This is a genomic window from Allobranchiibius sp. CTAmp26, from assembly GCF_017565405.1.
Classification (GTDB): Bacteria; Actinomycetota; Actinomycetes; order Actinomycetales; family Dermatophilaceae; genus Allobranchiibius.
Genome location: NZ_JAGEKR010000005.1, coordinates 1 through 57,671 on the forward strand (window position 1 = coordinate 1; position 57,671 = coordinate 57,671).

The following is a 57,671-nucleotide window of genomic DNA, read 5'->3' on the forward strand; positions in this document are numbered from 1 at the left end:
CAACACCACCCGCAAAACGGGGTGTGTGGTTGGTGCTGGTGACCACCAAAAGGGTCAATACAGTTCCATAGTGTTACGGCGGTCATAGCGAAGTGGGAAACGCCCGGTCCCATACCGAACCCGGAAGCTAAGCCCTTCAGCGCCGATGGTACTGCACACGGGAGTGTGTGGGAGAGTAGGACACCGCCGAACTACCTTTCGAGAAGGCCCGGTAACGCAGACGCGTTGCCGGGCCTTCTTTTTTTATTGACTCTGTTCACCGGCTCTCTTCAGGTGTCTGGGATATCGTCGCGTGACCACGAGATGGGGGTAGGAATGACCCAGGGCGCGACGGCGCGGCTCTTCAAGGGCTCCTTCAACGCGTACGGCGGCTCGAACGCCGTACGCGAGACACCTCCTCCACCATGGCGCGAGCGCGTTGCCAGCTGGGTGGGCCGGTTGCTCCTGGTCAGCGCGTTCTTCTCGCTCTTCGCGATCCTCTTCGCCGACGGACTGTTCGTCCGTGCGGTCTCGGATGTTCTCGGGCTGCTCAACATGCCGGTCGAGCCCAGCATCTTCCTGGTCTGCCTCCTGTTCGCCCTCGCCGGTGCGGCGAGACGGCGATTGCGCGCGGCGCACACCGTGGTCGTGCTCGTCATGGTCCTGAACGTGTTCTACAGCGCCGTCGTGGTCGTCGCCGGCAAGGTCGACGAGGGACGCGCGGTGCTCGCCGGTCCACTGGCAGGACTGGGCCGCCGACCGGCGTACGGGGTGAGCGAGCGGGAGTACATCGAGTTCACCACCTCGCGGTACGTCACGGTTCCGGCCCTGATCATCGGGATCGCCGTGCTGATCCTGGTGATCGCGAGCCGGCGGGCATTCCCGGCGAAGCTGGCACGCCGGTCCCGGCGGTCCGCCCTGGCAGTGCTGCTCGTCGGACTGTTGACGTCGTTCGTCATCACCGGCGCCCTCACCGCCGCGGTGCCCGGGACGCTGGTCGGAATGCGGGAGCAGGGTCGCTGGGCGTTGCGGTCGACGTTCGGCGTGAGCAGTCCGCCCGGGACGTTCGGCCTCGACAATCACGTGGGTCCCTCCTGGATCTTCGGGCTGGCCGGGCTGATGTCCGGCATCGCGCTGGTGTTGTCGATCCTGGTTTTCTGGCGGTCCGGACATGGCAAGGCCATGCAGTCGGCCGATGACGAGCTCGCGGTCCGCAGGTTGCTGCTGGAGCACGGCGAGGACGACTCCCTGGGGTATTTCGCCACCCGCCGCGACAAGAGCGTCATCTTCTCCACGGACGGGCGGGCGGCACTGACCTATCGCACGGAGGGCACGACGTGCGTCGCGAGCGCCGATCCGGTCGGCGCTCGGGCATCCTGGGACGACGTCATCGCGCGCTGGTTGCAGCAGTGTCGGGAGAACGGCTGGTACGCCGCCGTGCTCTCCAGTAGTGAGGTCGGCACCACGCACTACGTCGAGGCCGGACTGCGGGCGTTCGCGCTCGGCGACGAGGCGATCCTCGACACGGACACCTTCAGCCTTCGGGGCCGTTCGATGCGCCCGGTGCGACAGGCGGTGACCCGCATCTCGCGCGCCGGATACACGACGCGGGTACGACGGCACAGCGAGCTGACCCCTGAGGAGCTCGTTCACATCGAGCACCTGGCCGAGCAGTGGCGCGGTGACGAGACCGAGCGCGGATTCTCGATGGCGCTGAACCGGCTCGGGGATCCGGCCGACGGGCGGTGCGTGATCATCACCGCGCACGATGCCAAGAACGAGATCCGGGGCTTCCTGTCGTTCGTGCCGTGGGGGGTGCGCGGGGTCTCGCTCGACCTGATGCGCCGCGACCGGGACGCCGAGAACGGGCTGAACGAGTTCCTGGTCGCCAAGCTCGTCGAGGAGGGTCCCGACTACGGCATCCGCCGGATCTCGCTGAACTTCGCGGTCTTCCGCAGTGTCTTCGACAACGCTGATCAGGTCGGTGCGGGGCCGGTCACCAAGGTGACGGACGCGGCGCTCTCGTTCGCGTCGCGTTTCTACCAGCTCGAGACGCTCTACCGCTCCAACGACAAGTACCACCCGACCTGGGTGCCCCGGTTGCTCTGTTATGACCCGGCGCTCACGGTGCCCCGCGCGGGCCTGGCGATGGGGATCGCCGAGGGATTCGTGCCGATGGTCGGTCCGCGGCTGCTGACCGGCCCGCGTCCCTCCGACGTGCAACCGCCGCGCCCAGAGGCCGACTTCGTCGAACGGGTCTGTGATCAGGAACGGCGGTTGCTCGTCCCCGCGCCGCCCACCGCGGTGCTCACCCAGCAGCAGCGGGTCCGCCGTACGAAGCTCCAGGCTCTCGAGGACGCGGGGATGCCCGGTTACCCGGTGCAGGTGCCGCGCACCCACCGAGCGGCCGAGATCCGCGACCGGTACGCCGACCTGGCACCGGACACCATCACCGGCGATGTCGTGTCGGTGTGCGGGCGGATCCGGGCCGTACGTGACCTCGGCGGCGTCACGTTCGCGGTGCTGGACGACGAGAACGCGCGGGTGCAGGTCATGGTGACTGCGGCTCACACGCCGGACGCGGCCCGAGCGCTGTGGCGCGAGAGCGTCGACCTCGGCGACCTGGTGAGCGTCACAGGACCGGTCGCGACCTCGCGCAACGGAGAACTGTCGGTCCTGCTGGACCAATGGCAGATGGCAGCCAAGTGCCTGCGCCCACTGCCGACCCTGGGGTCCTCGCTCAGCGACGACGTCCGTAGTCGGCAGCGCTCCCTCGACCTACTGGTGAGTCCCGACTCCCTCGACATGCTGCGCCGTCGTTCGGTCGGGGTGCGCGCGCTGCGCGAGGCATTCCAGGCACGTGACTTCTGCGAGGTCGAGACTCCGATGCTGCAGGCGGTGCACGGCGGAGCCACGGCGCGCCCCTTCAAGACCTACATCAACGCGTACGGGATGGACCTCTACCTACGGATCGCCCCGGAGCTCTACCTGAAGCGGCTCGCCGTCGGCGGGATGCAGCGGGTCTTCGAGTTGAACCGCAACTTCCGCAACGAGGGCGTGGACGCCACCCACAATCCCGAGTTCACCTCGTTGGAGGCGTACGAGGCGTATGGCGACTACAACACGATGCGGGTGTTGACCCGCGAGGTGCTGCTGCGGGTCGCGGTGGCGGTGAACGGCCGGCCGGTCGCGCAGCGCACGGACGCCGACGGCACGACGTACGAGGTGGACCTGAGCGGAGAGTGGCCGGTCAAGACCGTGCACGCCGCCGTGTCCGAGGCGGTGGGGGAGAAGCTGACCACCGCCACGCCGCGCGAGCAGATCGAAGCGGTCTGCGCCCGGCACGGGGTGGCCGCCCCCGCACAGTCGAGCGTCGGCATGCTGGTCGTCGCGCTCTACGACGCGCTCGTGGAGAAACAGACGCACTTCCCCACCTTCTACACCGACTTCCCGTTGGAGACCTCACCGCTGACCCGCGCCCACCGCACCGATCCGGCGCTCTCGGAACGCTGGGATCTGGTGGCGTTCGGCGCAGAGATCGGCACGGCGTACAGCGAGCTGGTCGATCCGGTCGACCAGCGCCAACGGCTCACCGCGCAGTCCATCGCGGCGGCCGCGGGCGACCTGGAGGCCATGCAGGTCGACGAGGCATTCCTGTCGGCGCTCGAGCTCGCGATGCCCCCGACCGGTGGCCTCGGACTCGGCGTTGACCGAGTCGTGATGATGCTGACGGGCGCGAGCATTCGGGCCACGCTGGCCTTCCCGTTCGTGCGTCCGCAGGGCTGACGCCCGCTCCTCTATCGTCGGCTCCATGCGCACCACGCCCGGTCCGGTCGACGACGAGGGGATCCCGGCGTACGTGCGGGCGCTGGGCATCCCCGGCCTGGCCGACATCCATGTGCACTTCCTGCCCGAGTCGATGCTGCGCAAGGTCTGGGGATACTTCGACCACGCCGAGCAGCACTACGGACAGCCGTGGCCGGTCGAGTACCGCTTCGACGAAGCCACCCGGCTGCGCATCGTGAGGTCTTTCGGGGTGCGGCCGATCCCGGCCCTCACCTACCCGCACAAACCGGGTATGGCGAGCTGGCTGAACGACTGGACCGCGGACTTCGCGCGCCGGGTGCCGGGCGCCATCCACTGCGCGACGCTCTACCCCGAACCGGAGGTGGGGGACTACGTGCAGAGCGCGCTCTCCCAGGGTGCGCGCCTGTTCAAGATGCACGTGCAAGTGGGTGAGTTCGCGCCGGACGACCCGCTGCTCGACCCTGCCTGGGCGATGCTGGAAGAGGCCGGCGTACCGGTGGTGATCCATGCTGGATCTGCGCCGCTGCCGGGCGAGTTCACCGGCGTCGAGCGCATCGTCCGGGTGCTGGCAAGCTATCCGAGGCTCGCGCTCGTGATCGCCCACATGGGGATGCCGGAGTACGACGAGTTCGCCGACGTCGCCCTGCGGTACGAGCGGGTGCACCTGGACACCACCATGGCCTTCACCGACTTCACCGAGGGACGCTCGCCGACCTCAGCGCGGTACCGGGCGCGGTTGCCCCAGCTGCAGGACAAGATCGTGCTCGGGTCGGACTTCCCGAACATCCCCTACCCCTACGCCGATCAGCTTGCTGCCCTGGCGCGGCTCGACCTCGGCGATGACTGGATGCGGGATGTCCTGTGGCACAACGGAGCCCGACTACTCGGCAGCTCCTGACGACGGCACCTGCTGGCCCAGGGCCTCGCGCAGTGCGTCCACGGACGTCACGGGGGAATCGCACACGAACCGGCGGCAGACGTACGCAGCGGCCCGGCCGTTGGCCGTGGGCCGGTCCGCCAGCAGCGGCTGCCCCGGCTCGTCCGGTCGTCCGCTGACGGTGACGCGGCCCGGCGCGGTCGAGCGCCAGGACGCCGCCACCAGCGCGGCCCTCTCGTCGTCGTCCTCGCCACCGACGACCGCGACCTGCACCGGTCCGTGCAGCAACGCGACGCCGACGCCGAGCGCGTGCCCGACCATCACCGGGTCGCGCCCGGCAAGGTGGGCGACCGCTCCGACGGCCGCGGCGGCCTCCTCGAACGGCTCCGGGTCACCGGTCAGCGCGCCGTACGACAGCAGCGCGCCGGAGAGCGCGGATCCGCCGGCCGGCTCGGCGCCGTCGACGGGACTGCGGGGTCGCATGATCAACGGCTCGGCGTCGTCGGCCGCGTCGTAGAACCCGCCGTGCTCGTCGCGGTGATGGGTCCGCGCGGTGTCCAACAGCGTCCCGGCCAGCGCGAGCCAGCCTCCGCTGGGTTCAACCTGGTGCAGGGTGAGCAGTCCGTCCGCGAGATCGCCCAGATCGTCGGCCGCTGCCGGGGTGGTCCCCACCCGTCCGTCGCGCGACGTACGACGCAGTCGCCCGTCGACCAGGTGCACGTCGCGCACGGCGCCGGCGCATCGTCCTGCGGCATCGATCCAGTCCTGACGGCCGAAGACGGCCCCGGCCTCCGCCAGCGCACCGATGGCCAGCCCGTTCCACGCCGCGACCACCTTGTCGTCGCGGCCCGGTTGCGGGCGCCAGTCCCGCGCTTCGAACAGGAGCGAGCGGGTCCGCTCCCACCACTCGGCATCGTCCGCATCCAGGGCGAGCTGCAGGGTGGAGGCGCCGTGCTCGTAGGTGCCCGCTTGGGTCACCGACAACAGGTGAGCGGCTCGCGCGCCGTCCTTCTCGCCGAGTACGTCGGTCAGCTGCGCGGGTGTCCAGGCGTAGGTGAGGCCCTCGACGCCCTCGGTGTCGGCGTCCAGGGAAGATGCGAACGCCCCTGTGTCCGTGAGCAACTCGCGCAGCATGAAATCGATCGTCTCGCGGACGACCCGCGCGAAGAGCGGATCGCCGGTCGCGCACCAGGCGTGGGTGTAGACGCGGACGAGCTGCGCGTTGTCGTAGAGCATCTTCTCGAAGTGCGGCACCACCCAGCGGGCATCGACGCTGTAGCGGGCGAAGCCGCCACCCAGCTGGTCGTAGATGCCGCCGCGCGCCATCCGCTCAAGCGTCTGTGTGGCCATCGCGCGAGGGTGCTCGTCACCGGTCAGCGCGGCGGCCCGCAGCAGGAACTCCAGGCTGGAGGTGGTGGGGAATTTCGGCGCGCCGCCGAAGCCGCCGTTGACGGTGTCGAACCGGCGCGCCATGGCATCCACGCTGCGGCGTACCAGCGCGTGGTCCACCGGCTGGGGTGGTGCGCTCGCGACCTCGCGTAGCTTGCCGGAGATGGTGGCACCAGACTGTACGACGTCGTCGCGCCGGTCGGTCCACGCCTCCGTCGCGGCGCCGAGCAGTCGCAGGAACTGCTCACGCGGCAGGTAGGTTCCGGCGAAGAACGGGTCCCCGGTGGGAGTGAGCAGGCAGGTCATCGGCCACCCGCCGCTGCCGGTGAGGGCCATCGTGACGTCCATGTAGACCGCGTCGATGTCCGGGCGTTCCTCCCGGTCCACTTTGATCGCCACGAAGTCCGCGTTCACGATCTGCGCGACTCCCGCGTCCTCGAACGTCTCGTGCGCCATCACGTGACACCAGTGGCACGCGGCGTACCCGACCGACAGCAGGATCGGGACATCGCGACTGCGGGCATCGTCGAGGGCGTCGGCGGACCACTCCTGCCAGTCGATCGGGTTGTCGGCGTGCTGCAGGAGATAGGGACTGGTCGCGGAGGCGAGCCGGTTCGTCATACCCCCACGGTAGGTGGAGGGGCCGCTCGAAGCAGACGGGCCGGATCGAGCGAGACCTCCCCGAGGCACCGGTCGGGTGGATAGCTTGAAACCTCGAGGGTCACCGACCGGTGCGCCCGCTCGACGGTGGAGCGACCGAGATCACGGGTGGTGCGATGAACGTGGAGCAGATCGTGGACAACCTCGCCGGGGCCCTCGGCTCGGCGCTGCGGCGGCCCGGCGACCGCGGGTACGACGAAGCGACCCGGCCCCGCAACGCGACGGCCGAGCAGCACCCGGTCGCGGTGGTCGCAGCCACCGGCATCGACGACGTCCGTCGTGCCGTCCACGCCGCCGCCGATGCCGGACTCGCGGTGGCCGTGCAGGCGACCGGGCACGGCGCCGGCGGCACCCTCGGCGACGACGTGCTGCTGATCGACTCCACCGGAATGGGCGTCATCACCGTCGACCCGTCAGCACGTACCGCCCGGGTGGGGGCCGGCGCCGTCTGGGCCGACGTGAACGCCGCAGCCGCACCCCACGGTCTGCTCGGCCTCGCCGGGACGGCCCCCGACGTCGGCGTCGTCGGCTACACCCTGGCCGGCGGGGTCGGCTGGCTGACCCGTCCGCACGGCCTGGCCAGTGCGTCGTTGCGACGCGTCGAATTCGTCGACGGCGAAGGCGAGCCGCAGGTCGCCGACGAGCAGCAGAACTCCGAGGCGCTGTGGGCCTTCCGTGGCGCAGGAGGGGTGGGCATCGTCACCGCCGTCGAGATCGACCTGGTCAAGGTGGAGGATCTGTGGGCGGGCTACCAGCTGTGGCCCATCGATCAGGCCGAAGCCGTCGTCGCTGCCTGGGGCGCCGCGCTGGAGGAGATCGACGAGACGCTGACCAGCGCGATCGGATTCCTGATGGCACCGGACGCGCCCACGGTGCCGGAGGCGTTGCGGGGTCATCGGGTCGTGCACCTGTCGGCGGCGTCCGTGAGCGGCGAGGCGGGTCTCGCGCCGCTGGAACGCGCGTTGCGCGCGGCACCCGAGCCGGCGATCGACACCACGGGACCCTGCGACGCGAAGCGTCTGGCGGGCATCCACCTGGACCCCCCTGCTGCCGTGCCCGCGGTCGGCGACGGTCGCTGGCTCACGGCGGCAACGCCGAGGCATGCGTTGAACATTCTCGGCGCCCATGGCCGGGGCGACCGGGCACCTCTGGCAGAGATGGAGATCCGCCACACCGCCACCGCCGTCGGATCGGATGCTGACGGAGCGATGACCGGCCCACCCGGCCCGTTCCTGCTGCACGTCGTCGGACCGGCACCGACGGCGACGGACCGACCGGCGGTCGAGCAGGCGATCGACGTCGTACGGGACGCCGCGGAGCCGGTGGACACCGGACGCGCGGCGGCATCCTTCCGTGACGGGCAGACCACCGCCCCTGGAGCACTCGGACCCGAGGCGAGCCAACGGCTCCAGGCGCTGCGGCGGGGCTACGACCCGCACGGGCGTATCCGTCGACCCCGGCCTGTCTGACCGCCGGCGGAGCGGGCGCTAGCTCTCGAACGCCTCGGTGACCGCCTCGTCGATCGTGTGCTTCGGGCCGGTGAACCAGTGCCGTGCGGACGCGAACCACCAGATCGCGAGGATCAGCAGGCTGCCGATCGTGAGGACGGGCGCGTAGTTGACGAACTTGAACGAGAAGTCCTTGTTGCCGGGGATCGCGCTCGGGGTGAACGGCAGGATGAAGTAGACGCAGATGACGGCGATCTCCGCCACGGCCACGATGTTCATCCACTTGTACTTCGAGCCGAGCGTCCACGAACCGGGCTCGAAGGTGTCCCGCATCCGCCACCGCAGGAAGATCGGGATCGCGAACGCGAGGTAGAGCCCGATGACGGCCACCGAGGTGACCGCGTAGAACGCCACCGGGACGGGTGCGCCGTTGACGTCGACCTCGACCAGCGCGGGCAGGGTGATCAGGATGCCGATCACCGTGACGAAGACGACCGCATTGGCGGGGATGTGCGTCCGGGGATTGACCTTGGAGAGCAGGGACGACCCCGGGATGCCCCGGTCACGGCTGAAGGCGAAGGTCATCCGCGACGCGCTCGTGAGGCAGGCGGTGGCGCAGAAGAGCTGGCCGGCCGTGGAGATGACCAGGATCAGGACGTGCCACTTCTGCGGCAGCGCCTGTCCGAAGATGAGGTCGACGGCTCCACCGCCCTTGGTCACGGCCTTGGGGTCCTGCACGGCGAACACGAAGGCCAGCAGCAGCACGTAGCCGCCGATCGCCGAGTAGAAGATGGAGCGCCAGATCCCCTGGGCGGCCCCCTTCGCCGCGCCCTGCGTCTCCTCCGACAGGTGGGCGGAGGCGTCGAACCCGGTGATCGTGTACTGGGTGAGCAGCAGGCCCAGCGGCAGCACGAGGAACCAGTACTTGTTGTCCAGGTAGCCGGAGTTGTTGATGCGGTCGGTGAAGACGAAGCTCGCGCTCTGGTGCTTGTCCGGGATGATGATCAGCACCGCGATGATGACGGCGGCGCCCGCCACGTGCCACCACACGGAGATGTTGTTGAGCACCGCGAGCAGGTGGCTGCTGAAGATGTTGGCCAGCGCCGCGAGCACCATGATCACCACGAAGAGGACGAACACCACCTTCAGGCCGGAGTGCTTGGCCCACGAGGCGCTCAGGGTGTCCAGCGTCAGATCCAGGAAGGTGGCAGCGCCGTACCCGACGGACGCGGTCACCGCCAGCAGCCCGATCAGGTTGAGCCACCCGGTGAAGAATCCGGCGCGGGGGCCACCCATCTTGGAGGCCCACCAGTAGATGCCGCCCGAGGTCGGGTACGCCGAGACCAGTTCGCTCATCGTCAGACCGATGATGAGGATGAACGCGGAGATGATCGGCCACCCCCACGAGATGGCGACCGGCCCGCCGTTGTTCCACGCCTGCCCGAAGGTGGTGAAGCAGCCGGCCAGGATCGAGATGATCGAGAAGGAGATGGCGAAGTTGGAGAAGCTGGACCAGCTGCGACTCAGCTCCTGTTTGTAGCCGAGCGTGGCCAGAAGCGCGTCGTCGTCGGAAAGGGGGGCGGCTTCATCGGCCATGGGGGCTCCTCGTGCGAGAGTCGTTCTGCGCGAGGCTAGTACCGCCGGTCAGCCCGGTCTATGGATCTGACGAAAAAAGGTACATTTCCAAACCATTGACGACGGGCGCCGCGATCGTGAGACTGGCGGCGTGTCAGCTGCGCCGCATGTCGTGCCCCACCGGGGGCTGCAGGAGGTCACCCTGCAGCCGGCCGTCGGGAACGTCTTCGAGGCCGTGGTCGGGCAACTCGCGACCGCGATCCGGCTCGGGGCCTTCGCCGACGGGGAGCAGCTGCCGCCCGAGCGGGAACTGTCCGAGCGGCTCGGCGTCAGCAGGATGACGCTGCGGGATGCGATCGCCGCGCTGCGTGACGCCGGTCTGGTCCGGACCACCCGCGGCCGTGGGGGCGGCACCGTCGTGACGTACGACGGCACGCACGCACCCGGCGTACGACCGGCGGGGGAGTACGACGTGGCCGACGTGTTGCGCTTCCGGCGGCTCGTCGAGCCCGGCGCGGTGGAGGCAGCTGCGGAGCGGGCGCTCGACGGTGAGCAGCAGGCATGGTTGTCGGAGTGTCTCGCCGATGCCGCGAACACCGTTGGCACCAGGGAACATCGGATCGCCGATTCTCGGCTGCACCTGGCGCTCGCGACGCTGTCCGGCAGCGCCCTCCTGGTCGAGGCGGTGACCCGAGCGCAGACTGCGCTCGGCGATCTGCTCGCCGCGATCCCGGTGCTGCCCCGCAACATCGAGCACTCCCAGGCCCAGCACGCCCGCATCGTCGACGCGGTGCTGTGCGGCGATGTGGCGCGGGCCGGGGACGCCATGCGCCGGCACTGCGACGCGACCGCCGAGCTGCTCACCGGACTGATCGGATGACGTGTTGACGACACAGCGAAGCCAGGGAGACGAGCCGCGATGACTGCACCCAGATTGACGCTGGAGGAGCTGCGCGCCGAGATCGAAGCGGGCACGGTCGACACCGTCATCGTCGCCTTCACCGACATGCAGGGCAGGCTGCAAGGCAAACGGCTGCACGCCCACTACTTCCTGGAGCACGCGCTCGCCGACGGGACGGAGGGATGCAACTACCTGCTCGCCGTCGACGTCGACATGAACACGGTTGCCGGATATGCGATCTCGTCCTGGGAGCGGGGATACGGAGACTTCCTCTTCGAGCTGGACCTGACGACGCTGCGGCGTACGCCCGGAGAACCCACCTGCGCCACGATCCAGTGCGATCTGGCATGGCTCGACGACGAGGGGCCGGTGCGCGAGGCACCGCGATCGGTGCTGCGCGCGCAGGTGGAGCGAGCCGCGCGGTCCGGATGGTCGGCGTACGCGGGCACCGAGTTGGAATTCATCGTCTTCGAGCAGACCTACGAGCAGGCCTGGGACGCGCAGTATGTGGGGCTCACCTCGGCCAACCGCTACAACATCGACTACTCGCTGTTGGGTGGAAGTCGGGTCGAGCCGCTGCTGCGCGACATCCGCAACCAGATGTGGTCCGCCGGCATGGTCGTCGAGAGCGCGAAGGGCGAGTGCAACCCCGGCCAGCACGAGATCGGCTTCCTCTACGACGAGGTGCTGCGCACCTGCGACAACCACGTCGTCTACAAGACCGGCGCCAAACAGATCGCCGCGCAACACGGGCAGTCGCTGACCTTCATGGCCAAGTACGACGAGCGTGAGGGCAACAGCTGCCATATCCACCTGTCGCTGCGAGGTGCCGACGGCGCCATGGTGTTCGCCGACGATGCGCGCGAGGGCGGGCATAGCAAGCTCTTCGACCACTTCCTGGCCGGTCTGCTCGCCACGGCGCGGGAGCTCACCTGCTTCTACGCGCCGAACATCAACTCGTACAAGCGATTCGCCGACGGCTCGTTCGCGCCGACGGCCATCGCCTGGGGCCGCGACAACCGCACCTGCGCCCTGCGCGTGGTCGGCCACGGGCCGTCGCTGCGGGTGGAGAACAGGCTGCCCGGGGGCGACGTCAACCCCTACCTGGCAACCGCCGCCATGCTCGCCGGTGGTCTGTACGGCATCGAGAACGAGCTCGAACTCGAGCCGGCGTTCGAGGGGAACGCCTATGTGAGCGATGCCCCGAAGGTGCCCACGACGTTGGACGAGGCACGGCGTCTGCTCCTCGGATCGCGGGTGGCACGAGCGGCATTCGGCGACGACGTCGTCGAGCACTACTCACACGCCGCCGAGGTGGAGGTCGCCGCCTTCGGCGCCGCAGTGACCGACTGGGAACGCAAGCGAGGATTCGAACGACTGTGAGCACGACGTACGACGTCATCAACCCTTCGACCGGCCGACCCTTCCGGGCGGTCCAGCACGCGGGCCTGGACGAGGTGGACGCGGTCGTCGCCCGCGCACACGCCGCGGCTCCGGCCTGGGCACGCGTCGACCCCGCCGACCGTGGGCGCCTGCTGCGACGCTTCGCCGACGTCGTCGACGCCCACCTGGACGAGCTGGCCGATCTCGAGATCGAGAACGCCGGCCACACCCGCGGCAACGCCACGTGGGAGGCCGGCAACGTGCGCGACGTGCTGCACTACTACGCCGCGGCCCCGGAACGACTGTGCGGCAAGCAGATTCCGGTAGCCGGCGGCATCGACCTGACGTTCCAGGAGCCCCTGGGCGTCGTCGGCGTCATCGTGCCGTGGAACTTCCCGATGCCGGTCCTCGCCTGGGGTGTCGGGCCGGCGCTCGCCGCGGGCAACACGGTCGTAGTGAAACCTGCCGAACTTACCCCGTTCACCGCGTTGCGGCTCGCCGAGCTGGCCCTCGAGGCCGGACTCCCGGAGGGGGTGCTCAATGTGGTGCCGGGCGAGGGGCCGGTCGTGGGTCAGCGTTTCGTCACCCACCCGGACGTGCGCAAGGTCTGCTTCACCGGGTCGACCACGGTGGGGAAGAGGCTGATGGCCCTGGCCGCCGGCGACCTGACCCGGGTGACGCTCGAGCTGGGCGGCAAGAGCGCGAACATCGTGTTCGACGACTGCGACGTCGACGCCGCGGCGGCGGCCGCACCCGGTGCGGTCTTCGACAACGCGGGCCAGGACTGCTGCGCGCGGAGCCGGATCCTGGTGCAGCGCAGTGTGTTCGACCGCTTCATGGAGAATCTGGAGCCCGCGGTGCGTGCGGTCCGGGTGCTCGACCCGTCGCTGGACGCCAATGCGGACATGGGTCCGCTGATCAGCAGCCCTCAGCGGCAGCGGGTGCGCCGATTCGTCGAGGACGCCGACTCACCGGTGCAGATCGCGTTCCGCGGTGCTGCACCCGACGGCGCCGGGTGGTGGTATCCGCCGACCGTCGTCCTGCCGACCGGCACACGGGACCCGCTGTGGCAGGAGGAGATCTTCGGGCCGGTGGTCTCGGTCCTGCCGTTCGAGGACGAGGCGGACGCGATCGCGATGGCCAACGACACGGCGTATGGGCTGGCCGGCTCGATCTGGACGGACAACCTCGGGCGCGGGCTGCGGGTCGCGCGCGGGGTACGTGCGGGCAACCTCTCGGTCAACTCGCACTCGGCAGTGCGCTATTCGACGCCGTTCGGCGGGTACAAGTCGTCCGGGCTCGGCCGCGAGCTCGGGCCGGATGCGCTCGACGCCTTCACGGAGACCAAGAACGTCTTCATCTCCACTGCGCCCTGAGCCGTCGGGCTCGGGCCGACACCGATCGATCACATTGGGAAGAAGGGACATTCGATGGCTGGAAGGCTGCAGGACAAGGTCGCCGTCGTCACGGGAGGATGCTCCGGCATCGGCCTGGCGACGGTGCGCCGGTTCGCACAGGAGGGTGCGTCCGTCGTCATCGCGGACATCGACGAGCAGGCCGGCGAGCGGGTGGCCGACGAGGTTGGTGGACGTTTCGTGCGCACCGACGTGACCGATGCCGAGCAGGTCGAGGCGCTCTTCGCGACGGCGAAGTCGCAGTTCGGCAGCGTGGACGTCGCGTTCAACAACGCCGGCATCTCACCGCCCGACGACGACTCGATCCTCACCACTGGGATCGAGGCGTGGCAGCGCGTGCAGCACGTCAACCTCACCAGCGTCTACCTGTGCTGCAAGGCCGTGCTGCCGTACATGATCGAGCAGCGGCGCGGATCCATCATCAACACAGCGTCATTCGTCGCGATCATGGGTGCTGCCACCTCGCAGATCTCCTATACCGCGAGCAAGGGCGGGGTCCTCGCGATGTCCCGCGAACTGGGAGTGCAGTTCGCCCGGGACGGTGTGCGGGTCAACGCGCTGTGTCCCGGACCGGTCAACACCCCGCTGCTGAAGGAGCTCTTCGCCTCCGACCCCGAACGTGCCGCGCGCCGGTTGGTGCACGTACCGGTCGGGCGGTTCGGCGAGCCGGAGGAGATCGCGAACGCCGTGCTCTTCCTGGCCTCGGACGAGTCGAGCTTCATCACCGCCACCGACTTCCTGGTCGACGGCGGCATCTCCGGCGCGTACGTGACGCCGCTGTGAGCAGACCGGTCATCGGCATCACGCCGTATCTTGAACCTGTCGACCGGGATGTATGGCGCGCGCAGCTGAGCGTGACGCTGCCGGCGACATACGCCGAGAAGGTGATCGAGGCCGGCGGCATCCCCCTGGTGGTGCCACCGCTGCCCGAGGCCGACGAGAGCTGGGCCGCGCAGGTGCTGGGACGGGTCGACGCCCTGATCCTCTCCGGCGGCGCCGACGTCGAGGCGGTCCGGTACGGCGCGCAGCCGCATCCCGCCGCGCAGGAGGCGCGTCCGGACCGGGACGGCAGCGAGCTGCTGCTGGCGAAGGTCGGGCGAGATCTCGACCTGCCGACCCTCGGGATCTGCCGGGGGATGCAGGTGATGGCGGTGGCAGCCGGTGGCACCCTGGTCCAGCACCTGCCGGATGACGTGGGCCACGAACGGCATTCGCCATTACCGGGGGAGTGGACCTCTCACCGGGTGCTGGTGGAGCAGGACACCCCCCTCTACGGCATCCTCGGCGCGGAGGTGACCTGCCCGACGTACCACCATCAGGCCGTCGCGACCTGTCCCGGGTACGACGTGGTGGCCCGCGCCGAGGACGGAGTGGTCGAGGCCATCCACGACCCGGGCTCCCGCTGGCGGCTCGGCGTGCAGTGGCATCCCGAGCAGGGCGAGGACCTACGGCTCTTCGAGGCGCTCGTCGCCGCCTGTTCCCGAGGGTAGGGTCGCGGCGCGCTCTATCGGGCGCGCGGCGACTCCAACGGCTGGGGATGGTCAGCGGAAGTCGCGCGAGGTCAGCTCCACGTCGATCGGCAGCTTCTCCAACCGGTCGGCGACGACGTTGACGATGTTCTCCGGCGACCGTTCGAGCACGCCGCGGATGATCATGGCGGGGGCGGACCGCGCGATGACGCGGTAGCGGTGCCAGACCCCCCGGCTGCAGATGATGTTGATCAGTCCGGTCTCGTCCTCGAGGTTGAGGAAGGTGATGCCGCTCGCGGTCGCCGGTCGCTGCCGATGCGTCACCACCCCGGCCACCTCGATGCGTCGGCCGGATTCGACCGTGAGCAGGTCACTGGTGCGCAGCACGCCCCGCTCGCGCATGGCCGTGCGGGCGTGCCGCATCGGATGATCCGCGGGACTGATGCCGGTGGCCTGCAGGTCGTGGATCAGCAGCTCGCCGAGGGTGAGCTCGGGCAGCAGCGGCGGCTGGTAGGGCACGTTGATGTCGAGCTGGCCCTGCTTGATCGCCGTCGCGTCGGCAGCCTGCCACAACGCACCGCGCCTCGAACCGGACAGGTCATCGAGTGCACCGGACAGCGAAAGTGCCTCCATCTGCTCGGTATCCAGCTCGGCCCGCCGCGCGAGGTCGCTCAGGTCGGCGAACCTGCCGTCCCGATCACGGCACGCGACGATCCGCTCCGCGACCTCCTGGCTGAGTGCCGAGACGTCGTCCAGCCCCAGGCGCACGCTGTGCCGCTGGTCACGGCGATGCCGGTCGGTGTCCGGCGGTCGTGTCGCGTCGAACTCGCCGATCTCCTCCTGCTGGTAGTCGTGCAGGCAGGATTCCATGCCGCCGCCGACTCCCGGAGTGGCGTCGCTCTCGACCTCGAGGTCTGCGAAAACGTTAGAACGATGAATGTCTGGTTGTAACACCGTGACACCGTGCCGCCGGGCATCACCGACCAGGGTCTGCGGTGAGTAGAAACCCATCGGCTGGGCACGCAGCAGCGAAGCCAGGAACGCTGCCGGGTAGTGAAGCTTCAGCCACGAGCTGGCGTAGACCAGCACCGCGAAGCTGAGCGAATGCGACTCCGCGAAGCCGAAGTTGGCGAAGGCCTCGATCTTGTTGTAGATCTCATCGGCGGTCGCCGGGGGTATCCCGTTGGCGGCCATCCCGTCGTACAACTTGGCCTTGAGCGTCTCGATCTTCTCGACACCGCGTTTGGATCCCATCGCTCGGCGGAGCAGGTCGGCGTCCGCCGTGCTGCAGTTGCCGACGGTGGTGGCCATCTGCATCAGCTGCTCCTGGAAGAGCGGGATGCCGAGGGTGCGTTCCAGGACGTCCTCCAGCAGAGGATGCGGATAGGTGATCGCCTCCTCACCGGTACGACGACGGATGTACGGGTGCACCGCACCGCCCTGGATCGGGCCCGGGCGGATCAGTCCGATCTCGACGGTGAGGTCGTAGAAGCAGCGCGGTTTCAGCCGCGGCAACGTGCCGATCTGGGCGCGGCTCTCCACCTGGAAGACGCCGATCGAGTCGGCGCGGCACAGCATGTCGTAGACCCCCGGCTCGTTGCGGGGGATCGTCTCCATCCGCCACACCTGCCCGAAGTGGGTGCGCACCAGATCGAAGGTGTGCTGGACGGCGGCCAGCATCCCGAGGCCCAGCAGGTCGAACTTGACCAGCCCCATCCACGCGCAGTCGTCCTTGTCCCATTGCAGGACAGTGCGATCGGTCATCCGTGCCGGCTCGATGGGGCAGACGTTGCCGACCGGTTCGTCGGTCAGCACCATGCCGCCGGAGTGGATGCCCAGGTGGCGGGGGAAGGTGAGCACCTGGCTGGCAAGCTCCACGACCGCCGGAGCGATGTCGTGGTCGGCGCTGTCGATCTGCCCGCCCCACCGCTCGACCTGTTTGGACCAGGCGTCCTGCTGGCCCTGACTGTGCCCGAGCGCCTTGGCCATGTCACGCACGGCGTTCTTGGGCCGGTAGGTGATGACGTTGGCGACCTGTGCGGCGTTGCGCCGGCCGTACTTCGCGTAGACGTGCTGGATGACCTCCTCCCGGCGTCCGGCATCGAAGTCGACGTCGATGTCGGGTGCCTCCTCACGCAGCTCGGACAGGAAGCGCTCGAAGGGCAGGCCGTAGAAGATCGGGTCGATGACCGTGATGCCGAGGGCGTAGCAGACGGCCGACGCGGCAGCCGATCCCCTTCCTTGACAGAGGATTTCGTGCTCGTGCGCGAAACTGACGATCTCGTGCACGATGAGGAAGTAGCCCGGGAAGTCCTTGGCCTCGATCACCCGCAGCTCGTGCTCGAGGCGCTCCCGGTGGGCAGGTGTCACGTCCTTCCATGCGCGGGCGGCGCCTCGCCAGGTGAGCTCGCGCAGCCAGCTCATCGGCGTATGCCCGTCGGGTACCTCCTGGCGGGGCAGCCGCGGACTGGCCGAGCGGAGCCGGAACCCCAGGTCGGCGGCGATGTCGACGGTGCGCTCCACCGCGCCGGGGAAACGCGCGAAGCGTGCCTGCATCTCGGCGCCACTGCGGATGTGCGCCTGGTCGCTGCTCGGCAGCCACCCGTCCAGATCCTCCAGGCTGCGCCGGGCCCGGACCGCGGACAACGCACTCGCCAGCCGGAACCGGTCGGGCGCGGCGTAGTGCACCGCGTTGGTCGCCACCGTGTCGACGCGGGCGCGGCGGGCGATCCCGGCCAGCCTGTCGACCCGCAGACTGTCTGCCGGATCGCCGTGGTCGGTGAGCTCGACGAGCACGTTGGATGCCCCGAAGAGGTCCTGCAGCCGGCGTACCTCGCCCAGGGCCGCGTCGTCGCCGGAGCGCTCCAGCGCCTGCCGGACCATTCCCTTGCGACAACCGGTGAGCACCGTCCAGTGGCCGCCCGCGGTGTCGGCCAGCGACGCCAGGTCGTAGATCGGCCGGCCCTTCTCCGACCCCGGCGCCAGATGCCCGTCGGTGAGGGCTCCGGCGAGCCGGTGGTATCCCTCCTGACCGCGCGCCAGCACCAGCAGGTGGCTGCCCTCGGGGTCCGGCATGCCGTTCTGCGGTGCGGTGAGGTCGAGGGACAGCTCAGCGCCGAAGACCGTGTCGATGTCGCCGAACGCCTCGGCCGCCTCGGCCATCCGCACCACGCCGTAAAGGCCGTCGTGATCGGTCAGCGCGATGCCCCGCAGTCGTCGACGGACCGCCTCGGTGACCAGCTCCTCCGGTGAGGAGGCGCCGTCCAGGAAGCTGTAGTGGGAGTGCGCGTGCAGCTCGGCGTACGGCACCACCGGCCCGTCGTCGACGTCGTCCTCCGGTGACGGTGCAGGCGCTTCGAATGCGGTGCGCTTGCGGGAGAACGCCGGCCCGTCACCGCCGTCGGCGGGGTACGCCGGTCGCCGGGCGGGGCGGGTCCCCTCCGACAGCAGTCGCTCCAGGTCCGACCAGGGGATCGGCGGGTTGCTAAATCCCACGGTCGCGAGCCTCCTCAGTCATAGCGAGCCTCGGTCCACCACTGCTCGCCGCCGGCCAGCAGCAACCAGGCCTCGTTGTGGTCGTCGACGATCTGGAACCTGTTGACCGTCAACGGGTTCCGCCACCACCTCTGGTGGATCGGCCATGGTCCGGCCCATGCGGTGATCCGGCGCGCCGGGCCGTCGCCGAGACGCAGGGTGGCCGGCGGCATCGACAGGCCCCCGCGCCGGTCGACCCGCACCACGGCACCCTCGGCGTCGAGCACCACCGCGGGCCGGGCCTGCGCGAAGACGGTCGACGGCGCGGGCCCGGGCAGCGAACCCGGCCACGGCTGATCGGTACGACGCTGGGCGGACGTCGGGACCGCCTCACCCCACGGCCGCAGCACCCGACGTTCGTCGAGCAACCGGCCGCCGCCGACGCTGACCGACAGCACCGCGTCGTGCCCGAGGCGTGCCTGCAACTGGGTCACCGTGCGCACCACGTGCTCGTCCGGCCGGTCGCCCCACAGTCCCTCGGCGTGGTGGGACGCGCTCTCCAGCGACTCCGGCGCCATCGTCACCAGGGTGACGGCGTCGTACCGCTCGCTGGTCTCGGCGGAGAACTCATCGAGCTGCCACCGCACCCGGTCCAGCAGCTCGGCCCCGGTGAACTGCCACGGGTGGCGCCAGAGCCGCTCGTGCACCAGGCCCGTCTCCGTGTGCAGGGTGAGCCGGATCTGGTTGCAGACCAGGGCGTGCTCCATCAGTGCGGTGATGAGCCGGTCAACGGCAGGGGTGCACTGGGCGACCAGCGGCTCGACGTCACCCACCGGCGGATCGCAGACGATCCGCACGTCGAGGTCGAGCGGCACCGACCGCGGGGAGATGGCCGGTGCGTCCTCGCCGCAGGCCAGCTGGTGGGCGCGCAGACCGGTGGCCCCGAAGCGCGCGTGCACGTCACCCCGAGGGAGTGCCGCGAATTCGCCGAGGTGGCGGATTCCCATGCGACGCAACATGTTCGGCATCCGGGCGTCGCCGACGGTCGAGCTGAGCACGGTCACCGGCAGGCCGGCCAGGAAGCGGGTGGAGCCGCCGGGCGGCACCTGCAGCCAGGGCACTTCACCGGTGGTGGTGTAGGCGGACTGCTCGGCCGCGAAGAGCCCGTCGGCCACGGCCACCCGTAGGTCGTGGTCGAACTCGTCCTGCACGGCGGCGGCCAGCGCATCGGCCGCCGCCGCCTCGCTGCCGTAGAACCGGGCGAGCCCGACGGCCCGCACCGCCGCCAGCCCCGGCCGGATCACCTGCACCAGTGGCGCACGCTGCTCGACGGTGCGCAACACCGGTTCGAAGGCGCGCTGCTCCACGCCAGGATCGTGGAGCAGGACCTGCAGGTCCGGGCAGCGCGCCTGGGCATGCCGGATGCGCAGTCCCTCGGTGACGCCCTCGGCGGCGGCCGACGCCGAGCAGGCCACCACGATCCCCTTGGCCACGACCGCCAGGGCTGCATCGGCCGGTGCGCCGGCCGCCTCCTGCGCGGCGATCAGCGACCAGCCCGGCCACCAGAGGGCCAGAACCCGCACCGGCGTCGAGGTCGCCGGGAGCGCCCTGCTCATGCCGGTCATCCCGGTCATGCCCGAACCGGCCAGTCGAGGTCGGCGGTACGCTGCCGGTGCCGCTCGGTGACGGTGATCTGCAACTGCTGGCGCACCAGGGCGCCGTACCCCTGGCCCAGCCCGTCCCAGCCGGTCGTCACCGCCTCGATGTGCGCGGCCGCCCGTGGCCAGGCGCCGGCCACGACCATCGTCGTACGCCGGATGCGCAGCCGGGCGTGCAACCGCTCGACCTCACCCGGTGTCACGTGCGGCGGACGGGAGGTGAGGATCAGATCGGCGATCTCGGTCAGGGCGGCGACCACGCTCACCCAGTCCTGCGACGAAGGGTGCGGCACCAGGACGAGCTTGCTCAGATCGGCACCCCACGCAGCTGCCGACTCCACTCCAAAATGCGGCAGTCCCACTGCGGCACACCAGGATCCAGCGCGAGTCGGCTCGGCCAGCAGGCCCATGGCCACGGTGGTCGAGCCGGAGAGGGTGTAGACGCTGCCGAGCCGCAACCCGGCAGGGAAACTACTGCGCAGATCGGCGTGCACCGGTACGCCGGACAGATCGGGCGTGGCACTCTGGCGGACCGGGCCGGCCTGCTTCTTCTGCCCGCCGGTCTCGCGCCGCAGCAGGTCGTGCAGGTGGGCGACCGTCTCGTCACGGGAGGTCACCGACGGGGAGTGCAGCATCCCTCCATGATCGAACACGCGTTCGAAAGACGCAAGTGGTGCGTCCTACTAGCGTGACGTCATGCTGCTCTACTCCATCGGCGCCTCGATGGATGGTTTCATCGCCGACCGACAGGGCGCCTTCGACTGGTCGGCGCCGAGCGATGAACTGTTCGGCTTCCACCTGGATCGCGTGCGCGAGCTCGGCGCCCACCTGTGCGGTCGCAGGCTCTACGAGACCATGCTGGTCTGGGAGACCGACCCGTCCCTGCGCGAGAGCGAGCTCTATGCGACGTTCGCCGACGTCTGGTCCGCCCTGCCCAAGACCGTCTTCAGCCACACGCTCGAGCATGTCCAGGGCAACGCCCGGCTCGCCGAGGGGTCGGTGGCCGACGAGATCGCCGCGGCGATCGCCGCGACCGACAGGGACATCGAGATCGGCGGCGCCGGCCTGGCAGCCCAGGCGATCGAGCTCGACCTCGTCGACGAGTTCCGCATCTTCCGCTACCCGATCATCGTCGGCGGCGGCACCCCGTTGCTGCCGCCGGTCACCACGGATCTGCGGCTGGACCTGATCGAGACCAGAACGTTCGGCCCGGTGGTCTACGAGCGCTACGCCCGCGTCCGCGAATAGCGCAGGTCAGGCCTCGGTCGACGCGGTCGGCCGGCGGGACAGTTCCCCGTCCAGGCGCAGCAGCCCCGGTCCGTCGTTGTCGATCAGCTTCAGGCGGCCGATGATCCCGTCGACGGTCGCCTCTTCCTCGATCTGCTCGGCCAGGAACCAGTCGAGCAGCGGCCGGGAGTCAAGGTCGCCCTCGGCTTCGGCGGTCCGGTAGAGCTCCCGGATGGAGGCGGACACCTTCTGCTCGTGCTGGAGGGCGAGCTCGAAGCAGTGCTGCACGGAGGTGATGGGCTCGGTGCCCGGGCCCTCGATGGTCCCGATGACCGGGCGGTTGTCGCGGTCGCTGACGTGATCGATGAACTTGTTGGCGTGCACGATCTCCTCGTCCGCCTGGTGCCGCAACCACGCGGCGACCCCCGGGAGGTCCATGTCCTCCATCTCGATCGCCAGCTGCCGATAGACGATCGAGGCCCGGAACTCCAGGGTGATCTGCGCGCTGAATGCCGTCTCGAGGGTGTCGCTCATCTTCATGCGTCCGACCTTAGGCACCCCCCAGGTCTGTGACCAGGCAGCCTACGCTCGCCGGCCACCCGGAAAGGCGCTCGCGACCTCGCACGCAGCGCGTCAGGATGGCGGCGTGATGCATGAGGGGCAGGTGCGCATCGACCCGGCGCTCGTCGCAGACCTGGTCGGCGCCCAGCACCCGGCGTACGCCGGACCGCCGGTCCGAGAGGTGCACTCCGGTGGCACCGAGAACGCCGTGTTCCGGCTGGGGGAGCGGCATGCCGCCCGGCTTCCGCTGCACGAGGGATCGGTGCCGAGTCTGCTGAAGGAGATCCGGTGGGGGCGGGCCTTCTCGGCGGGCGCCACGCTCGAGACGCCGATGGTCGAGGTGGTGGGCGCGCCCGGCGGCGGCTATCCGTATCCGTGGTCGATCGTGCGGTGGCTGCCGGGCAGCGACGGGCAGGACGACGCCGTCGGTGACAGCGAGCAGGCGGCCACCGCGCTGGCAGGGTGTGTGCGGTCGCTGTGGTCGCACTCGGAGAACGCGCCGTCGGCGGGCGCGATCGGAGGATCGCGTGGCGGGCCGATCGAGCTGCGGGACAGTGACTTTCGCGACGCGCTGTCCCGCTGCGCCGGGCTGACCGACACCGCACGCGTGGGCGAGATCTGGAAGGCGGCGCTCGCGGCACCGGCGTGGGACGGACATCCGGTGTGGTTGCACGCCGACCTGATCCCCAGCAACCTGCTCGTCCGCGACGGACGCCTGGTCGGCTTGCTCGACCTCGGCGCGATGGCGACGGGAGATCCGGCGTACGACGTCACCGCCGCCTGGTTCGTCTTCGACGGTCCGCGGCGCGCCGTCTACCTACGAGAACTGGGCGTCGACGTCGATGGGCCGGTCTGGTCGCGCGCACGCGGCCTCGCCGTCTCCCAGGCCGTCATCGCCCTGCCTTACTACCTGCACACCAACCCCGTGATGGTCGCCATGGCCCGGCGATGCCTGGCCGAGGTACTCGCCGAGCCCTGAGCCTCTGCCGAGATGTCAGGTGGTCGGCGGCAGCACCGACTGCTGGCTGGGCAGCTCGTCCTGGCGCACCAAGCCCACCGGGCAGGTCAGCCCGTTGGGGCCGTGGTTGCAGTAGCCGCCGGGGTTCTTGTGCAGGTACTGCTGGTGGTAGGCCTCGGCGTAGTAGAACTCACCGGCCGGCGCGAGTTCGGTGCTGATCTCGCCGTGGCCGTGCTCGGTGAGCACCTGCTGGAACGCCTCGCGCGTCGCCTTCGCGGCGGCCTCCTGCTCGGGCGTGGTCCAGTAGATCGCCGAGCGGTACTGCGTGCCGACGTCGTTGCCCTGGCGGTACTTGGTCGTCGAGTCGTGGTTCTCCCAGAAGATCTTGAGCAGGTGCTCCGCGTCCGTCTGCTTCGGGTCGTAGGCGATGAGCACGGCCTCGGTGTGTCCCGTCCGGCCGGTGCACGTCTCCTCGTACGACGGGTTCGGGGTGAAGCCGCCGAGGTACCCGACGGCGGTGGTCACCACGCCCGGCGCCTGCCAGAAGAAGCGCTCGGCGCCCCAGAAGCAGCCCATCGCGACGTACAGCACCTGCGTGCCGTCCGGCCAGGGGCCCTTCAACGGCGTGCCGAGGACCGCGTGCGTCGCGGGCACGTGCTCCATCGGGGTCGGGCGCCCGGGGAGCGCCTCGTCGGGGGAGACCATCGTGCCAACTCGTCCAAAACCGAAGATCATGCCCCCTACAACGACCGGGGCCGCGTAAACCTTCCGCAGAGAACCCCCACGTCGACGCGAACCGATTCGGCGGCGTCGCCGCCCGTCGATAGCCTTGCGCACGTGCTGACCGTGCAAGACGCCCTGCTCACCCTGCAGAAGTTCTGGACCGACCGTGGCTGCATGGTGGTCCAACCGTTCAACACCGAGGTGGGTGCGGGCACCATGAACCCCGCCACCCTGCTGCGGGTGCTCGGACCCGAGCCGTGGCGCGTGGCGTACGTCGAGCCGAGCGTCCGCCCGGACGACAGCCGGTACGGCGAGAATCCCAACCGCCTCCAGCAGCACACCCAGTTCCAGGTCATCCTCAAGCCCGACCCGGGCAACCCGCAGGAGCTCTATCTGGAGTCCCTGGCCGCGCTCGGCATCGACCTGCACGCGCACGACGTGCGCTTCGTGGAGGACAACTGGGCCCAGCCGGCGATCGGCGCGTGGGGCCTTGGCTGGGAGGTATGGCTGGACGGCATGGAGGTCACCCAGTTCACCTACTTCCAGCAGGTCGGCGGTCAGAACCTCGACCCGGTGAGCGTGGAGCTGACCTACGGCATCGAGCGGATCATGATGGCCCAGCAGGGCGTCAGCCACTTCAAGGACATGCTCTACGCCCCGGGCATCACCTACGGCGAGGCGTTCGGCCAGCAGGAGTTCGAGATGTCGAGGTACTACCTCGACGACGCCGACGTGACGACCAATCGCGAGCTGTTCGAGCGCTACACGGCAGAGGCTCGGCGGATGGTCGAGGCCCGCCTGCCGGTGCCGGCGCACACCTATGTGCTGAAGAGCAGCCACGCCTTCAACGTGCTGGACTCCCGCGGCGCGATCTCGACGACCGAACGCGCGCAGGCGTTCTCGACGATGCGAGCGCTCGCCCGCGACGTCGCGGCCCTGTGGGTCGAGCGCCGGGCCGAGCTGGACTACCCGCTGCTGAAATCCGACGCCGCACCGGTCCTGCCCGGCGCCGCGGTCATGCCGCCCCACGAGGGTGAGCAGGAGGACACCGCGGTCGCCGCCGACGCGGCGGCCGAGGATTTCGCGTTCGAGCTCGGTGTGGAGGAGCTGCCGCCGCACGTCGTCGGACAGGCGGTCGAGCAGGTCCGCGGCCTGCTCACCGACGGTCTCGCGGCCAGCCGGCTCACGTACGGCGAGGTGTCGGTGCTCGGCACCCCGCGCCGGATCGTCGCCCATGTGCGGGAGGTCTCCGCCCACGAGCCCGACGCGCAGACGCTGCGCAAGGGCCCCAAGGTCGGCGCCGCGTACGACGACGAGGGCAACCCCACCAAGGCCGCTCAGGGCTTCGCGCGCGGCCAGAAGGTCGACGTGGCCGACCTCGTCCGCGCCGAGTTCGACGGTGCCGAACACGTCGCGGTGCGCGTCGACCAGCCGGGCCGCGACGCGCTGGCCGTCCTCGGCGATCTCGTCGCCACGACGGTGGGCGAGTTGCGCGCCGATCGCAACATGCGCTGGTCCGACCCCGAGCTGACCTACAGCCGTCCCATCCGCTGGGTCGTCGCGCTCTGGGGTGCGCAGTTGGTGCCGGCGCAGGTGTCCGGCCTGCGCACCGGCCGCACGACGTACACCCAGCGCGGGGACGCCGACCCCCTGGTGCGCATCGACAATGCTCAGACGCTCGTGCCGATCCTGGCCGAACGGGGCATCGTGCTGGACGCCGCCGAGCGCCGCCGCTCGGTGGTCGCCCAGGCGTCCGCACTCGCCGCGACCGTCGGCGGGATCGTGGACTTCGAGGGCGAGGCAGCCCTGGTCGACGAGATCACCAACCTGGTCGAGCAGCCGCGCGGGATCCTCGGCAGCTTCGAGGAGCGCTACCTGCAGCTGCCCGAGCAGATCCTGACCACGGTCATGCGCAAGCACCAGCGATACCTGCCGGTGCGGGCCGCCGACGGGTCGCTGCGCCCCTTCTTCGTCACCATGGCGAACGGCGTGTGCGACGACGACGTGGTCCGCGAGGGCAACGAGAAGGTACTGCGCGCGCGGTACGACGACGCGGCGTTCTTCTACGACGCGGACCTGCAGACCCCGCTCGCCGACCTGCGGGCGGGCATCGGCAAGCTCACCTTCGAGAACCGGCTGGGTTCGGTGGCGCAGCGCGCCGACCGGATCGCCGACGTGGCGGCCGCGCTGGCCGGTGAGGTCGCGCTCGGCCCCGACGACCGGGCGACGCTCACCCGCGCGGGCGAGCTGGCCAAGTTCGACCTGGCGTCGCAGATGGTCATCGAGCTGTCCTCCCTGGCCGGCACCATGGCGCGGGAGTACGCGCTCCGTGCCGACGAGAGCCCGGCCGTCGCCGACGCCCTGGCCGAGATGGAACAGCCGCGCAGCGCCGGCGGCGAGGTGCCCCGCAGCGCCCCCGGTGCGATGCTCGCACTCGCCGACCGCTTCGACCTGCTGGCGGCGATGTTCGCCCTCGGCGCCAAGCCGACCGGTTCGTCCGACCCGTTCGCGTTGCGCCGCGCGGCTCTCGGTGTCATCAGCATCCTGCGCGCGCACGACACGCTGGCGAAGATCACCGTCGACACGGGCCTCGCCGCCGCGGCGGCGAGGCTGCGTGAGCAGGGGATCGATGTCAGCGACGAATCCGTCTCCGCGGCCAAGGAGTTCACTCTCGGCCGGCTGACGCAGCAGCTGCGCGACGAGGGCGTTGACGCGAGGCTCGCCGATGCCGTGGCCCCTCTCGCCGCGTCGCCGGGCACGGCTCAGGCCGCCCTGCGCGACATCGAGCGGGCACGCACCGACCCTGCGTTGGCGACGCTGGTGGAGGCGGTCCAGCGGATCACCCGCATCGTGCCCGCGGGCACGGCGGCGGCGTACGACGCGAGCGCGCTGGTCGACCCGGCCGAGGTGGATCTCGAGCGCATGGTGTCGCACCTGCCGGACCACCGCGTCGACGGCATCCCCGCATGGCTTCCGGACGCGACCGCGCTGGTGCAGCCCCTGACCCGGTTCTTCGACGAGGTGCTGGTGATGGCTCCGGACGAGCGACTGCGCGCGGCCCGTCTGGGTCTGCTGCAGACGATCGTCGAGCGAGCGCCGGACGGCATCGACTGGCAGGCGCTCAACTCGGCCCTGTGACGGCGGCGAAGTAACCCGTTGTCCTGCGGGTGCTCGGCTGGCAGCCTGCTGCCATGGCTTCCCGCGCATCCAACTTCTGCATCGACGCTGCCGACCCCTACACCCAGACCCGGTGGTGGGCGCAGGTCCTGGACGACTTCGTCATCGACCCCGAGGACGACGGGGACCCCGACGCCGAGGAGGACGGGCTGCGCGGTCCCGACGACCGGTTCCTGCTCTTCCTGAAGGTGCCCGAGCCCAAGACGGTCAAGAACCGGATGCACCTGTGCATCCGCCCCCTCGACACCAGTCGTGACGAGGAGATCGACCGCATCCTGGCTCTGGGGGCCTCCCTGGCCGACGACCGCCGCAACGGTGACAAGGGGTGGGCCGTGCTCGCCGATCCCGAGGGCAACGAGTTCTGCGTGCTGTCCCCGTACCGGCCCGGCGACTGACAGCACGCACGGTCGTAGCCTTGCCGACATGAGCCCTTCGAATCACGGTTTCTCCACCCGCGCCATCCACGCGGGTCAGGAACCCGATCCCCGCACCGGCGCCGTCGTACCGGCCATCTACCAGACGTCGACCTACAAGCAGGACGGCGTCGGCGGACTGCGCGAGGGGTATGAGTACTCCCGCTCGGCGAACCCGACGCGGACCGCACTGGAGCAGTGCATCGCCGAGCTGGAGGGCGGGGCCCGCGGCTTCGCGTTCGCCTCCGGCCTCGCGGCCGAGGACGCGATCCTGCGGGGACTGCTGCGGCCGGGCGACCACATGATCATCCCGACCGACGCGTACGGCGGCACGTTCCGTCTCGTGGACAAGATCGTCAAGCCGTGGGGGGTCGACTACAGCCTCGCCAAGGTCGCCCACGCCGACGCGATCCGCGGCGAGATCCGCCCCGGCGTCACCAAGCTCGTCTGGGTCGAGACGCCCACGAACCCGCTGCTCGGTATCGCCGACATCGCGGCCATCGCGGCGATCGCCCACGAGGCGGGCGCCCTGCTGGTCGTCGACAACACCTTCGCCTCCTCCTACCTGCAGCAGCCGCTGAGCCTCGGTGCGGACATCGTGATCCACTCCACCACCAAGTACGCCGGTGGGCACAGTGACGTCGTCGGCGGCGCCGTCGTGGTCGCGGAGCACGTCGCCGTTCCGGAGTTCGAGGACGCCGCCGAGCGGATCGGCTTCCACCAGAACGGCCTGGGCGCCGTCTCGGGGCCGATGGACTCGTGGCTGGTGTTGCGAGGCCTGAAGACGCTGGCCCTGCGGATGGAGCGGCACTGTGACAACGCCGAGCGCATCGTGCAGCTGCTGCAGTCGCGTCAGGACGTCACCAACATCTACTACCCGGGTCTGGACTCCCACCCCGGGCACGACGTGGCGGCCCGGCAGATGAAGCGGTTCGGCGGGATGGTCAGCTTCCAGCTGGCCGGCGGAGAGCAGCATGCGGTCGATGCCATCGGGCGGACCGAGCTGTGGATCCTCGGGGAGTCGCTCGGCGGGGTCGAATCTCTGATCGAGCATCCTGGACGGATGACCCATGCGAGCGTCGCCGGCACCGAGCTCGAGGTGCCGGGCGACCTCATCAGGTTGTCGGTCGGCATCGAGGACGCGGAGGACCTGGTGGCGGACCTGGAGCAGGCGCTGGGGTGAATTCGCATACTCGGCGGGATCCACCTGCGCGTGATCAGCTGCCTTGTCACCGCGACCTGGCACCATGGCCGCACGTGACGGTCCCCCGAGGGATCCTGGGCAGTGCCCGGCCGCGCCGGGTGTCACGCGATGAGGAGGTTTCGCAATGGGGGACGCCGTCTTCGCCGAGGGGCTGGTGAAGCACTACAAGGCGGTCAAGGCAGTCGACGGGGTGTCGCTCAACGTGCCCGAGGGCACGGTGCTGGGGGTGTTGGGGCCGAACGGCGCGGGCAAGACCACCACGGTGCGGATGTTGACGACGTTGATCCGGCCGGACGCCGGGCACGCCGTCGTCGCAGGGCAGGACGTGATCAAGGATCCGGCGGCCGTGCGCAGGTGCATCGGAGTGTCCGGGCAGTCCGCGGCGGTCGACGAATACCTCACCGGGTACGAGAACCTGGAGATGATCGGCCGGCTCTACCACCTGTCCAAGAACGACGCCCGTGCCCGTTCCCGGGAGCTGTTGAAGGACTTCCGGCTGGAGGAAGCCGCGGACCGGCCCGCCAAGGGCTACTCCGGAGGGATGCGGCGCAGGCTCGACCTGGCCGGTGCGCTCGTCGCCCGTCCGCCGGTGATCTTCCTGGACGAACCCACCACGGGCCTCGACCCGCGCAGTCGGGGGGACATGTGGGACGTCATCACCACGCTCGTGCGGGCCGGGACGTCGGTCCTGCTCACCACGCAGTACCTCGAGGAGGCCGATCGGCTCGCCGACAACATCGTGGTCGTCGACCGCGGCGTCGTCATTGCCGAAGGCACCCCGGATGAGTTGAAGGTGCAGGCCGGTGGCGAACGCCTCGAAGTGACCGTCGCCGATCCGGCACGGGTCGGCGAGGCCGCCGAGCTGCTCGCGGCGATCGCCGGGGGAGACGCCACGTCCGACGAGCGCAGTCGACGGGTCACCGTCGGCGTGTCCGGCGGCACCCGCGACCTGCTGATCGCCGTACGCCGGCTCGACGAGGCGGCTATCGAGGTGCAGGACATCGGCATCCGGCGTCCCACCCTCGACGATGCGTTCCTGGCGATGACCGGGCACGCCGCCGAGGAGGCCGCGGACGATGAGAAGGAGTCGCGCACGACCAGCGTCGACACCGAGGGGGCGCGGCGATGACCACCTTCTTCAGCGACGGGCTGACCGTCGCCCGCCGCAACCTGATCAAGATCAAACGGGTCCCCGACCTGCTGGTCTTCACCACGCTGCAGCCGATCATGTTCGTGCTGCTCTTCGGCTACATCTTCGGCAGCCTTGCCGGCCCGGGGAACGCCGGCGGGTACCGCGAGTTCCTCATCGCCGGCATCTTCACCCAGACCCTCGTCTTCGGTGCGACGATCACCGGATCCGGCATGGCCGAGGACATGCAGAAGGGTGTCATCGACCGGTTCCGGACGCTCCCGATGCACCCCGGCGCGGTCCTCTTCGGGCGCACCCTGTCCGACGTGCTGAACAACGTCATCGTGCTGCTCGTCATGTCGGTGACCGGTCTGATCATCGGGTGGCGGATCCGCACCGGGGTGCTGGACGCCGTGTGGGGCTTCGCGATGCTGCTGCTCTTCGCGTACGCCGTGAGCTGGCTGTTCGCATACGTCGGGCTGAAGGTGCGCGCGCCGGAGATCGTCAACAACGCCTCGTTCATGGTGATCTTCCCGTTGACCTTCATCGCCAACACCTTCACCAGCGCGGAGGCCCTGCCGGGCCCGCTCAAGCTGATCGCCGGATGGAATCCGGTCTCGACCATCACCTACTCGGCCCGCGACCACTTCGGCAACCTGTTCGCGCTGAAGGTGGCCGGCTCGCACGCGCAGCAGCTGCACGCGATCCGCTACACCTGGGCGCTGCGGCACGCCGACGTCTACACGCTGATCTGGGTGGTCGTCCTGCTCGCGATCTTCGTGCCGTTGTCCACGATCACGTACAAGAGGGCCGTCGCCAAGTAGGGACCACCGCCCGAACAAGCAGCAGGCCCGCTCTCCCCGTCCGGGGAGGCGGGCCTGCTGCCGTGCGGTCAGGCGCGGGGGCTCATTTGTAGGGCGTGGCCTCGGTGATCTTGACCTCGATGCTCTTGCCGTTGGGCGCGTTGTACGACGTGGTCTCGCCGACCGACTTGCCGTTGATCGCCGACCCGAGCGGGGACTTCTCGCTGTAGACGTCGAGGTCGGAGGAGTCGCCGACGATCTCGCGGCTGCCGAGCAGGAAGTGCTCGGTCTCGCCGAACATCTGCACTGTCACGACCATCCCGGGGGCCACCGTGCCCTCCTTGACGGAGGGGCCGCCCACCACGGCGTCGCGCAGCAGCGCATCGAGCTGGCGGATGCGCAGCTCCATCTTGCCCTGCTCCTCGCGCGCGGCGTGGTAGCCGCCGTTCTCCTTGAGGTCGCCCTCCTCGCGCGCCTCCTCGATCTGGCGGGAGATCTCGGTGCGCCCCTCGCCGGTGAGGTGGTCGTACTCAGCCTTGAGCCGGTCGTAGGCCTCCTGGGTCAGGAAGCTGGCGTCAGTGGTGCTCGTCACGGACCTTCTCCTTGCTGTGCGACAGATGATGTGGTGTGGGTACCTGGGCCGGGAACGGCCCCCGGGCAGGCCGTCTCGACACGTGCCCTGTCCGCCCAGGTAATGAACTGGTCCGGACCCGGATCGCCCGAGATGCCTCGTGGCGCGCCGGGGGCCGGACCCAGATGCGATCTACCAGTTTAACCCGCATATGCCGGATGTCACGTTCGTTCGCGGTTCGGCAGGGTGTCGGCGCTCAGCGGTAGTGGCAGCTGTCGACGGTGCCGGTCACCGCTCGGGTGACCGTGCGGACGGTCCGGATGTAGCGCACGACGTCCGTGCGGGTGGCGGGCAGATCGACCGTGGTCACCCCGACCTGTGAGTGCTCGTTGTCCTGCGCCTCGATGGTGCAGCTGACCGGTTTGCCGTTCTGGTTGATCACATCGAAGGTGACCTGCACCCGGGTGTCGCTCACGATGTCGTGGCCCGCATCGGACCACTGCACACCGCTGGACGCGGCGATCCCGAACCAGATGGCGAAGGCGCTCATGACCAGCACCCCCAGGGTGCCGATGAGCCACCACTTGCCCTGTCCGGGCGCGGGTCGAGGGATCAGCATGGGATGCAAGACTAGGCGGTGTACTCGAACGTTCATGAAGGTACGTCGATGAGGTGACGATGACCGGCAGCCTGCGCCTGATGGCAGTGCATGCGCATCCTGACGACGAGTCCAGCAAGGGCTCGGCGACCATGGCCCGCTACGTTGCCGAAGGGCACGACGTGATGGTCGTGTCCTGCACCGGCGGCGAGCGCGGCGACATCCTCAACCCCCGGTTGAAGGACGACGCGGAGATCCTGCGGGACATGCCCGAGGTACGCCGCCGCGAGATGGCAGCCGCACAGGCGATCCTCGGGGTGCAGCACACCTGGCTCGGTTTCGTCGACTCCGGTCTGCCGGAGGGCGATCCGCTGCCCGATCTGCCTGCGGGCTGTTTCGCGCTGGAGTCCCTCGAGGTGGCCACCGAGGCCCTGGTCCGGGTGGTGCGCGCGTTCCGACCGCACGTCATGACGACGTACGACGAGAACGGCGGATATCCGCACCCGGACCACATCATGTGTCACAAGGTGTCGGTGGCCGCGTTCCGTGCGGCCGGTGACCCGACCGCGTACCCGGGTGCCGGGCCGGCCTGGCAGCCGCTGAAGCTCTATTACGACCGCGGTTTCTCCCGCGGGAAGATGCTCGCCATGCACGAGGCGTTGCTCGCCGCGGGCAAGGAATCGCCGTTCGGTGAGTGGATGAAGCGCTGGGAGGATCGGCCGGAGGGGCGAGTCACGACCCGGGTGCAGTGCGCCCACTACTTCCCCGTCCGCGAACGGGCGCTGCTCGCGCACGCGACGCAGATCGACCCGGACGGGTCGTTCTTCGCAATCTCGGCGAAGGAGCAGGGCGCCATCTGGCCGACCGAGGAGTGGGATCTGGCGATCTCCTATGTGCCCGTGCCGGACGATGAGGACGACCTGTTCGCGGGACTGGGCACGGTGCGGGATGCCGACGCGCTCGCCGGCGACGCACCGGCCGACCTCCTGATCGACGACGTGACCGAGCGTGTCGTTCCGGAGCCTGCCCGTGGGTGAGGAAGAGGCCACCAACGTCACGGCGGGGATCTGGGGATTCCTGATTCTGTTCGCATTGGCGATGGCCTGCTGGTTCCTCTATCGCAGCATGAACCGGCACCTGCGGAACGTCCGCATGCAGCACGAGGCGGACGTCAGGACGCAGCAGAACGGCGGGAGTCCCACGGCACAGCAGGACGGGGCCGGAAAGGGTCGACCGAGCGGTCCGCCCGGTCGACCCCGGCGAGAGTGAGCCGAGGGGGTCAGGCGACGCCGGGGTGGGCGTAGATCGCGAGCGACGCGGCCGTGTAGTGCGCGGCGAACGCCAACACGGTGAAGGCGTGGAAGACCTCGTGGAACCCGAACCAGCGGGGTGAGGGGTTGGGTCGTTTGATGCCGTAGACGACCGCGCCGAGGGTGTAGAGCAGACCGCCAGCGGCGATCAGGGTGACGACGACGACCCCGCCCGAGTGCATCATCGGCACGAAGTAGAAGACGGCCACCCAGCCCAGCGCCACGTAGATCGGGGTGTAGAGCCAGCGCGGCGCATTGACCCAGAGCGTCCGGAAGAGGACACCGCCGATGGCGCCGGACCACACGATGATCAGCAGCGTCGTGGCCTGTGCGCGAGGCAGCAGCATCAGCGCGAACGGCGTGTAGGTGCCCGCGATGATCAGGAAGATGTTGGAGTGGTCCATCCGCTTCAGCAGTCCGCCCGCGCGAGGGCCCCAGGTGCCGCGGTGGTAGATCGCCGAGGTGGTGAAGAGCAGCAGGGCGGTGACGCCGAAGACGATGGCGCCGATGCGCGGTTTGCCGCTCGGCGCGAGCACGATCATCACGATGGCGGCGGCCAGCGTGAGGGGGACCATCCCGAGGTGCAGCCAGCCACGTAGCCGGGGCTTGACCAGGCGCACCAGGTCGGCGGCCTCCTGCTGCACCGTCTCGACGGCGTTGCTGATGGGTTGGATCACCTTCGTCATGCTAGGGGGCTCTCCTGTGGTTTCGCAGTGACGGCAGCTACACCATCCGGCAACGACGAGGTGAACTTCGCGGCACCCGTAGCGCGAGATCGCCGCGGTCGATGCGGCCGCCCTCCCGGGCCGTCGGTCTACCCTGGGCGAGCGAGGTCGAAGCGACCGGACCGGGCGACGACGAGGGAGAGATTGCGATGCGCAGTGCGCGCGATCTGGCGTACGGGCTCTACGAACGTCGTCTCGCCAAGTCGTTGCCGACCGCCGACCTGCCGCGGCACGTCGGGGTGATGCTTGACGGCAACCGGCGGTGGGCCAAGCAGCGCGGGACCGACACCGCGTCCGGTCACCAGGCGGGTGCGGACAACATCGAGCCGCTGCTGACCTGGTGCGAGGAGGTCGGCGTCGAGGTCGTGACGTTGTGGCTGCTGTCCACGGACAACCTGAACCGGCCGGCGTCCGAGCTCACCCCGCTGCTCGCCATCATCGAGGCCGTGGTCGTCGACCTGGCCGCGCGCGGGCACTGGCGGTTGAACCCGGTCGGCGCGCTGGATCTGCTGCCCGATCGCACCCGCAAGGTGCTGAAGGAGGTCGGCGAGCACACGCAAGACGCGACCGGTCTGATCGTCAACATCGCGGTCGGGTACGGCGGCCGCCAGGAGATCGCGGACGCCGTGCGGTCGATGCTCCACGAGCACGCGGCCCAGGGCGTCTCGATCGAGGAACTCGCGCAGATCCTGGACGTCGAGCACATCTCCGCGCACCTCTACACCAAGGGTCAGCCCGACCCCGACCTGGTGATCCGGACCTCCGGCGAGCAACGGCTCGGCGGCTTCCTGCTGTGGCAGAGCGCGCACTCGGAGTTCTACTTCTGCGAGGCGTACTGGCCCGACTTCCGCCGGGTGGACTTCCTACGGGCGCTGCGGTCGTACGCCGAACGCGAGCGCCGTTTCGGCGCCTGAACCACACGCTCGCATCCCCGCGCCGGGCGGATCCGGCCTGCGTTGAACCGCCGACTCATGTGACGGGTGGGGCGGATGTGACTGCGGCGTGTTAACGCTGGATGAATCCAGGTCACGACACGCCACCACTTGCGTCATCCACGCGGTCCGGCGCCCTAGCGTCGTACTCGACACGAGGGCACGAAGCCCCCGCGTTCGGGAGGCCCACCAGATGCAGCGAACCCGCTGCGGATCGGGGGCCGGCACCGGCTCCCGCAAGGGCCTGGTCCCGGCCACGTTCCGCGAGTTGTCGGCCACGGCCACCGTGCCGTGCCGGCGAAGGAGTCGGTCATGACGTCTGCAGCTGTGCCCACCCGCCGCACCTATGTCCTCGACACCTCGGTGCTGCTGTCTGATCCGCGCGCGATGAACCGTTTCCACGAGCACGAGGTCGTGCTCCCGGTCGTGGTCGTGACCGAGTTGGAGGGCAAACGCCACCACCCGGAACTCGGCTACTTCGCGCGCAGTGCACTGCGGATGCTGGACGACCTGCGGGTGCAGCACGGCCGGCTCGACGCGCCGGTGCCGATCGGGGAGGGCGGCAGCCTGCGGGTGGAGCTCAACCACACGGACGCGCAGTCGCTGCCCGCCGGCTTCCGGCTCGGGGACAACGACACCCGCATCCTGGCGGTGGCGCGCAACCTCGCCAACGAGGGTGCGGATGTGACGGTCGTGAGCAAGGACCTGCCGATGCGGGTCAAGGCGTCGGCGGTCGGACTGCACGCCGAGGAGTACCGCGCCGAATTGGCGGTCGACAGCGGCTGGACCGGCATCGCGGAGGTCGACCTGGACGCGGAGGAGATGAACGCGCTCTACGACGCGGGCCAGGTGCACTCGGTGCAGGCCGCCGAACTCCCCACGAACACCGGTGTGGTCCTGCTCGGACCGCGCGGCAGTGCGCTCGGACGGGTGATGCCGGACAAGAGTGTGCGCCTCGTCCGCGGCGACCGTGACGCGTTCGGCCTGCACGGCCGGTCGGCGGAGCAGCGCATCGCCCTGGACCTGCTGATGGATCCCGACATCGGCATCATGAGCATGGGAGGGCGCGCGGGTACCGGGAAGTCCGCCCTCGCCCTGTGCGCCGGGCTCGAGGCCGTGATGGAGCGCCGGCAGCACCGCAAGGTGATCGTCTTCCGGCCGCTGTACGCCGTCGGCGGCCAGGATCTGGGCTACCTGCCCGGGAGTGAGAACGAGAAGATGGGTCCCTGGGCTCAAGCGGTCTTCGACACCCTCAGCGCGGTCGTCTCCCGCGAGGTCGTCGAGGAGGTGCTCGACCGTGAACTGCTCGAGGTGCTGCCGCTCACTCACATCCGCGGTCGGTCGCTGCACGACGCGTTCGTGATCGTGGACGAGGCGCAGTCCCTGGAGCGCAACGTGCTGCTCACCGTGCTGTCCCGGATCGGGCAGAACTCCCGCGTCGTCCTCACCCACGACGTCGCCCAGCGCGACAACTTGCGCGTGGGGCGGCACGACGGGGTCGCGGCGATCATCGAGAAGCTCAAGGGAAACCCGCTCTTCGGGCACGTCACCCTGCACCGGTCCGAGCGCAGCCCGATCGCGGCGCTGGTGACCGACCTGCTGGAAGGGCCCGACGCCTGACGCCCGCGCACTGGTGATCCGGACGAGCCCGGGTGAGGCCATCGGCCCCACCCGGGCTCGTCCATTGACCCGTGTCGTGGGGAGTCTTACGGGTCTGGTGGGACTCGTGGGGCGGGTGGTGGTGATCCTCCTCACGAGGGGTGGGCCTCGATTGGACAAGCGTGGAGTACTTCCGGCAGTGTGGCCGTTGGTCTCGATTCGGTAACGCCGTTGAAACGGCAAGGATCGGGCCCCGGATGCGGCTGCGACTCGGCCGCTTTTCTATGCCGAAGTGTCGCCCATCGAAAGGCTGTTCCATCTCCATGTCACGCAACGTCGGCCGTCACCGCACGTCCCGACTCAGCGGCGTCCAGCTGCTGCGTCGTCCCGCGGTCCTCACCTCCGCCGCTATCGCGACCGTTTCGATGAGCGCCACCGCGTACGCCTCGACCAGTGGCGCGATCGGTGCCTCGAAGACCGACGCGCTGACCCGGTCGGCCCTGCCGACGGCACCGGCCACCGCGAACTCCGCCGCGGACACGGCCGCGAAGGCCGCGCTGATGAAGCGTGCGGCTGCGGCCCGCGGCAGCGTGACGTCCCGGTCGATGGCCCGGCAGACGAGTCTCGCCGCTGCGGCACGTGCGAACCAGGCGGCAGCGCAGAAGTCGGGCACCGCCGTCCGCAAGGCTGCCGCGGCCAAGCAGGCTGCTGCAGCGAAGAAGATCGCCGCCGCCAAGCAGGCTGCTGCCGCGCAGAGGGCCGCAGCCGCGCGCCAGGCCGCCGCGGTGACGAAGGCGGCGACGCCGCCTGCCACCGCCGCGCCGGCGGTCTCCGGTGGCAACCCGCAGGCGATCGCCGCGAGCATGCTCTCCAGCTACGGGTGGAACTCGGGCCAGATGAGCTGCCTGGTGAGCCTGTGGAACAAGGAGTCCGGCTGGAACCCCAGCGCGAACAACGCCTCCTCCGGCGCGTACGGCATCCCGCAGTCGCTCCCCGGCAGCAAGATGGCGAGCGCGGGTGCCGACTGGCGCACCAACCCGGCCACCCAGATCAAGTGGGGCCTCGGCTACATCAAGAGCTCCTACGGTTCGCCGTGCGGCGCGTGGGCGCACTCGCAGGCCACCAACTGGTACTGATCCATCCCGATCGGGGCGCACAGCACCCCGATGTACGACGAGGCCGTACTCCCCGACGGGTGAGTGCGGCCTTCGTCGTCGCTAGCGTGGCGCCATGCGTGCTGCCGTCCTCGTCGCCGACGCTCCCATCTCGTCCGCGGGCCACCCGCAACTGATCCTGGCGGCTCTGGCGGGTATCGCCACGGTCATCCTGCTCGTGGCGGCCGTGCGACTTCACCCGTTCCTGGCGCTGCTCGCCGGGTCGGCGGTGCTGGCGCTGGTGGCCTGGATCCCCGGCTCGGACGCCATCACCAGCTTCACCGACGGCTTCGGCACCACCTCCGGTGCGGTCGGGCTGCTGATCGCACTCGGCGCGATGCTCGGCCGGCTGCTCTCGGTCTCCGGGGGCGCCGACCGGGTCGTGGAGTCGGTCGTCGGGCGGATGTCGGCCCGGGCGCTGCCGTGGGGAATGGCACTCATCGCAGCCTTGGTCGGGTTGCCGATGTTCTTCGAGATCGGGGTCGTGATCCTGGTGCCGATCGTGGTGCTGGTCGCCCAGCGCACGAAGACGCCGTTGATGCTGGTCGGCATCCCCGCGCTCGCCGGGTTGTCGATCCTGCACGGGCTCGTGCCCCCACACCCCGGCCCGGAGACGGCCATCAGCGCCCTGCATGCCGACCAGGGGTACACCCTGCTCTTCGGGCTGCTGGTCGCCGTCCCGACGCTGGTCATCTCCGGCCCGCTGCTCGCGCGGGTGGTCAACGTGATGGTCCCGGTGGACGCGGCGGGCCTGACGGCACGCGGTGCGGGTGGCGCGCGGACGGCGGACGACGTCGAGACGTCCACGGCGCGTGCCCCTCGGGCGGGTGCGGCGCTCGCCGTGGTGCTCACTCCGGTGGTGCTGATGCTGCCCGCGGCGGTGGGCAACCTCGTGCTGGCGGACGGCAACGCCCTCCGTTCGGTGCTCGACGTCATCGGCACCCCGAGTGTGGCGTTGTTCGTGGCGGTCGCGTTCGCGTACGTCGCCCTGGGCCGGGGCACAGGCATGTCCCGGCAGCGCACCAGCGACACGCTCGGCGACGGCTTGGCCGGTGTTGCCGGGATCATGCTCATCGTCGCCGCGGGCGGCGGGTTCAAGCAGCTGCTGGTCGACTCCGGGGTCGCCAAGGTGATCGCCGACCGGGCGACCGGCGCGCATCTGTCGGTGCTGGTGCTCGGCTGGCTGGTCGCGGTCGCGATCCGCCTGGCGACGGGTTCGGCGACCGTGGCGACGGTCACCGCAGCCGGCATCGTCGGCGGTCTCGCCGGCCCACTCAGCACCACGCATGTGTCCCTGCTGGTGCTCGCCATCGGCTGCGGGTCGCTCTTCTTCAGCCACGTGAACGACGCCGGCTTCTGGCTGGTCAAGGAGTATTTCGGCCTCAGCGTGGGGCAGACGCTGCGCTCCTGGTCGCTGATGGAGACGGTGATCTCGGTCGTCGGCTTCGGTTTCGTGCTGCTGCTCAGTGTGTTCGTGTGAGTGGGACACCGGTGGCTGCCGTAGCGTGGACCGTGTGATTCTGGGAAGACGCTGGGTGGCTGGGACCTATTGGGCCGTCGCGGTGATCCTCGCGGTGCTCGCGGCCGTAGGGGGAGCGCAGTGGGGGCTGTCGCAGGCGCCGAGCTTCGACGGCGACGATAACAACGGTGCGCCGGCGACCTCCGCGTCGCACATCATCTACAGCGTCTTCGGCGCGATCATCTGCGGTCTGGCCGTGCTGGCCCTGGCGTCCGGGGTGTTCTTCGTCCTCTGGGCCCGCGAGCGTCGCCGTCGTACCGCCTCCGAGGACGACGACGTCCGCGAGGACGACATGGACATCGACGAGGTCGAGGGCATGTTCGTCGCCGACGACGACTCGTCCGCCGCATCACCCACGCCGCACGACGAACTCGACGACGGCGGTGGCCGCGACGCCGGGGGGCACGCGACCGCTCGGCGCGACTGAGCTCGTTCCCGCCTGACGCGCGTTCTGGGCCTGCCGCGCGTCGAATCGGCCGGTTCGCGCTCTCGGGTGCCGTCTTCAGGCGCCTGGAACGGACCCGCTCATCCGACTCTCGCTCCCGCGCGCGCCTCAGCGTCGGAAAGTGACCGCAGTGCCGATAGCCCACCTCGGCGTACGGCGCGGGTGCAGGGAAGTGACCGCGGTGCCGAAAACCTGCGCCTAGGAGCGTGCGGCGGGAGCTGCGCTCCTCTTCCAGGCCGCCTGTGACCCGACACCCAATGAAACGGCGCCGCGTGGGCCGTCGCGAGCGTTGTGGAGTGTGCCCTCCTGCGGGAGGGCGCCGCGCGGGCCGTTGTGGAGGCGGGAGCTACAGCTTGCGCAGGCGGACCCGGCGTACGCCGTGGTCGGCACCCTTGGTGAGCACCAGGGTCGCGCGGCTGCGGGTCGGCAGGACGTTCTCGGCGAGGTTGGGACCGTTGATGTCGGCCCAGATCTGACGAGCCCGGGCCGTGGCCTCCTCATCGCTGAGCGCGGCGTAACGGTGGAAGTACGACGCGGGGTCGGCGAACGCGGTGGCACGCAGCGCGAGGAAGCGGTCGACGTACCAGGTGCGGATGTCCTCCTCACGGGCGTCGACGTAGACCGAGAAGTCGAAGAAGTCCGACAGGGCCAGGCTGTTGCCGCGGCCGGCCTGCGGGTCCGGGGCCGCGAGGACGTTGAGGCCCTCGATGATCAGCACGTCGGGTCGGTGCACGGTGATCTGCTCGCCTGGAACGATGTCGTAGGTCAGGTGGGAGTAGACCGGCGCGGTGACCTCGCCGGCGCCGGACTTCACGTCGGCGACGAACCGGACCAACGAGCGCCGGTCGTACGACTCGGGAAAGCCCTTGCGCGCCAGCAGTCCTCGCCGTTCGAGCTCGGCGTTGGGGAAGAGGAAACCGTCAGTGGTGACCAGGTCCACACGGGGCGTGCCGGGCCAGCGCGCCAGCAGCTCCCGCAGCACTCGCGCGGTGGTGGACTTGCCCACCGCGACCGATCCGCCGACCCCGATCACGAACGGCACCTTGGCCTGCTGCTCGCCGAGGAAGCGGCCGGTCACCCGGTGCAGGCCCTTGGTGGCGTCGACGTAGAAGTTGAGCAGCCGGGAGAGCGGCAGGTAGACCTCCTCGACCTCCTGCAGATCGATCCGGTCACCGGTGCCGCGCAGCCGTCGCAGATCCGAGCCATCGAGGCTCATGGGGGAGGCGTCCCGCAGGCGCGACCAGGCGGCGCGGTCCAGCTCGACGTACGGGGTGAAGACCCCAGCGCTGCGCGACACGGCGTCATTCTTACCGGTTCGTCGGCCGGCCCGGGGCGGCGGCCACCCGCAGGACACGCCGGAGCGGGCTCCGGAAGGCCTCTGCCGGGCCGCTGGGTGCGCGGGCCATAGGCTGGAGTCCATGTGTGGAATCGTCGGATATGTCGGCAGGTCCGACGACGCAAGAGCGCTCGAGGTGGTCATGGAGGGCCTCGGGCGCCTCGAATACCGCGGGTACGACTCGGCGGGCGTGGCGCTCGTGGACGGCGACGGCGCGGGCGCCCGCGTGGACGTGCGCAAGAAGTCGGGCAAGCTCGCCAACCTCACCGGGCTCATCGCCGAGGAGCCGCTGCCGCCGTCCCGGACCGCGATCGGACACACCCGCTGGGCCACCCACGGCGGACCCACCGACGAGAACGCCCACCCGCACCGCGGCGGCTCCGCCGGCAAGCTCGCACTGATCCACAACGGCATCATCGAGAACTTCCACCCGCTCAAGACCGGGTTGCAGGATCAGGGCGTCCACTTCGACAGCGAGACCGACACCGAGGTCGTCGCCCAACTGCTGGACGCGTCGTACGACGGTGACCTCACCTCCACGATGCGTGCAGTGGTCGAGAAGCTCGAGGGCGCGTTCACGCTGCTGGCGGTGCACGCCGACCACCCCGGCGTCGTCGTCGGAGCGCGGCGCAACAGCCCGTTGGTGGTGGGCATCGGGGACGGTGAGAACTTCCTCGGCTCCGACGTCGCGGCGTTCATCGGACACACCCGCGACGCGCTGGAGCTGGAGCAGGACCAGATCGTCACCATCACCCCCGACTCCGTCTCCGTCATCGGATTCGACGGAGAACCCGCGCAGGGCAAGGCATTCCACGTCTCCTGGGACGCCGCTGCCGCCGAGAAGGGCGGTTACGACACCTTCATGGAGAAGGAGATCCACGACCAGCCGCACGCCGTCCGCGACACCCTGCTGGGCCGCACGGACGAGTCCGGTCGGCTGGTGCTGGACGAGTTGCGGATCCCGGAGGAGAAGCTGCGCGACATCGACCGGGTCACGATCGTGGCCTGCGGCACCGCGGCGTACGCCGGGATGGTGGCCAAGTACGCGATCGAGCACTGGTCGCGCATCCCCGTCGAGGTCGCCCTGGCCCACGAGTTCCGCTACTGCGACCCGATCGTCAGCGAACGCACGCTGGTGGTCTCGATCAGCCAGTCGGGCGAGACGATGGACACCGCGATGGCGGTCAAGCACGCCCGTGACCTCGGCGCCCTCACCATCTCCATCTGCAACACGCACGGCTCGACGATCCCGCGGGAATCCGACGCCGTCCTCTACACACACGCGGGGCCCGAGATCGCGGTCGCCTCCACGAAGGCGTTCCTGGCGCAGATCACCGCCTGTTACGTGCTGGGCCTCTACCTCGCGCAGCTGAAGGGCGACACGTACGCCGACAGCGCGCGTGACGTGCTCGCCGAGCTGCACGAGGTGCCCGCCAAGATCGAGGAGCTGCTCGGCCGCCTGGGGCGGGTGCGCGAGATCGCCTACTTCATGGCCGACACCCGCTCGGTGCTCTTCCTCGGCCGCCAGGTCGGCTTCCCGGTCGCGATGGAGGGCGCGCTGAAGCTGAAGGAGCTGGCGTACATCCACGCGGAGGGGTTCGCTGCCGGTGAGCTCAAGCACGGGCCGATCGCGCTCATCGAGCCCGGCCAGCCCGTCTTCGTGGTTGTGCCCGGCCCGGACACGCCCTACGGCCTGCACGGCAAGGTCGTCTCCAACATCCAGGAGATCCGCGCCCGCGGAGCCCGCACGCTGGTCATCGCCCAGGACGGCGACGAGGCCGTCGTGCCCTTCGCCGACGAGGTCATCCGGGTGCCGCGCACGAGCCCCATGCTGCAACCCCTGCTGACGGTGGTGCCGCTGCAGGTCTTCGCCCTGGAGCTGTCGACCGCGAAGGGGCTGGACGTCGACCAGCCGCGGAACCTCGCGAAGTCCGTCACGGTCGAGTGAGCGCGACCGCGTGATCGTCGGCGTCGGTGTGGACGTGGTGGAGATCGCCCGGTTCGCCCGCGCCATGGAGTCGACCCCCGCGCTGCTGGCCCGGCTGTTCGCGCCGTCCGAACGTGACCTGCCGATGCACTCGCTGGCCGGCCGGTTCGCCGCCAAGGAGGCCCTGGCGAAGGCCTTCGGCGCGCCCGGGTGGTTGCGCTGGGTGGACGCCGTGGTCATCGTGGACGACGCCGGTGCGCCCTCGTGGGTGCTCGCCGGCACCCTGCAGCAACGCGCCGACGAGCTCGGCGTCCGCGCCACGCACCTCTCAATCTCCCACGACGGCGGCCTCGCCACCGCGATGGTCGTCGCCGAGAAGTAAGGAAGGGCACCATGATCCGCGCCTACTCCGTGCACGACGTACGCGCCGCCGAGGACGCCGTCCGGCAGCGCCTGGCCGACGGGGCGCTCATGGCCCGCGCCGCCGAGGGCCTGGCGCAGGTGGCCGAGATCCGGCTCGGCGACGGGGTCCGCGTCGTCGTGCTCGCGGGCGCCGGTGACAACGGCGGCGATGCGCTCTACGCGGCCGCTCATCTGGCGCGGCTCGGACACAACGTGGCCCTCGTGCAGGTGGCGAGCAGGGTGCACGAGGGCGGCCTGCGGGCGGCCGTCGCGGCCGGCGCCGTCGCTCTGGAGTGGTGCGAGGGCGAGATCGCCGGCCCCGTCCGGGACGCGCTCGCGGACGCCGATCTCGTCATCGACGGGATCCTCGGCATCGGGGGTCGACCCGGCCTGCCCGGGCACCTGGCCGGGCTGCAGGAACTGATCGGGGACGGCGCGTACCTGATGGCGGTCGATCTGCCGTCGGGGTGCGACCCCGCGGGCCTGGTCGGCTCCGACCGGCTCACCGTCGACGAGACGGTCACCTTCAGCCTGCTCAAGCCGGTGCACCTGCTGCCCGCGACCCAGGCCGCGTGCGGCCTGCTCACCGTGCTCGACATCGGTGTCGCCGAGCCGGACGCTCCGACCGCCGAGCGGCTGACCTACCAGGATGCCGGGGAGCTGTGGCCCGTGCCCGGCCCGGACGACGACAAGTACTCCCGCGGCGTGCTCGGCAGCATCGCGGGCGGCGAGCATTACACGGGGGCGGCCGTGATGTCGGTGACGGCGGCGGTCACCGCGGGAGCAGGGATGGTGCGGTACGTCGGGCCGGACGCTCCGACGGGGTTGCTGCGGCAGGTGGTCCCCGAGACCGTCTTCGGCGTCGGACGGGTGCAGGCGTGGGCGATCGGGTCGGGCATGGACCTCTCGGACGCCTCGCAGGAGCAGCTGTCCGCGGCGCGGGACGCCATCGCCTCCGACCTGCCGCTGCTGTTGGACGCCGGCGGACTGGACCTGCTGCAGGAACGCCGCAGCGCACCGACCCTGCTCACCCCGCACGCCGGAGAGCTGCTGCGCCTGGCGCGGCGGCTGCACCTGACCGTCGACGGCCACGTCGGCGACGACGGTGAGTTGGCCGACGACGCCGTACGCCGCGCGCCGGTGCAGGTCGCGCAGGCCGTCGCGGACCACCTGGACGTGACGGTGCTGCTCAAGGGCAGTGTCACCGTGGTCGTGCCGCCGGGCGCCTCGGGACTGCCGATCCGCAGCCAGGCGGATGGGCCGAACTGGCTCGCCACCGCGGGGTCGGGCGATGTGCTCGGAGGTCTCGCCGGGACCCTGCTCGCGGCGGGCCTGTCGCCGCTCGACGCCGGGAGCCTGGCTGCGCTGGTGCACGGCGTCGCCGCCGACCGGGCCAACCCCGGCGGCCCGGTGCGTGCCCTCGACGTGGCACACGAGCTGGGGCGCACGGTCGCCTATCTGTTGCGCACCGCCGCCACCGACGATGAGGACCTGTGATGAGCGTCGGGACCGGGATCGTCATACCCGAGATCGACGGCGCGCGCAGCACGTCCGCGTTCGGCCGGGCGGTCGTCGGCGACGCCCTGCGCGGCGCCGACCCGGTCGGCGCGACCGCCGTCGCTCGCGAGACCAATTGGCGACGCGGCTACCTCACGCACTTCCACCGTCTCATCGAGGCGGGCATCCCGAGCCCGGACGCCGCCGTCGGCATGGCCCGCGACGGCCTGGTGTCGGTGCAGCGCCGGATGAGGGCGACCACCGACGACGGCGAGGTGGCGCTCACCGATCTGCTGGGCAGCGTCCGCCCGGCCACCCCGTTGCGCTCGCAGACCGTCGTCGGCGGCGCCGCGCCGGAGACAGAGTTCACGTTGCCGTACGACGGACGCCGGCTGGGCGGCGGGGAATTGCGCGACCTGTTGCGCAGGTGGACCGCCGCCGGGGTGCTCGAGCCGGGAGCCGAGCAGGCGGTCGGTGAGGTCCTCGACCATCCGGAGTGGCTCGCCATGCCCGGCAAGACCCTCGTCGCCCTGGGCGCCGCCTCGGAGATGGGGCCGCTGCGGTCGCTGCTGCGCTGGGGCGGACACGTCGCCGCCATGGATCTGCCACGACCGGAGTTGTGGCGCGAGGTGCTCACCTGGGCGACGGACTCCGCCGGCACGCTCACCTATCCGGTCGCGGACACGGCCGCCGGTGAGGTCATGGGGGCCGACCTGCTCCACGATCTACCCCAGGTGACGGACTGGATCGCTCGCCAGTCGGGTCACCTCGTGCTCGGCAACTACCTCTACGCCGACGGCGCCGTGAACCTGCGGTTGGCCGCCGCGGCCGACGCGCTGAGCTCGCACCTGCAGCGCAGCCGCGGTGAGTTGTCGATGGCGTGGCTCGCGACTCCGACCGACATCTTCGTGGTGCCGCGGGATGCGGTCGAGGCGTCCACGGCGGCGTACGAGCGGCGCACCCCGCTGCGTCGACTACGTCCGATCGGCCGCGCGGTGTCGGGTGGCCGCCTGCTGCAGCGCAACTACGCGCCCGACGAGGACCCGGGCATCAACGACAGTGTCGTGCCTCAACAGGGGCCGAACTACCTTCTCGCCAAACGGATCCACCGCTGGCGGGCGATCGCGGCGCGGGCCGAGGGTGTGCCGGTCTCGATGAACGTGGCACCGCCCACCCGCACCCGCTCGGTGCTGAAGAACAGGCTGCTCGCCTCGGCGTACGCCGGATCGCACCGGTTCGGTGTGACCGTCTTCGCGCCGTCGACCAGCGCGACCCTGATGGCCGCTCTGCTGGTGCACGACCTCTACGCCGACCCGGCGCCGCAGCCCTCGCCGTGGCAGGAGGAAGCGGTGCGGGCGGTGCACGGCGGACTGTGGCGGACCGGCTACGACCCCCGCAGCGCCCTGGGGATCGCGATGGTGCTGGGCCTCGGGAGCGGCAGGGGCTGACGCCTGCCCGGCGTGAACCGTCGTCAGCTGTCCGCGCACGCGGTGGTTTCAGGCGGCCTCGAAGGTGACGCTGCTGCCAGGTCGCGCTCTCGCGTGAGGTCTCCGGTGGGTTGTCGGCCGTACGGCCACTTTCCTGCACCGGTGCGGGGTGCGCGGGTGGGAAGTCGACCGTGCGGTCACTTTCCTGCACCGGTGCGGGGTGCGCGGGTGAAAAGTCGACCGTGCGGTCACTTTCCCGCACCCGCGCACCCGGCCAGAGCGGCGCCCGCGATCATGGCCGCTTGAAAGTGCCACCGGACGCCGACCCGGCTCGCGAGCAGCCCATCGGAGCGCTCTGTCAGGCGGCGTCCAGGGCGGACGCCGAGGTGCGGTCGACCTTCGAGACCGTGAGGTAGGCGACCGTCGCGCCGATCGCGGCCAGGAAGACGACGCTGGTGACCAGGGTGCCCAGGCCGAGACCGCCGTCGGCGGAACCGGAGGCGAGGTAGTCCCCGATGTTCGCGCCCAGGGGCCGGGTCAGGATGTAGGCCAACCAGAAGCAGAGCACCGGCCCGGCACCGAAGCGCCACGCAGCGACCACGGCGGCGATCAGCGCCACAGGCAGGAGTACGGCGGCGCCGGGGCCCCAGCCGGTGAGGTCCATCGTCCAGTCGCCGGCGGCCGTGCCGAGGGCGAAGGTGACCAGGACGGTGAGCCAGTAGAAGCCCTCACGCGAGGGGGTGACGATGGTGTGGATCGACAGCGTCCGCTCCCGTGCCCACCAGATCGCGAAGACCACGGCCAACGCGACCGCGAAGACGACGGTGCTGATCCACAGCGGGACGCCCTGCCCGTCGGTGAGGTTGTCGGTGAGCAGGGTGCCGACCACGCTGATCAGCACGACGGCGAGCCAGTAGACGACGGGGATGTACCTGGTCGCCCGGAACTGCACGACCAGGACCACGACCAGCGCTGCGGAGAAGACCAGTGTCGTGTTGCTCAGGCCGAACCCGAGCGTGGCATTGATGTAGTCGGCGAAGCTCTCGCCGACCGTCGTGCACAGGATCTTGATCACCCAGAAGAACACGGTGATCTCCGGGACTTTGTTGGCGGTGCGCGTCAACGCTCGGGGACGGGTGGCTGTATCCATGGCCCGTAGCGTGCTGAACCTCCGGTGAGAGGACCCTGAGATGAGCATGATGTCCAGCCGCCCCGCCTCAGCGACTTCGGGGGCGGGCAATGCGAGACTGTGCGCGTCATGACCGATCCGTCCCCTGCCCGCGAGCCCGCACGACTCACGATCGATCTGGGGGCGATCCGCGACAACGTCGCCCACCTCAAGCAGTTGTCGGGTGACGCGCAGGTGATGGCCGTGGTGAAGGGCGACGCCTACGGCCACGGGCTGGTCCCGAGCGCTCGCGCCGCACTCCGCGGCGGCGCCACCTGGCTCGGCGTCGCGCAACTGGCCGAAGGGATCGCCCTGCGGGACGCGGGCGTCGAGGCCCCGGTGCTGTCGTGGCTGCACACCCCCGGTCTGCACTTCGACCCGGCGGTGCAGCGGTCCATCGACGTGGGCGTCTCCGCCCCGTGGGCTCTGCGCGCCGTCGCCGACGCCGCACGCCGGATCGGCCGTACGGCGCGGGTCCAGCTCAAGGTCGACACGGGGCTGGCGCGCAACGGGGCCTACGGCGCCGACTGGACCGAGCTCGTACGAGCGGCCGGGCCTCTCGTCGCCGAGGGTGTCCTCGACGTCGTGGGCGTCTTCACCCACTTCGCGTTCGCCGACGCGCCCGAGCACCCCACCGTGCGCGCCCAGCAGGAGAAGTTCGCCGACGCCGTCCGTGACGTGGAGCGGGCCGGTTTCGCCATCGAGGTGCGGCACATGTCCAACTCCGCTGCGACCCTCACCCAGCCCTCCGCAGCGTGGGACATGGTCCGCCCCGGCCTGGCCGTCTACGGGCTCAGCCCCGTGCCGCACCTGGGCGACCCGACGTCGTTCGGCTTGCGGCCCGCCATGACGGCGTCAGCGGATGTGGCGCTGGTCAAGAGGATCCCGGCCGGCCAAGGCGTGAGCTACGGGCACACCTACGCGCCGGAGCGGGAGACGACGGTCGTCGACGTACCGATGGGGTACGGCGACGGGGTGCCGCGCGCCGGGTCGAACGTCGGGCCGGTGCAGGTCGCCGGGAAGCGCCACACGGTCGCCGGCCGGGTCTGCATGGACCAGTTCGTGGTGGACGTCGGCGACGCGTCGGTCCGGGCGGGCGACCCGGTGGTGCTCTTCGGGACGGGAGCGGACGGTGCGCCGACCGCGCAGGACTGGGCCGAGGCCACCGGCACCATCTCCTACGAGATCATCACGCGGATGAGCTCCCGGCTGCCACGGACCTACCTGGGGGACGAGAAGTGAGCCCCAGCAAATCGATCCTCGGCATCGGCGCCGGACTGGCCGGTGCGGTCGTCGCGACGGCGGCCGGCGTCACGGCCGACCGGCTCTGGCGAGCCCGGCGTACGGCGATCTCGCTCGGCGTCTCCGACGACTACGTGGAGGTGCCCGACGAGGAGCGCGTCGTCATCGCCGAGGACGGCGTGCCGTTGCACGTGGAGATCGACGAACCCGAGGGCCACGAGGGCCGACCGACCGTGGTCCTGTCGCACGGGTACACGCACAACCTCACGGTCTGGGTGTTCCAGCGTCGGATGCTGCGTGCGGCGGGCTACCGGGTGGTGCTGTGGGACGTGCGCGGCCACGGTCGCAGCGAGGACGCCGAGGACTCGACGTACACCGTGCGACAGCTCGGTCGCGACCTCGGCGCGGTCATCGCGCAGACCACGCCGACGGGGCCGATCGTGCTGGTCGGTCACTCGATGGGCGGGATGACGATGATGTCCTTCGCCTCCGCGTACCCGGAAGTGTTGCGGGAGAGGGTGATCGGGGCGGCGTTCATCTCCAGCAGCGCCGGCGACCTCGCCAGCGTCAACTACGGGCTGGGTCGACAGCTGGGCACGATCGTGCACCGTCTCGGTCCCGCCGCGATGTTGCGCCTGTCGGACCAGGAGGCGCTGGTCACCAGCACCCGGCACGCCGGCAAGGACCTCGAGGCCTACCTGGTGCACCGGTGGTCGTTCGCGTCGCCGGTGCCGATGTCGATCGTGCGGCTGGTCGCGGAGATGATCTTCACCACCAAGATGTCCACCACCTCGGCCTACCTGTCCTCGCTGATGCTGCACGACGAGCGCGCGGCACTGCGTGAGTTCATCGGCATCGAGACCCTGGTCATGCACGGCGACCACGACCGGATCACCCCGGACGCACACTCCGAGGCGATCGTCGACGCGATCCCCGGCGCCGAGTACGTGCTGGTGCGCAACGCCGGGCACGTGCTGCCACTGGAGTACCCGGAGATCGTCGACGAGCACCTGATCGACATGATCGACCGCGCCTGCCGCGCTCTAGCCGGTCAGACTCGCCCGAAGAAGCGTGCGCGCCGCGTCGTACAACGGGTCGCCGGCGCACCGCACATCCCGGCGACGAAGGCCCGGGGCAACTCGGCGTCATGAGCACGTGGACGTTCGCCACGGCCGACGCGCTGCAGGACTGGGGCGCCGGCCTCGGCACGCTGCTGCGCGCCGGCGACCTGGTCATCCTCACCGGCGGGCTCGGAGCGGGCAAGACGACCCTCACCCAGGGGATCGCCCGGGGGATGGGGGTGCGCGGGCCGATCACGTCGCCGACGTTCGTCATCTCCCGCACCCACCCCTCCCTCGTCGGCGGACCGCCGTTGGTGCACGTGGACGCCTATCGGCTGAGCGGCCCGGCCGAGTTGGACGACGTCGATCTGGACACCGCGCTCGAGGACGCCGTGACCGTCGTGGAGTGGGGTGGCGGCATCGCCGAGAGCCTTGCGCCGCAGCGGCTCGAGCTGCAGTTGTCCGGCGACCTCGATCGCCACGTGGAGGCCCACGCGGTCGGTCCCCGGTTCGAGCAGTTGCTCGCCGCGTTAGCGTGAGCCACGTGCTGCTGGCCATCGACACCGCGACCTCCGCCGTGACCGCCGCGGTCCACGACGGGACCCGGGTGCTCGCGAGCGAGTCCGTCCCGGACGCCCGTCGGCATGCCGAAACCCTCACTCCCACCATCGATTCGGTGATGGCGCATGCCGGGCTGAGCCCCCGCGACCTGGACGCCGTGGCCGTCGGCGTCGGCCCCGGACCGTTCACCGGGCTGCGGGTCGGCATCGTCACGGCCACGACCCTCGGCCTGGCGCTCGGGATCCCCGTGCACGCGGTCTGCAGCCTGGATGCGATCGCCCACGAGATCGCATCGCGCGGGGAGCACGGTGAGTTCCTCGTCGCCACCGACGCCCGGCGCAAAGAGGTCTACTGGGCGCGCTACACGGTGCGCGCCGGCGGCGTCGCCCGTCTGGGGGACCCCGCGGTCAGCACCCCCGCCGCGCTCGACCCCGCCGTACGCGCCCTACCGACCGCCGGACGCGGTCCGCTGCTCTACCCGGCGGACTTCGGCGTCGTGGTGCCGGTCACCGATGTCGACGCCGGTGCGCTCGCCGGTCTGGTGGTCCACCGGCTCGAGCACGGCGGCGAACTGCTGCCCCCCACGCCGCTCTACCTTCGGCAGCCGGACGCCCAGCCCTCGGCCGCACAGAAGTCGGTGCTGTCGTGACGGCGCTGCTTCGCCCGATGAGTTGGACCGACATCGACGTCCTGGTCGAGTTGGAGCAGCAGCTCTTCGTCGACGACGCCTGGTCCGCCCGCACGTGGTGGAGCGAGCTCGCCGGGCGGCCGCAACGCGTCTACCTGGTGGCGCAGGATGACGATCGCATCGTCGGCTATGCCGGGTTGTCGGTGGCCGGCGACGTCGCCGACGTGATGACCATCGCGGTGGCCCCCGCGGCACAGGGCACCGGCGTCGGCCGGCTGCTGTTGGACGAGTTGGTGGCGCAGGCGACGACTGCCGCGGTCTCGGCGGTGCTGCTCGAAGTGCGGTCCGACAACGACCCCGCTCGAAAGCTATACGAGCACAGCGGTTTCGAGCAGATCGGCGTACGCCGCCGCTACTACCAGCCGGGTGACATCGACGCGCTGGTGATGCGGCGTCATCTGCGGGAGGAGCAGACCCATGGCGACTGACGGACCCCTGGTGCTCGGCATCGAGAGCTCGTGCGACGAGACGGGAGTGTCGTTCGTCCGCGGCACGACCCTGCTCGCCGACGCCGTCGCGAGCAGTGTGCAGGAGCACGCCCGATTCGGCGGCGTGGTGCCCGAGGTGGCCAGCCGCGCGCACCTGGAGGCGATGATCCCGACGATCGAGCGTGCGTGCGCCGATGCCGGGTCACGCCTGTCCGATGTCGACGCGGTGGCGGTCACCTCCGGGCCGGGTCTGGCCGGTGCCTTGATGGTGGGGGTCGCTGCCGCGAAGGCGGTGGCGTGGGCGCTAGGCAAACCGCTCTACGGCGTGAACCACCTGTGCGCCCACGTCTGCGCCGACGTCCTCGACCACGGCCCGCTGCCGGAGCCCACGGTCGCGCTTTTGGTCTCCGGGGGTCACACGAACCTGCTCCTGGTGCGCGACATCGCCGACGACGTGCAGTCGCTCGGCGCGACCGTCGACGACGCGGCGGGGGAGGCCTTCGACAAGGTCGCACGGTTGCTCGGACTGCCCTATCCGGGTGGACCGAGCATCGATCAGGCTGCGGCACAAGGGGATCCGCGGGCGATCGCATTCCCCCGGGGGTTGACGGCGCGCAAGGACCTGGAGCGACACCGGTTCGATTTCTCCTTCTCGGGACTGAAGACGGCCGTGGTGCGGTGGGTGCAGGAGCGTGAGCGGGCGGGGGAGCCGATCCCGGTCGCCGACGTGGCCGCCAGCTTCAACGAGGCGGTCGCGGATGTGCTGACCCGCAAGGCGATCGACGCCTGCCGCGAGCACGGCATCCACGATCTGCAGATCGGCGGCGGCGTGACGGCCAACAGCCGGCTGCGCGAGCTGGCCGAGCAGCGGTGCGCCGACGCCGGCATCAGCCTGCGGGTGCCGCGGGTGCGGCTGTGCACCGACAACGGCGCGATGGTCGCGGCGCTGGGTGCGCAGATCGTGGCGCGCGGGCACGCACCGAGCTCGTTCGCCCTGCCCGCGGACTCCTCGATGCCGGTGGAGCTGGTCCAGGCCCGCTAGCGCGCGATCACCGGCAGCGGAGCAGTCCCAGTCTCGCCTTCGTGGCCAGCACCCGCCGTACGGCGGCCTCCACGACGCCCGCGAACGCCCGGTCCGCCGTCATCCGGGTCAACAGCCCGCGGGTGAGCCCGGGTGCGAGGTCGGGCGCCGCGGTGAGCAGCACGTCCCCGCCGGCCTGCACGAACCGCACGGCGCGCTCGCCCACCGGGGTGGCCGCCAGTGCGGGAGTGTGCACGTCGTCCGTGATGACCAGACCGCCGAAGCCGAGCCTGTTGCGCAGCAGCCCCGTGATCACCGCGCGTGAGAACACGGCCGGTCGGCGGGCGTCCAACCGCGGATAGCGCGCCGAGGAGACCATCACGGCCTGCGCGCCGGCGGCGATCCCCGCGGCGAACGGCCGGAGGTGGGGGTCGGTCACGCTCGCGACGGGGTCGGTGATGCCGGTGGAGCTGGTGTCGGTGTTGGCGGTGATCCGGCCGAGGCCGGGGAAGTGCTTGAGCGTGGCGCCCACCCCGGCCGCCCGCATCCCGCGGACCACGTCGCCCACCGCTCCCGCGACGGCGCGCGGGTCGCTGCCGTACTCCCGGTGGAAGGCCCCGATCGGCGCGTTCCGGATGCCGATGGCGGCGGGCACCGTGTCGGCGACGGGTGCCAGGTCCAGGTTGAGGCCCGCGGTCCGCAGTGCGCGGGAGAACGACGCGGCGTACGCCGTGCGCGCGGCCGCGGACATCTGCGCCTGGGCGGTGGCCGAGGCGATCGCCGGGAATCCGCTGCCGCGCAGCTCCTGCACCTCCCCGCCCTCCTGATCGGCGGCGACCAGCAACCCGGGAGAGCCGGCGCTCGTCGCGCGCGCCTGCAAGGCCGCCGATGCGGCGCGCACCGTCGCCGATCCGCGCCAGCCCCCTGCGTAGTAGACCGACCCGACGTGGGAGACGGTGATCGCGCGTCGGACGGCCGCGCCCCCGCCGGTCGTCATCCCCACCATGACCAGCTGACCGGCGCGTTGCGCGGGCGTCATCCGGACCACGAGCGAATCGATGCAGGTCGCCGGCTTCGTCGATTTCTTCGGCGCGCTCGTACGGGTCGGCGAGGTCGAGGTGCGAGTCGTCGGCGTGCTGGGCGTCGATTGGGGAGAGCGGGAGGTGGAGGACGGGGTCGACGACGTCGCCCGGGGCGTCGGGGTCGCGCGAGTCGCGTTCGTGGTGCGGCCCGCGGCGGCCGAGATGGCCCCGCCCGACGCCGAGGACATGGACGACGCCGATCCGGCACCCCCGGAACAGGCGGCGAGCGCGAGCACCACGGGCAGGGCCGCGGGAGCGAGACGGCGACGCCGGCTCACAGCGGGGTCACCACGAGCACGACCTGCGCGCCGCCCACCCGGGTGATGACGATGGTGGTGGAGCGGTCGCCCTGCAGCCGCAACTGGCGGCGCAGCTGGTCGGCGTCCAGTGACACCCCGCGCTTCTTGATGGTGAGGTTGCCGGTGTCCCGGTCCCGCAACAGGGCGCGAAGCCCCTTGAGGTTGTAGGGCATCGCGTCCGTTATGGCGTACCGGCGGGCCCACGGCAGCTGGACGTCGGCGAGCCCGGTGACGTAGCCCACCCCTGGTGACAGCTCGCGTCCGTCGGCCGCGTTGACCAGCGCCCCGACCAGGCCCGCGCGGAGGACGGCGCGGTCCGGTTCGTAGAGGTAGGGGCCGAGACGGCTGAGTTCGGCGGGCATCGGCTGGGCACCCGCGGCGTCCTGCTCGGTGACGAGGGCGCCGACGTGCTCCCGCAGCACGCACGCGGTGCGCCCGGGTGTCCGCACGGTGGCGCCGGCCCACAGCGCGCACTCCAGGACCTCCCCGTCGTACGACGTCCATTGCGCCTCCACGCCCGGTGGCACCGCCGCGTGCGGGAAGGCCGGGCTGAGCTTGGCCCCGGCGGCCGGGGTGCGGGTCAGGTAGCCGCGCACGTCGTCCCAGGACGGGCTGATGTCCTCGAGCCGGAAGAGCCGGCGGGTGCGTCCCTGGGCGTCGGCCACGCCCGGGGTACGCCGCGCCGGGTCGACCCACACCCCGCAGGATCGGCCGTCCTCGCCGGTCGGGATGTCGACGTGCTCGGCCGCCGCGTGCCGCACCTGGGCCTGTGGCCAGTGGCGCAGATTGACGGCGGCGATCGCGGCGGTCGCCTCGTCGGCGTCGACCGCAGTGAGGGCGATCCCGGCGCGGGCCGTGGCCATCGCGTCGGCGCCGATGCCGCAGCCGAGGTCGTAGACGTGACGCACGCCGGCCTCGGCGAACCGGGTCGCGTGGTGCTCAGCGATCCGGGCCCTGGTGGCCTGTTCCAGGCCGTCGCGGGTGAAAAGCATCTCGCGGGCGGCGGCGCCGAACTTGGCCTCGGCGCGGGCCCGCAGATCGGACTGGGTGAGCGCTGCCGAGACCAGCTCGGCGTCGAACCCCTCGCCACGCAGCCTGGTCGCCAGCGACATCGTCTCGGACGCGTCGTACGGTGGCAGGGACTGCAGCAGACCCCACCCCTCGCCCGACGCGAGCCGGTGCACCAGGGCGGGATCCATGGCGGACATTCTGACGCACGACCGGCTCGCTCCTACGCTCGCGGCGCCCCTCCGTGCGGGTTTGGCACTCGAGTTGCACGAGTGCTAACGCGCGGCATAGATTCAGGGCTGGCACTCCCCCTGGGACAGTGCCAGTGCAGGCACCGAGGCCGACCCCGCGACGGCGTCCTCGAACCGCCTTCACCGGCGAGGTTCCCAGGGACCACCAACTCCCTGCCATCGGCAGGCCACCAAGGAAGGTCCCCACCGTGTCGGTCAACATCACGCCGCTCGAAGACCGCGTCGTCGTCAAGTCCGTCGAGGCCGAGCAGACCACCGCCTCCGGCCTGGTCATCCCGGACACCGCCAAGGAGAAGCCCCAGGAGGGCGAGGTCCTGGCCGTCGGTCCCGGTCGCATCGACGACCACGGCAACCGCGTCCCGCTGGACGTCGCCGTCGGCGACAAGGTCATCTACAGCAAGTACGGCGGCACCGAGGTGAAGTACTCCGGCGAGGAGCTGCTCATCTTGTCCGCCCGCGACATCCTCGCGGTCGTCAAGTAACTCCGTCGTCACGTAGCTGACGACATCTCGTACGTCGCACGCCCCGGCTGTGGGCCCGTCATCAACGCTGCCGGGCCCGCCGCCGGGGCGTCGTCGTACCAGCTGCCTGCCTCCCGCACGCATCCACGAGACATCTAAGGACCACACATGGCTAAGACGCTGGAGTTCAACGACTCCGCCCGCAAGTCCCTCGAGCGCGGTGTCGACGCACTCGCGAACGCCGTCAAGGTGACGCTCGGCCCCAAGGGCCGCAACGTCGTCATCGACAAGAAGTGGGGCGCCCCCACGATCACCAACGACGGGGTGACCATCGCCCGCGAGGTCGAGCTGGACGACCCCTACGAGAACCTCGGCGCGCAGCTCGCCAAGGAGGTCGCCACCAAGACCAACGACGTCGCCGGTGACGGCACCACCACCGCCACGGTGCTCGCCCAGGCCATGGTCAAGGAAGGCCTGCGCAACGTCGCGGCCGGCGCCGCGCCGTCCGCCCTGAAGCGCGGCATCGACAAGGCCGTCGAGGCCATCAACGACCGCCTGCTCGCGACCGCCCGCGAGCTGGAGGGCAAGGACGAGATCGCCCAGGTCGCCACGCTGTCCGCGCAGGACAGCACCGTCGGTTCGTTGATCGCCGAGGCGTTCGACAAGGTTGGCAAGGACGGCGTCATCACGGTCGAGGAGTCCTCCACCGCGATCACCGAGCTGGACTTCACCGAGGGCATGCAGTTCGACAAGGGCTACATCAGCCCGTACTTCGTCTCCGACCCGGAGCGGATGGAGGCCGTCCTGGAGGACGCCTACATCCTGATCAACCAGGGCAAGATCTCGGCTGTCGCCGATGTGCTGCCGCTGCTGGAGAAGGTCGTGCAGGCCGGCAAGCCGCTGCTGATCATCGCCGAGGACATCGACGGTGAGGCGCTGTCCACCCTGGTGGTCAACAAGATCCGTGGCACGTTCAACGTCGTCGCGGTGAAGGCGCCGGGCTTCGGCGACCGCCGCAAGGCCATGCTGCAGGACATCGCGATCCTCACCGGTGGCCAGGTCGTCGCCGAGGAGATCGGTCTGAAGCTGGACCAGGTCGGTCTCGAGGTGCTGGGTCAGGCCCGGCGCACCGTGGTCACCAAGGACAACACCACGGTCATCGAGGGCCAGGGCGACTCCGCCGATGTCGACGGACGCGTCAAGGAGCTCAAGGCCGAGATCGAGCGCACCGACTCCGACTGGGACCGCGAGAAGCTGCAGGAGCGGCTCGCGAAGCTGGCCGGCGGCGTCTGCGTCATCAAGGTCGGCGCGCACACCGAGGTGGAGCTGAAGGAGAAGAAGCACCGCATCGAGGACGCGATCTCCGCGACCCGCGCGGCCATCGAAGAGGGCATCGTCGCCGGCGGTGGCTCCGCACTGGTGCACGCCTCGGCCGCACTGCAGAACCTCGCGCTCGAGGGCGACGAGGCCACCGGTGCCGCGCTGATCGGCAAGGCCGTGGTCGAGCCGCTGCGCTGGATCGCCGAGAACGCCGGCCTCGAGGGCTACGTCGCGGTCTCCAAGGTCCGTGACCTGGAGCCGGGCAACGGCCTGAACGCCGCCACCGGCGAGTACGGCGACCTGATCAAGTCCGGTGTCATCGACCCGGTCAAGGTCACCCGGTCGGCGCTGCGCAACGCCGCCTCGATCGCGTCGATGGTGCTCACCACCGACACGCTCGTGGTGGAGAAGAAGGAAGAGGAAGACTCGGCGGACGCCGGGCACAGCCACGGCCACTCGCACTGAGCTGAGCTGAATCGCACGACGACGAGCCCCCAGCCGCACGGCTGGGGGCTCGTCACGTTCGAAGGGGTCTCAGTCGGCGACGACGTGCACCTCGACGTCGCCCAGACGGACGACGGCGCCCACCGGCACTGCCCGCGCGCGCCGGGTCTCGACCTCACCGTCCACGAGCACCTCGCCGCCCTGGATCAGGGCCCGGGCCTGCGCACCGTCCTCGACGACTCCTGCGAGTTTGAGCAGCTGGCCGAGCCGGATGGATTCGTCGCGGATGGGCACCTGGAGTGGGGCGGTCGTCATACCGGCCATGGTGTCAGGCGTGCGACCGGTGACCCCCGCAATTGACGACGGGCACGCGCGGCTGGTTACGGTGGACTGCCACCATCGGTCGAGCAGGCGACCCGGTAGGTCGAAGGAGCTGGATGAGTTTCGGCGGTCCGCAGCCGACACCCCACGAGCAGTGGGGCTCTCCGGCGACCCTCGGCGACGGCGTAACGAAATCGGCTCGGCCCACGATGGAACCGGCGGACGTGCAGATTCCGCTGTGCGACCTGGTGGCAGATGCCTGCGATGGGGACGCGGCAGCCACCGACCAGTTGATGGCAGCTGTGCACCAGATCGCCCTCCGGTACGCGCGGGGGCGGCTCGGGCGGCACTCGGCTGCCACTCATGCGGCCGCGGACGCGGCGCAGGAGGTGTGTGTGGCCGTCTTGACCGCACTGCCCCGCTACGTCGACCGCGGACTTCCCTTCGAGGCGTTCATCTATCGGATCGCCGCCAACAAGGTGGCCGACGTCCAGCGATCCGTCATGCGCGGCCCGCAGCCCACGGACGAGGTGCCCGAGTCGGTGGACAGCGCACCCGGCCCCGAGGCCGCCGCCGTCGCCGGTGAGCAGGCGGACCGGATCTGGAAACTGCTCCACAGGCTCTCCCCGCAACACCGCGAGATC

Annotated in this window: 50 protein-coding genes and 1 rRNA gene (1 of these 51 running past the window's edge); 36 read left to right on the plus strand and 15 right to left on the minus strand. The window is 70.4% G+C overall.

Features of this window, described 5'->3' with window-relative positions:
- Positions 1-74: 74 nt before the first annotated feature.
- The 3 genes from rrf to J4030_RS03350 all read left to right on the plus strand — a co-directional run bounded on the left by rrf (position 75) and on the right by J4030_RS03350 (position 4,684).
- Positions 75-192: ribosomal RNA gene (gene rrf / locus J4030_RS03340) — 5S ribosomal RNA — on the plus strand.
- A gap of 123 nt (positions 193-315) precedes the next feature.
- Entirely contained in the window at positions 316-3,765 is a 3,450-nt protein-coding gene (lysX, locus tag J4030_RS03345; protein ID WP_208047797.1) for a bifunctional lysylphosphatidylglycerol synthetase/lysine--tRNA ligase LysX, read from the plus strand.
- Positions 3,766-3,790: 25 nt separating this feature from the next.
- Positions 3,791-4,684, plus strand: coding sequence for an amidohydrolase family protein (locus tag J4030_RS03350; protein WP_208047798.1), 894 nt, complete (start codon positions 3,791-3,793; stop codon positions 4,682-4,684).
- Here the strand turns inward: J4030_RS03350 and J4030_RS03355 are convergent.
- A complete protein-coding gene (locus J4030_RS03355; RefSeq protein WP_208047799.1) occupies positions 4,667-6,673 on the minus strand; it encodes a thioredoxin domain-containing protein in 2,007 nt (668 codons plus the stop codon). The two genes, J4030_RS03350 and J4030_RS03355, sit on opposite strands and share 18 nt — an antisense overlap.
- A gap of 110 nt (positions 6,674-6,783) precedes the next feature.
- On the opposite strand from J4030_RS03355, the gene J4030_RS03360 reads away from it, so the two are divergent.
- On the plus strand, positions 6,784-8,181 hold the full coding sequence (locus J4030_RS03360) for an FAD-binding oxidoreductase (protein ID WP_208047800.1): 1,398 nt from the start codon (positions 6,784-6,786) through the stop codon (positions 8,179-8,181).
- Between the two features lie 18 nt (positions 8,182-8,199).
- Here J4030_RS03360 and J4030_RS03365 read toward each other — a convergent pair whose 3' ends face one another.
- Positions 8,200-9,756, minus strand: a complete 1,557-nt coding sequence (locus J4030_RS03365; RefSeq protein ID WP_208047801.1) for an amino acid permease — start codon at positions 9,754-9,756, stop codon at positions 8,200-8,202.
- Between the two features lie 130 nt (positions 9,757-9,886).
- Between J4030_RS03365 and J4030_RS03370 the strand changes: the two genes are divergently transcribed.
- Genes J4030_RS03370 through J4030_RS03390 form a run of 5 tightly spaced genes read left to right on the plus strand, consistent with a single transcriptional unit; the run spans position 9,887 to position 14,924 of the window.
- Positions 9,887-10,615, plus strand: coding sequence for an FCD domain-containing protein (locus J4030_RS03370; protein WP_307864539.1), 729 nt, complete (start codon positions 9,887-9,889; stop codon positions 10,613-10,615).
- A gap of 39 nt (positions 10,616-10,654) precedes the next feature.
- Complete coding sequence (locus J4030_RS03375) at positions 10,655-12,019, plus strand: glutamine synthetase family protein (RefSeq protein WP_208047802.1); 1,365 nt, start codon at positions 10,655-10,657, stop codon at positions 12,017-12,019.
- Positions 12,016-13,395, plus strand: coding sequence for an aldehyde dehydrogenase (locus J4030_RS03380; RefSeq protein WP_208047803.1), 1,380 nt, complete (start codon positions 12,016-12,018; stop codon positions 13,393-13,395). The genes J4030_RS03375 and J4030_RS03380 overlap by 4 nt, the downstream gene beginning before the upstream one ends.
- A 54-nt stretch (positions 13,396-13,449) precedes the next feature.
- Entirely contained in the window at positions 13,450-14,217 is a 768-nt protein-coding gene (locus tag J4030_RS03385) for a 3-oxoacyl-ACP reductase (RefSeq protein WP_208047804.1), read from the plus strand.
- Positions 14,214-14,924 (plus strand): gamma-glutamyl-gamma-aminobutyrate hydrolase family protein, encoded by a 711-nt coding sequence (locus tag J4030_RS03390; RefSeq protein ID WP_208047805.1) that lies wholly within the window; start codon positions 14,214-14,216, stop codon positions 14,922-14,924. Before J4030_RS03385 ends, J4030_RS03390 begins: the two co-directional genes overlap by 4 nt.
- A gap of 51 nt (positions 14,925-14,975) precedes the next feature.
- Here J4030_RS03390 and J4030_RS03395 read toward each other — a convergent pair whose 3' ends face one another.
- Genes J4030_RS03395 through J4030_RS03405 form a run of 3 tightly spaced genes read right to left on the minus strand, consistent with a single transcriptional unit; the run spans position 14,976 to position 20,670 of the window.
- A complete protein-coding gene (locus J4030_RS03395) occupies positions 14,976-18,398 on the minus strand; it encodes an error-prone DNA polymerase (RefSeq protein WP_208047806.1) in 3,423 nt (1,140 codons plus the stop codon).
- A gap of 14 nt (positions 18,399-18,412) precedes the next feature.
- Positions 18,413-20,011 (minus strand): DNA polymerase Y family protein, encoded by a 1,599-nt coding sequence (locus J4030_RS03400; RefSeq protein WP_208047807.1) that lies wholly within the window; start codon positions 20,009-20,011, stop codon positions 18,413-18,415.
- Positions 20,008-20,670: a hypothetical protein gene (locus J4030_RS03405; RefSeq protein WP_208047808.1), complete on the minus strand. Its 663-nt coding sequence runs from the start codon at positions 20,668-20,670 to the stop codon at positions 20,008-20,010. Before J4030_RS03405 ends, J4030_RS03400 begins: the two co-directional genes overlap by 4 nt.
- A 61-nt stretch (positions 20,671-20,731) precedes the next feature.
- On the opposite strand from J4030_RS03405, the gene J4030_RS03410 reads away from it, so the two are divergent.
- Positions 20,732-21,283, plus strand: a complete 552-nt coding sequence (locus J4030_RS03410) for a dihydrofolate reductase family protein (RefSeq protein WP_208047809.1) — start codon at positions 20,732-20,734, stop codon at positions 21,281-21,283.
- 6 nt (positions 21,284-21,289) lie between these two features.
- Here the strand turns inward: J4030_RS03410 and J4030_RS03415 are convergent, their stop codons facing one another.
- Complete coding sequence (locus tag J4030_RS03415; protein WP_208047810.1) at positions 21,290-21,802, minus strand: ferritin; 513 nt, start codon at positions 21,800-21,802, stop codon at positions 21,290-21,292.
- 109 nt (positions 21,803-21,911) lie between these two features.
- Here J4030_RS03415 and J4030_RS03420 point away from each other — a divergent pair, with 109 nt between their 5' ends.
- On the plus strand, positions 21,912-22,802 hold the full coding sequence (locus J4030_RS03420) for an aminoglycoside phosphotransferase family protein (RefSeq protein WP_243762821.1): 891 nt from the start codon (positions 21,912-21,914) through the stop codon (positions 22,800-22,802).
- A gap of 15 nt (positions 22,803-22,817) precedes the next feature.
- Here J4030_RS03420 and msrA read toward each other — a convergent pair whose 3' ends face one another.
- Positions 22,818-23,486 (minus strand): peptide-methionine (S)-S-oxide reductase MsrA, encoded by a 669-nt coding sequence (gene msrA / locus J4030_RS03425; RefSeq protein ID WP_208047812.1) that lies wholly within the window; start codon positions 23,484-23,486, stop codon positions 22,818-22,820.
- A 132-nt stretch (positions 23,487-23,618) separates the two neighbouring features.
- On the opposite strand from msrA, the gene J4030_RS03430 reads away from it, so the two are divergent.
- The 5 genes from J4030_RS03430 (at position 23,619) to J4030_RS03450 (ending at position 30,251) form a co-directional block, all read left to right on the plus strand.
- Complete coding sequence (locus J4030_RS03430; protein WP_307864540.1) at positions 23,619-26,642, plus strand: glycine--tRNA ligase; 3,024 nt, start codon at positions 23,619-23,621, stop codon at positions 26,640-26,642.
- A gap of 53 nt (positions 26,643-26,695) precedes the next feature.
- Complete coding sequence (locus tag J4030_RS03435) at positions 26,696-27,076, plus strand: VOC family protein (RefSeq protein ID WP_208047813.1); 381 nt, start codon at positions 26,696-26,698, stop codon at positions 27,074-27,076.
- Positions 27,077-27,104: 28 nt separating this feature from the next.
- Positions 27,105-28,277, plus strand: a complete 1,173-nt coding sequence (locus J4030_RS03440; RefSeq protein ID WP_208047814.1) for a cystathionine gamma-synthase — start codon at positions 27,105-27,107, stop codon at positions 28,275-28,277.
- A 145-nt stretch (positions 28,278-28,422) separates the two neighbouring features.
- Complete coding sequence (locus J4030_RS03445; protein WP_208047815.1) at positions 28,423-29,427, plus strand: ATP-binding cassette domain-containing protein; 1,005 nt, start codon at positions 28,423-28,425, stop codon at positions 29,425-29,427.
- Positions 29,424-30,251: an ABC transporter permease gene (locus J4030_RS03450; protein WP_208047816.1), complete on the plus strand. Its 828-nt coding sequence runs from the start codon at positions 29,424-29,426 to the stop codon at positions 30,249-30,251. Before J4030_RS03445 ends, J4030_RS03450 begins: the two co-directional genes overlap by 4 nt.
- A gap of 82 nt (positions 30,252-30,333) precedes the next feature.
- Here the strand turns inward: J4030_RS03450 and greA are convergent, their stop codons facing one another.
- The gene (gene greA / locus J4030_RS03455) at positions 30,334-30,822 is read right to left on the minus strand and encodes a transcription elongation factor GreA (RefSeq protein WP_208047817.1); all 489 of its coding nucleotides are present in this window, start codon (positions 30,820-30,822) and stop codon (positions 30,334-30,336) included.
- 235 nt (positions 30,823-31,057) lie between these two features.
- The gene (locus J4030_RS03460; RefSeq protein ID WP_208047818.1) at positions 31,058-31,420 is read right to left on the minus strand and encodes a DUF4307 domain-containing protein; all 363 of its coding nucleotides are present in this window, start codon (positions 31,418-31,420) and stop codon (positions 31,058-31,060) included.
- A gap of 59 nt (positions 31,421-31,479) precedes the next feature.
- Here J4030_RS03460 and mca point away from each other — a divergent pair, with 59 nt between their 5' ends.
- Entirely contained in the window at positions 31,480-32,436 is a 957-nt protein-coding gene (gene mca, locus J4030_RS03465; protein WP_208047819.1) for a mycothiol conjugate amidase Mca, read from the plus strand.
- Between the two features lie 242 nt (positions 32,437-32,678).
- On the opposite strand, the gene J4030_RS03470 is transcribed toward mca, so the two are convergent.
- Positions 32,679-33,395 (minus strand): hemolysin III family protein, encoded by a 717-nt coding sequence (locus J4030_RS03470; RefSeq protein ID WP_208047820.1) that lies wholly within the window; start codon positions 33,393-33,395, stop codon positions 32,679-32,681.
- 188 nt (positions 33,396-33,583) lie between these two features.
- Here J4030_RS03470 and J4030_RS03475 point away from each other — a divergent pair, with 188 nt between their 5' ends.
- From J4030_RS03475 to J4030_RS03495, 5 genes are all read left to right on the plus strand, one after another.
- On the plus strand, positions 33,584-34,348 hold the full coding sequence (locus J4030_RS03475) for an isoprenyl transferase (protein WP_208047821.1): 765 nt from the start codon (positions 33,584-33,586) through the stop codon (positions 34,346-34,348).
- A gap of 330 nt (positions 34,349-34,678) precedes the next feature.
- The gene (locus tag J4030_RS03480; protein ID WP_208047822.1) at positions 34,679-35,986 is read left to right on the plus strand and encodes a PhoH family protein; all 1,308 of its coding nucleotides are present in this window, start codon (positions 34,679-34,681) and stop codon (positions 35,984-35,986) included.
- 302 nt (positions 35,987-36,288) lie between these two features.
- Positions 36,289-37,101, plus strand: a complete 813-nt coding sequence (locus tag J4030_RS03485; RefSeq protein WP_208047823.1) for a hypothetical protein — start codon at positions 36,289-36,291, stop codon at positions 37,099-37,101.
- Between the two features lie 94 nt (positions 37,102-37,195).
- Positions 37,196-38,599 (plus strand): GntP family permease, encoded by a 1,404-nt coding sequence (locus J4030_RS03490; protein WP_208047824.1) that lies wholly within the window; start codon positions 37,196-37,198, stop codon positions 38,597-38,599.
- Positions 38,600-38,654: 55 nt separating this feature from the next.
- Entirely contained in the window at positions 38,655-39,065 is a 411-nt protein-coding gene (locus J4030_RS03495) for a hypothetical protein (protein WP_208047825.1), read from the plus strand.
- A gap of 364 nt (positions 39,066-39,429) precedes the next feature.
- Here the strand turns inward: J4030_RS03495 and coaA are convergent, their stop codons facing one another.
- The gene (gene coaA / locus J4030_RS03500; protein ID WP_307864541.1) at positions 39,430-40,380 is read right to left on the minus strand and encodes a type I pantothenate kinase; all 951 of its coding nucleotides are present in this window, start codon (positions 40,378-40,380) and stop codon (positions 39,430-39,432) included.
- 121 nt (positions 40,381-40,501) lie between these two features.
- Between coaA and glmS the strand changes: the two genes are divergently transcribed.
- From glmS to J4030_RS03520, 4 genes are read left to right on the plus strand one after another with little or no spacing between them, the layout of a single operon-like run.
- Positions 40,502-42,367, plus strand: coding sequence for a glutamine--fructose-6-phosphate transaminase (isomerizing) (gene glmS / locus J4030_RS03505; RefSeq protein ID WP_208047827.1), 1,866 nt, complete (start codon positions 40,502-40,504; stop codon positions 42,365-42,367).
- Positions 42,368-42,377: 10 nt separating this feature from the next.
- Complete coding sequence (locus tag J4030_RS03510; RefSeq protein ID WP_208047828.1) at positions 42,378-42,728, plus strand: holo-ACP synthase; 351 nt, start codon at positions 42,378-42,380, stop codon at positions 42,726-42,728.
- 11 nt (positions 42,729-42,739) lie between these two features.
- Complete coding sequence (locus J4030_RS03515) at positions 42,740-44,245, plus strand: bifunctional ADP-dependent NAD(P)H-hydrate dehydratase/NAD(P)H-hydrate epimerase (RefSeq protein ID WP_208047829.1); 1,506 nt, start codon at positions 42,740-42,742, stop codon at positions 44,243-44,245.
- On the plus strand, positions 44,245-45,693 hold the full coding sequence (locus J4030_RS03520; RefSeq protein WP_208047830.1) for a hypothetical protein: 1,449 nt from the start codon (positions 44,245-44,247) through the stop codon (positions 45,691-45,693). Before J4030_RS03515 ends, J4030_RS03520 begins: the two co-directional genes overlap by 1 nt.
- Positions 45,694-46,030: 337 nt before the next feature.
- On the opposite strand, the gene J4030_RS03525 is transcribed toward J4030_RS03520, so the two are convergent.
- On the minus strand, positions 46,031-46,822 hold the full coding sequence (locus J4030_RS03525; protein WP_208047831.1) for a hypothetical protein: 792 nt from the start codon (positions 46,820-46,822) through the stop codon (positions 46,031-46,033).
- Between the two features lie 108 nt (positions 46,823-46,930).
- Between J4030_RS03525 and alr the strand changes: the two genes are divergently transcribed.
- Genes alr through tsaD form a run of 6 tightly spaced genes read left to right on the plus strand, consistent with a single transcriptional unit; the run spans position 46,931 to position 51,862 of the window.
- Positions 46,931-48,082 carry an alanine racemase gene (gene alr, locus J4030_RS03530; protein ID WP_208047832.1) on the plus strand — a complete coding sequence of 384 codons (1,152 nt, stop codon included), beginning with the start codon at positions 46,931-46,933 and terminating at the stop codon, positions 48,080-48,082.
- Positions 48,079-49,233, plus strand: coding sequence for an alpha/beta fold hydrolase (locus tag J4030_RS03535; protein ID WP_208047833.1), 1,155 nt, complete (start codon positions 48,079-48,081; stop codon positions 49,231-49,233). Before alr ends, J4030_RS03535 begins: the two co-directional genes overlap by 4 nt.
- Entirely contained in the window at positions 49,230-49,682 is a 453-nt protein-coding gene (gene tsaE / locus J4030_RS03540) for a tRNA (adenosine(37)-N6)-threonylcarbamoyltransferase complex ATPase subunit type 1 TsaE (RefSeq protein ID WP_208047834.1), read from the plus strand. Before J4030_RS03535 ends, tsaE begins: the two co-directional genes overlap by 4 nt.
- 5 nt (positions 49,683-49,687) lie before the next feature.
- On the plus strand, positions 49,688-50,353 hold the full coding sequence (gene tsaB / locus J4030_RS03545) for a tRNA (adenosine(37)-N6)-threonylcarbamoyltransferase complex dimerization subunit type 1 TsaB (protein WP_208047835.1): 666 nt from the start codon (positions 49,688-49,690) through the stop codon (positions 50,351-50,353).
- On the plus strand, positions 50,350-50,820 hold the full coding sequence (gene rimI, locus J4030_RS03550; protein ID WP_307864542.1) for a ribosomal protein S18-alanine N-acetyltransferase: 471 nt from the start codon (positions 50,350-50,352) through the stop codon (positions 50,818-50,820). The genes tsaB and rimI overlap by 4 nt, the downstream gene beginning before the upstream one ends.
- Positions 50,810-51,862 carry a tRNA (adenosine(37)-N6)-threonylcarbamoyltransferase complex transferase subunit TsaD gene (gene tsaD, locus J4030_RS03555; RefSeq protein WP_208047836.1) on the plus strand — a complete coding sequence of 351 codons (1,053 nt, stop codon included), beginning with the start codon at positions 50,810-50,812 and terminating at the stop codon, positions 51,860-51,862. Before rimI ends, tsaD begins: the two co-directional genes overlap by 11 nt.
- Positions 51,863-51,869: 7 nt before the next feature.
- Here tsaD and J4030_RS03560 read toward each other — a convergent pair whose 3' ends face one another.
- Positions 51,870-52,880, minus strand: a complete 1,011-nt coding sequence (locus tag J4030_RS03560) for a glycoside hydrolase family 3 protein (RefSeq protein ID WP_208047837.1) — start codon at positions 52,878-52,880, stop codon at positions 51,870-51,872.
- Between the two features lie 19 nt (positions 52,881-52,899).
- Here J4030_RS03560 and J4030_RS03565 point away from each other — a divergent pair, with 19 nt between their 5' ends.
- The gene (locus J4030_RS03565; RefSeq protein ID WP_208047838.1) at positions 52,900-53,247 is read left to right on the plus strand and encodes a hypothetical protein; all 348 of its coding nucleotides are present in this window, start codon (positions 52,900-52,902) and stop codon (positions 53,245-53,247) included.
- Here the strand turns inward: J4030_RS03565 and J4030_RS03570 are convergent.
- On the minus strand, positions 53,198-54,421 hold the full coding sequence (locus J4030_RS03570; RefSeq protein WP_208047839.1) for a class I SAM-dependent methyltransferase: 1,224 nt from the start codon (positions 54,419-54,421) through the stop codon (positions 53,198-53,200). The genes J4030_RS03565 and J4030_RS03570 overlap by 50 nt on opposite strands.
- A 248-nt stretch (positions 54,422-54,669) precedes the next feature.
- Here J4030_RS03570 and groES point away from each other — a divergent pair, with 248 nt between their 5' ends.
- Together groES and groL are read left to right on the plus strand one after the other, a co-directional pair.
- Positions 54,670-54,963, plus strand: a complete 294-nt coding sequence (groES, locus tag J4030_RS03575; RefSeq protein WP_179479219.1) for a co-chaperone GroES — start codon at positions 54,670-54,672, stop codon at positions 54,961-54,963.
- 147 nt (positions 54,964-55,110) lie between these two features.
- Complete coding sequence (gene groL, locus J4030_RS03580) at positions 55,111-56,727, plus strand: chaperonin GroEL (protein WP_208047840.1); 1,617 nt, start codon at positions 55,111-55,113, stop codon at positions 56,725-56,727.
- Positions 56,728-56,796: 69 nt separating this feature from the next.
- Here the strand turns inward: groL and J4030_RS03585 are convergent, their stop codons facing one another.
- Complete coding sequence (locus J4030_RS03585; protein ID WP_374221975.1) at positions 56,797-57,021, minus strand: RNA-binding S4 domain-containing protein; 225 nt, start codon at positions 57,019-57,021, stop codon at positions 56,797-56,799.
- Positions 57,022-57,236: 215 nt separating this feature from the next.
- Between J4030_RS03585 and shbA the strand changes: the two genes are divergently transcribed.
- Positions 57,237-57,671, plus strand: partial view of an RNA polymerase sigma factor ShbA gene (shbA, locus tag J4030_RS03590; protein WP_208047896.1) — the 5' portion only. 144 nt of this gene lie beyond the right edge of the window; only the first 435 of its 579 coding nucleotides appear in the window; it begins with the start codon at positions 57,237-57,239; the stop codon falls past the right edge of the window.

Bases quoted from the DNA above. Each gene is read 5' to 3' on its own strand.
- lysX (WP_208047797.1), top strand. From the start codon at position 316: ATGACCCAGGGCGCGACGGCGCGGCTCTTCAAGGGCTCCTTCAACGCG.
- J4030_RS03350 (WP_208047798.1), top strand. From the start codon at position 3,791: ATGCGCACCACGCCCGGTCCGGTCGACGACGAGGGGATCCCGGCGTAC.
- J4030_RS03355 (WP_208047799.1), bottom strand. From the start codon at position 6,673: ATGACGAACCGGCTCGCCTCCGCGACCAGTCCCTATCTCCTGCAGCAC.
- J4030_RS03365 (WP_208047801.1), bottom strand. From the start codon at position 9,756: ATGGCCGATGAAGCCGCCCCCCTTTCCGACGACGACGCGCTTCTGGCC.
- J4030_RS03375 (WP_208047802.1), top strand. From the start codon at position 10,655: ATGACTGCACCCAGATTGACGCTGGAGGAGCTGCGCGCCGAGATCGAA.
- J4030_RS03385 (WP_208047804.1), top strand. From the start codon at position 13,450: ATGGCTGGAAGGCTGCAGGACAAGGTCGCCGTCGTCACGGGAGGATGC.
- J4030_RS03400 (WP_208047807.1), bottom strand. From the start codon at position 20,011: ATGACCGGGATGACCGGCATGAGCAGGGCGCTCCCGGCGACCTCGACG.
- J4030_RS03405 (WP_208047808.1), bottom strand. From the start codon at position 20,670: ATGCTGCACTCCCCGTCGGTGACCTCCCGTGACGAGACGGTCGCCCAC.
- J4030_RS03410 (WP_208047809.1), top strand. From the start codon at position 20,732: ATGCTGCTCTACTCCATCGGCGCCTCGATGGATGGTTTCATCGCCGAC.
- J4030_RS03415 (WP_208047810.1), bottom strand. From the start codon at position 21,802: ATGAAGATGAGCGACACCCTCGAGACGGCATTCAGCGCGCAGATCACC.
- J4030_RS03420 (WP_243762821.1), top strand. From the start codon at position 21,912: ATGCATGAGGGGCAGGTGCGCATCGACCCGGCGCTCGTCGCAGACCTG.
- msrA (WP_208047812.1), bottom strand. From the start codon at position 23,486: ATGGTCTCCCCCGACGAGGCGCTCCCCGGGCGCCCGACCCCGATGGAG.
- J4030_RS03435 (WP_208047813.1), top strand. From the start codon at position 26,696: ATGGCTTCCCGCGCATCCAACTTCTGCATCGACGCTGCCGACCCCTAC.
- J4030_RS03440 (WP_208047814.1), top strand. From the start codon at position 27,105: ATGAGCCCTTCGAATCACGGTTTCTCCACCCGCGCCATCCACGCGGGT.
- J4030_RS03445 (WP_208047815.1), top strand. From the start codon at position 28,423: ATGGGGGACGCCGTCTTCGCCGAGGGGCTGGTGAAGCACTACAAGGCG.
- J4030_RS03450 (WP_208047816.1), top strand. From the start codon at position 29,424: ATGACCACCTTCTTCAGCGACGGGCTGACCGTCGCCCGCCGCAACCTG.
- J4030_RS03460 (WP_208047818.1), bottom strand. From the start codon at position 31,420: ATGCTGATCCCTCGACCCGCGCCCGGACAGGGCAAGTGGTGGCTCATC.
- mca (WP_208047819.1), top strand. From the start codon at position 31,480: ATGACCGGCAGCCTGCGCCTGATGGCAGTGCATGCGCATCCTGACGAC.
- J4030_RS03470 (WP_208047820.1), bottom strand. From the start codon at position 33,395: ATGACGAAGGTGATCCAACCCATCAGCAACGCCGTCGAGACGGTGCAG.
- J4030_RS03475 (WP_208047821.1), top strand. From the start codon at position 33,584: ATGCGCAGTGCGCGCGATCTGGCGTACGGGCTCTACGAACGTCGTCTC.
- J4030_RS03480 (WP_208047822.1), top strand. From the start codon at position 34,679: ATGACGTCTGCAGCTGTGCCCACCCGCCGCACCTATGTCCTCGACACC.
- J4030_RS03485 (WP_208047823.1), top strand. From the start codon at position 36,289: ATGTCACGCAACGTCGGCCGTCACCGCACGTCCCGACTCAGCGGCGTC.
- J4030_RS03490 (WP_208047824.1), top strand. From the start codon at position 37,196: ATGCGTGCTGCCGTCCTCGTCGCCGACGCTCCCATCTCGTCCGCGGGC.
- glmS (WP_208047827.1), top strand. From the start codon at position 40,502: ATGTGTGGAATCGTCGGATATGTCGGCAGGTCCGACGACGCAAGAGCG.
- J4030_RS03515 (WP_208047829.1), top strand. From the start codon at position 42,740: ATGATCCGCGCCTACTCCGTGCACGACGTACGCGCCGCCGAGGACGCC.
- J4030_RS03520 (WP_208047830.1), top strand. From the start codon at position 44,245: ATGAGCGTCGGGACCGGGATCGTCATACCCGAGATCGACGGCGCGCGC.
- J4030_RS03525 (WP_208047831.1), bottom strand. From the start codon at position 46,822: ATGGATACAGCCACCCGTCCCCGAGCGTTGACGCGCACCGCCAACAAA.
- alr (WP_208047832.1), top strand. From the start codon at position 46,931: ATGACCGATCCGTCCCCTGCCCGCGAGCCCGCACGACTCACGATCGAT.
- tsaE (WP_208047834.1), top strand. From the start codon at position 49,230: ATGAGCACGTGGACGTTCGCCACGGCCGACGCGCTGCAGGACTGGGGC.
- tsaD (WP_208047836.1), top strand. From the start codon at position 50,810: ATGGCGACTGACGGACCCCTGGTGCTCGGCATCGAGAGCTCGTGCGAC.
- J4030_RS03560 (WP_208047837.1), bottom strand. From the start codon at position 52,880: ATGACGCCCGCGCAACGCGCCGGTCAGCTGGTCATGGTGGGGATGACG.
- J4030_RS03565 (WP_208047838.1), top strand. From the start codon at position 52,900: ATGCAGGTCGCCGGCTTCGTCGATTTCTTCGGCGCGCTCGTACGGGTC.
- J4030_RS03570 (WP_208047839.1), bottom strand. From the start codon at position 54,421: ATGGATCCCGCCCTGGTGCACCGGCTCGCGTCGGGCGAGGGGTGGGGT.
- groL (WP_208047840.1), top strand. From the start codon at position 55,111: ATGGCTAAGACGCTGGAGTTCAACGACTCCGCCCGCAAGTCCCTCGAG.
- J4030_RS03585 (WP_374221975.1), bottom strand. From the start codon at position 57,021: ATGACGACCGCCCCACTCCAGGTGCCCATCCGCGACGAATCCATCCGG.